The sequence below is a fragment of the Nocardioides immobilis genome (assembly GCF_003515065.1).
Lineage (GTDB): Bacteria > Actinomycetota > Actinomycetes > Propionibacteriales > Nocardioidaceae > Nocardioides > Nocardioides immobilis.
This window is the reverse complement of record NZ_QXGH01000022.1, coordinates 1-57,671: the sequence shown is the minus strand read 5'-3', so window position 1 is coordinate 57,671 and position 57,671 is coordinate 1. Positions and strand designations below refer to the sequence as shown.

The window sequence follows — 57,671 nt, the reverse complement described above, 5'->3', positions numbered from 1 at the left end:
GTCCCTCATCGGGCGGCAGGGAGGGGTGACGCTCGTCCGTCGTACCCCGTTGTACGTCACCCGACTCGTCGCTGCCGGCCTCCTGGCGGTGACGCCCGCCCGGGACGACCACCCCGAGGACTACGAGATCCTCCTCGCCGACCCCGACGTGCTCGACGCGATCCGCGCCGCCAGCAGGGGCCCTCTCGGCGCCCGCGTGCACCGGCAGGGCCTGGCGCTGTCCGACCTCGGCGCACAGCTCTGGGCGGCCCACCGCGCGGAGACGGGGGAGTGAGTCCCGACCTCGTCGCCGGGATCCAGACGTGGGCGGAGATCCACGCCGATGTCAGCGAGCACTGGTACGTCTACGCGTCGATGCCGCTGATCGCGGCACTGATCGGATACGTCACCAAGCTCGTGGCCATCGAGATGCTGTACCGGCCGATGCGGTTCGTCGGCATCGGTCCGTTCGGCTGGCAGGGGCTGGTGCCGCGCCGGGCCGGCAAGGTCGCGGCCGTGACCATCCGGTTGCTGACGGAGAACCTGCTCCGCGCCGAGGACCTGCTTGCCCGTGTCGACGGTGCGGACGCCGTCCGCCAGCTGAAGGATCCCCTCGGTCGCGCCGTCGACGAGGTCGCCCGCGAGGTCGTCGACCAGACGGTGCCGGGCGGGTGGGACGCACTGCCGGAGCCGGTACGCCGCGCTGTACGCCAGCGCGTCGAGCACGAGGCGCCAGGGATCGTCGACCGGCTGATCGCCGAGGTCCGCGCTGACGTCGACCAGTTCGTCGACCTGCACTACCTGACGGTCACGACCTTGGTGCGCAACAAGCACCGCTTGAACGACATGATGCGGCAGACCGCCGGCAGCTCGATGCTCTTCCTCCGCCGGACCGGCGTGGTGTTCGGCTTCGGGATCGGGCTCGTGCAGACGGTGGCGTGGGCGCTCTGGCACAACGTGTGGATCATGCCGGCGTTCGGGTTCGTGACCGGGTTCGTGAGCGACTGGATCGCCCTGACCCTGCTCTTCCACCCACGGGAGCCCCGCCGCGTCCTCGGCAAGCGGTTCCACGGGGTGCTCCACGCCAGCCGCGACCAGATCACCCGCGACTACGCGCGGATCATGGCCGCCGACCTCTTCCAGCCGTCCGCGCTCCTGGAGTCTGTCCTGACCGGCGGGGGCGCGGACCGCCTGTTCGCTCTCGTCCACCGCGAGGTCGACGGTGTCCTGGCCCGCAACCTCGGCCCGACCCGGACGTTGATCGCCCTCGGGATCGGGACCGCACGCTACGAGGAAGCGAAGCAGACCGTCGTACGGCGAGTGCTGACCCTCCTGCCGGAGATGCCGGAGGTCGAGGACTACGCCGCGGCCGTCCTCGACGTCGAGAACGTGCTGGCCGACCGGATGTCGCAGCTCACCACCGAGCAGTTCGAGGGCATCATGCGGCCGATCTTCAAGGACGACGAGTGGTTGATGATCAGCGTCGGCGCGGTGCTCGGCTTCCTCGTCGGCGAGATGCAGGTCGAGCTGGTCACGCACGTCGGCGGTGCCTGAGGCGCATCCCTGCGTGCGTTGATCGTGTAGACGAGCCCGGCGACGAAGTCGTGGTCGACGTTCACAGGCCTGTCAGGCTCGGCATCGCTACGCTGCGCCCGTGCCGATGACGCTCGCCCACCCGGCGGCCGTGCTGCCGCTGGGGCGGCTCGGGCTCCCGATGACGGCGCTGGTCGCGGGGTCGGTGGTGCCGGACATCCCGCTGTTCTTGTGGTGGGTGCGTGGCTACGAGCTGACCCACAGCCTCGTCGGGATCCTCGTCGTCGACGTCGTGCTGGCTGTCGGGGTCGTGCTGCTCTGATCGTTCCTGGCCCGTGACGCGGTGGTGGACATGGCCCCGGCGCAGATCCGCGCCCGACTGGCCCCGCGGTCGCGCCCGTCGCGCCGGGACTGGCTGCTGACGCCGGTCGCGGCAGCGGTGGGTGCGGCGACGCACGTGCTCTGGGACTCCTTCACCCATCCCGGCCGGTGGGGTCCCCGCCACATCGAGTGGCTGCGTGCCGACCACGGGGCGCTGCCGGGGCTCAAGTGGGTCCAGTACGCCTCCGGCGTCGTCGGCCTGACGATCGTGGTGTGGGCGGCGGTACGCCACCTGCGGTCCCTCGAGACCGTGCCGGGTGCGCGTCCACCTGCGGTGCTGCCGCCGACCGTGCTGCCGGCGGTGGTGACGATCGCCGTCCTCGTGGGACTGGTCTCGGTCGCGCGCAGCGTCCCGGATGGCTTCCACGCGATGGCCTTCAACGGGGTGGTGGACAGCCTGGTCGCCGCGACGGCGCTCAGCGCGCTGGCGTGCGCTGCGTGGCACCTGGCCCGGCGACGTCGTACGCCGGTCGCCGGCAAATCAGCCTCCGACCGGGTTCCGTAGAGTCGCGGTCGTGAAGATCGTCGTCCTCACCGGAGCCGGCATCTCGGCCGAGAGCGGGGTGCCGACCTTCCGCGACGCCGACGGGTTGTGGGAGGGCCACCGGGTCGAGGACGTGGCGACCCCCGAGGCGTTCCTCGCCGACCCGGACACGGTCCAGCGGTTCTACGACGCCCGGCGGGCGGCGCTGGCGGCGGTCGAGCCCAACCCCGCCCACACCGCCCTCGCGGAGCTCGAGCGACTGGTCGGCGACGACCTGACGCTGGTCACCCAGAACATCGACGACCTGCACGAGCGGGCCGGATCGACGCGAGTGGTGCACATGCATGGTGAGCTGCGGTCGGCGTTGTGCGTGCGGTGCGGTGGCCGCTGCGCCTGGGACGGGCCGATGCTCGACGCCGACCCGTGCCGGTCCTGCGGCAAGGGGGAGCTGCGGCCGGACGTCGTGTGGTTCGGGGAGGTCCCGCACCACATGGACGCCATCATCGACGCGCTCGTCGGGTGCGACCTCTTCGTCTCGATCGGCACTTCCGGCGCGGTCTACCCGGCGGCTGGTTTCGTCCAGCAGGCCCGCGCGTTCGGCGCGCGCACCCTCGAGCTCAACCTCGTCCCGAGCGAGGGCACGGCGTACTTCCACGAGGCGCGGCACGGTCGGGCCGGCGAGCTGGTCCCGGCCTGGGTGGCCGAGCTGGCGGAGCTGGGCGATCTGGGCATGGCCAGGTGAGCGCGCTGCGGATCGCCGTGCTCGGCACCGGCGGCACGATCGCCAGTCGGCTCGACCAGTACGGCGCCGCGCAGCCCGTCGACCCCGTGAGCGAGCTCGTGGTCGGGCTGGATCTCGGCGAGGTGGTCGTCGAGGCGCGCGACCTGTTCGTCAAGGACAGCTCCGCGCTGACGACGGCCGACCAGGCGCTCATCGTCGGTGAGGTGGCGGCCGCACTCGCCGATCCCGCCGTCGACGGAGTCGTGGTGACGCACGGCACGGACACCGCGGAGGAGACGGCGTACCTCCTCGACCTCGTGCACACCGACGACCGGCCGGTGGTGCTCACCGGCGCGCAGCGACCGGCCGACGCGCCCGACGCCGACGGCCCGCGCAACCTCCGGGACGCCCTGCGGGTCGCCGCCGACCCCGCGGCCCGGCGACTCGGGGTGCTCGTCGCCTTCGACGGCCTGGTGCTGGCCGCCCGCGGCACCCGCAAGGTGCACACCCACCAGACCGCGGCCTTCGCCCAGCCGGACGGCGGGGCACTCGGCCGGGTCGTCGACGGGCGGCTGGTCCTCGACGGGGTGCCGGCGCATCGGGAGCACCTCGAGGACGACCTCCTCGAGATCGCGTCGGTGCGGGTCGACATCGCGGCGGTCTACCCGGGCGTCGACGGGACCGCGCTGCGCGCGTTCGCGGACGCCGGCGCGCGCGGCGTCGTCCTCGTGGCCACCGGGGCGGGCAACGCCAACCCGGCGATCGTCGCGGCCGTCGCCGACCTCACCCGGCAGGGCGTCGTCGTCGGGCTCACCACCCGCGTCGACACCGGGCCCGTGGCGGGGATCTACGGCGGCGGCGGGGGAGGTGCGGACCTGGTCGCCGCAGGCGCCGTACCACTCGGCACGCTGCGCGCCGGTCAGGGCCGGATCCTGCTGCTGGCCCTGCTCGCCGCGCTGGGTGATGCCGAGCGCGTGCGGGCGGCGTTGCCGGCGTACCTCTGAGCGTCGCGGAGCCTTGGTTTCGAGGCTCGCTTCGCTCGCACCTCAACCAGCGGCGGCGGCGGGGGGCTGCGCCAGCTCGGTGTCGATCAGCTGGGTCAGCCGCTCCGTCTCCGCGCCGAGGCCGAGCGGTTCGAGCCAGTCGAGGAGCGTCGCCCGGAACAGGGCGCCGCTCTCGATCACGCGGGGGTCGCAGTGCCCGGTCGACTCCAACGTGACCACACCGTAGAGCGCGGACCAGGACCGCATGTAGATCCAGAGGATGCCCCGGTCGGCGGGCTCGATGTGGGCGGCCTTGGCCGGGATCAACGGGTTGAGCACGGCGTCGCGGACGATCGGGTCGAGCTCGTCCAGCGAGGGATAGGGGAACTGGTAGAGCTCCCAGATCTCGTACAGCAGGTCGGTGAAGTAGTGCCCCGAGGTCGACAGGGTCAGCAGCTCCCGTCGGTCGGACTCCTCGGTGACGATCGGGTTGGCGAAGACCAGCGCGAACTCCCGCGGCTTGGTGAGCGCCCAGCGACGGAACGCGACGCACGCCGCTGCGAGCCGGGCGGCGGGGTCGTCCTCGGGGTACTTCTCGGCCGTAGCCATGAAGTCCTGGGTCGCCGCCTTGTCGAGCTCGAACGCCACCAGGTCGACCAGCTCCTGGTAGTTGGCGACGTAGCGGTAGAGCGCCGGCGCGGTCATCCCCATCCGCGACGCGACCGCCCGGAGGGACAGCTCGGCGCCCTGCGTGATCAGCTCGGCGGCGACCCGCACGATCTCGTCGTACGTCGCCTCGCGCTGCCGCTCGCGACGGGTGGGTTGGTGCAGTGCGGGCACGCCGCTCCTCGGGTTCCAGATGGTCGGGGTCCACGGGGGCGGAGCCCCCGTTGGTGGCTTGACGCGGGGAGTTTACACCGTTTACCGTTAACGGGCTTAACGTAGATGACGGTGTGTCACGGAGAGGTGCGGAGCATGATCGAGCGTTGGGGAGGCGTCGTCGTCCGGCGGGCCGTCGTCGTGCTGCTGGTGGGTCTCGGCATCACCGCCGCGGCACTGTTCGCCGGCGTCGGTCTCGAGGACAAGCTGTCGTCCGGCGGCTTCGACGACCCCGCGTCGGAGTCCGCGCGCGAGCTGACCGAGGAACGCGACGTCTTCGGCAACAAGTCGATCGACGTGATCGCGATCTTCACGAGCGAGGACGAGGTGGTCTCCGACCCCGCGTTCCGCGCCGAGCTCGAGGAGACCCTCGCCGAGGTGCCCGGTGACCGGGTCGAGTCCATCGCCACCTTCTACGACACGCAGGACCCGGCGATGGTCAGTCACGACGAGCACGCGACCGCGGTCTACATCTCGCTCGGTGGTGAGAGCCAGAACGACTTCATGGACTCCTACCGCGCGATCCGCCCGACCATCGCCGACTCCGAGCTCGACGTCGACTTCGCCGGCCCGTTCGCCGTCTACTCCGACGTCAACGAGCACACCAAGGACGACCTGCTGATGGCGGAGATCGTCTCGCTGCCGATCGTCCTGCTGCTCTCGCTCATCATCTTCCGCAGCGTGACCGCGTCGCTGCTGCCGGTGCTCGTCGGCCTGGTCACCGTCCTCGGTGCCCGCGCGATGATCGCCGGGCTCAACGAGATCACCGAGGTGTCGATCTTCGCGCCCAACATCATCACCCTGATCGGCCTCGGCCTCTCGATCGACTACGCGCTGTTCGTGGTCTCCCGGTTCCGTGAGGAGATCGCCCTCTCGCCTGACGACACCCGGCACGCGCTGGTGCGCACGATGGCGACCGCCGGCCGCACCGTGATGTTCTCCGCACTGACCGTCGCCGCGGCGATGAGCTCGCTGCTGGTCTTCCCGCAGGCCTTCCTCAAGTCGATCGGGTACGGCGGCATCGCGGCCGTCCTGGTCGCGATGGTGGCCGCGCTGACCGTCCTGCCCGCAACGCTCGCGCTGCTCGGCAAGCGGGTCGACTCGATCCGGATCCCGTTCCTCCAGCGGGCGACGGCGGTCGACAGCGACCACGGCGCCTGGTCCCGGCTGGCCCGGGGCGTGATGCGGCGCCCGATCCTGGTCGCCGCCGGCGTGATCGTCGTACTGCTGGCGGTCGCGTCCCCGTTCCTCGGCGTGAAGTGGGGGAGCGTCGACTACCGGGTGCTGCCCAACGACGCCGAGGCCCACCAGGCCGCGGAGCGGCTCAACACCGAGTTCGGCCCGGAGCGCTCGACCGCGAACGTGCTGCTCGAGGGCGCAGACGAGGCCGAGGTGGCGTCGTACTCCGAGGCCCTCCTCGACGTCTCCGGTGTGGTCGACGTCCGCCCGGTCGAGACCGCGGGCGACACCACGCTGCTGCGGGCGGCATGGGAGGGCAACAGCCAGAGCGACCACAGCCAGGACCTCGTGCGCGAGCTGCGGGACGTGCCCAGCCCCGACGGCACCACGGCGCTCGTCGGCGGCCTGACCGCCGACACCGTCGACCTGGCCGGATCGGTCAGGTCCCACCTGCCGTGGATGGGCCTGATTGTCGTCTCGGTCATGCTGGTGCTGCTGTTCCTGGCGTTCGGCTCGCTCGTCCTGCCGATCAAGGCGGTGGCGATGAACTTCTTCTCGATCACCGCGGCGTTCGGCGTGGTCACGTGGATCTTCAGCGACGGCCACCTGTCCGGCCTGCTGGGCTTCGAGAGCTCCGGGTTCCTCGACCTCACCAACCCGATCGTCATGCTGGCCGTGCTGTTCGGGCTGTCGATGGACTACGAGGTCTTCCTGCTCAGCCGCGTGCGTGAGCAGTGGGACGCGACCGCCGGCTCCGCGACCAGCCCCGCGAAGCGCAACACGGACGCCGTCGCGACGGGCCTGCAGAAGACCGGCCGGATCATCACCAGCGCCGCGCTCCTGCTGGCGGTCGTGATCGGCGCCTTCAGCCTCAGCGGCGTCGTCTTCATGAAGATGCTGGGCATCGGCATGCTGATCGCGCTCCTGGTCGACGCGACCATCGTCCGCGCCCTCCTGGTGCCGGCCACCATGAAGCTGCTCGGCCGGTGGAACTGGTGGGCGCCGGCCCCGCTCGCCCGCTGGTGGGAGCGCTACGGCTTCCGCGAGGCGGGTCCGACGGGTCGGTCGGGGGACGCGAAGAGCGAGGAACCCTTGCCCGTGGGGTAGAAACGTCCTCGTGGTTGTCTCGGGAGGCTCGGCCGGATATCCCGTCCCAGGTGCCCGGATCGGGCGGTTCCGCATCGTGGAGCAGCTTGGCCAGGGCGGCATGGGCGTGGTCTACCGCGCCGTCGAGGAGAACCTCGGCCGCGAGGTCGCGCTCAAGATCGTCGCGCCCCACTTCGCCCACGACCCGGAGTTCCGCGAGCGGTTCAGCCGTGAGGCCCGCGCCCAGGCGTCCCTGGAGTCGGCGCACGTGGTCGCGGTCTACGCGCACGGCGAGGAGGACGGCTTCGTCTACATCGCCAGCCAGCTGATCGCCGACGGCGACCTCGGGCAGCTGATCCGTACGGCGGGAATCCCGCCCCTCGTCGACGCCCTGAGCGTGATCGAGCAGGTGGCGAGCGGGCTGGCCGACGCCCACGACGCCGGCCTTGTCCATCGCGACATCAAGCCCGGCAACGTCCTGGTGCGGATCCGCGGCCACGCCGTCCGGGCCTACCTCGGCGACTTCGGCATCGCCCGCCGGATGGACGCGGCGTCCACCCGGTTCGGGTCGTCGGCGGTCGGTACGCCGACCTACATGGCGCCCGAGCTCCACGGCGGGGCCGCTGCCAGCTTCGTCACCGACGTCTACTCGCTCGGCTGCCTGATGTGGGTCGCGCTCACCGGCACCCCGCCCTTCACGGGCCAGAGCGACTACCAGATCGTCGCTGCCCACGTGAACAACACGATCCCGCAGCTGGCCGGCACCAGCCCGATGGTGCAGGCCACCAACCGGATCCTCCGGCTCGCGATGGCCAAGGAGCCGAGTCAGCGCTACCCCTCGGCGGCCGCGATGCGCGCCGACCTGCAGGCGGCGCTGCGACTGCCGCACACGCCCGGCGCCGCCGTACCCGAGCCGAGTGGCGGTACGGCGCTGCGGCCCACCATGTCCGGCAGCCAGGCCGGCAGCACCCCCTCCCGCGGCGGCACCAGCCCGCGCGCCGCGACGCCGACCGGGCCGCCTCCGAGCGCACCGCCGCCGTTCGCGCCGGTCGCGCCGACACCGGACCCGTCGAACGGCAGCGGCGCGCGGCCGGCGTACCTCGCCACGACCGCCCCGCCGGGCCACGACCGACGTCCCTCGACCCGCCGGCCGGGCGGGGCCCCGCGCTCGAAGCCGCTGATCGCGGTGGTGGTGGCCGGCATCCTCGCCGTGACCGGCGGAGTGGTCGCTGCCCTCGTCGTCGGCGACGGTGACGACGGAGGCGGCGGCGACCAGCCCACGACGGACGCGGTGGATTCGTCGTTCGTCGCGATGACCCCGGAGGAGATCCTGCGCGACTCCGAGAAGGAGATGAAGGTCCTCGACTCGGTGCAGGTGAGGGGGCAGTTCCCCGACGGCCCGCTGAACGTGTCGATCAACATGTCCATCACCTCCGACGGCGACTGCACCGGGACCATGAGCTATCTCGGCAGCGGCACCGCGCAGGTGCTGCGCAAGGACGAGCGGATCATGATCAAGCCGGACGCGCGGTTCCTCAACGACCTCGGCATCGACAACGCCGCCGCATTCCTCGACTACCTCGACGGCCGGTGGCTGGAGTTCACCGAGAACCGCAGCCAGTTCGCCAAGGTCTGCGACCTCGACGAGTTCCTCGAGCGCGACGGCCGCGAGGGCGCGACCGCGACCAATGACGGCGTGGCGACCGTGCGCGGCGAGGAAGTGACGAAGGTCCGTCTGCAGGAGGGCTCCAACGAGGAGACCTACTTCGTGATGGTCGACGAGCCGCACTACCTGCTGCGGCTCAACGAGGCCAAGGACGCCTGGTTCGAGTACTCCGAGTTCGACGAGCCGGTCGACATCGAGCTCCCGCCGGAGAGCGACATCCTGATGGACTCGAAGATCGGCGAGGACTGAACCCGAGCGGCGGGGAATGCACGCCGTACCGCCCCGGTTGCCGCCTGGTGTGACCACCGCCGCCCCGACCCGTGCGTCGGTCGGGCTGCGGAGCGACCGGGGTCCGATCCTCGGCTCGGTGATGCTCTCGATCGCGCTGATCGCGATCGACGCGACGATCCTGGCCACCGCGGTGCCGGCGATCGTGCGCGACCTCGGCGGCTTCACCCAGTTCCCCTGGCTGTTCTCGGCGTACCTCCTGACCCAGGCGATCAGCACGCCGATCTACGGCAAGCTCGCCGACACGTTCGGGCGCAAGCCGCTGATGCTGTTCGGCATCGGGACGTTCGTGGTCGGGTCGGTGCTGTGCGCGGTGTCGTGGAGCATGGGCGCGCTGATCGCGTTCCGCGCGCTGCAGGGGCTCGGCGCCGGGGCGATCCAGCCGGCCGGCATGACGATCATGGGTGACATCTACTCGGTGGCCGAGCGGGCTGTCGCCCAGGGGTACATCGCCAGCGTGTGGGCGATGTCCGCCGTCGTCGGACCGACGCTGGGCGGGCTCTTCTCCGACCACCTCTCCTGGCGCTGGATCTTCTGGATCAACCTGCCGCTCGGCCTGTTCGCCGCGGTCGTGCTGTGGATCCGCTTCGACGAGAAGGCCGGGATGTCGGAGCCGCACGAGCGGCGGCCCATCGACTGGGCAGGCGCCCTCCTCGTCGCCGCCGCCTCGGCGCTGCTCCTCCTCGGCCTGCTGGAGGGTGGCATCCGCTGGCCCTGGTGGTCCTGGCAGAGCGCCGTCGCCCTGGGTGGGGCAGCCGTGCTGACCCTCCTGTTCGTGCGCGTCGAGGGCCGGGTCGCGGACCCCGTCCTTCCCGGCTGGCTGTTCCGGCACCGGGTCCTCAACGCCGCAACGGTGGCCGGCTTCGTGGCCGGCGTGGTGATGCTCGGCGTCACGTCCTACGTCCCCGTCTACGCCCAGCAGGTCCTCGGCGCGGGCGCCACGGTGGCGGGCTTCGCGGTCGCCGCGCTGGCGATCGGGTGGCCGTTCGCAGCCAGTACGTCGGGCCGGATCTACCTGCGCTTCGGCTTCCGGGCCTGCCTGTTCCTCGGCGCGTTCTTCGGCGCGGCAGGGGCGACGATCCTCTCGCTGGTCGGTCCCGGCAGCTCGATCTTCCTGCTCGCGGCCGCCTGCCTGGTGCTCGGCCTCGGCCTCGGGTACGTCGTGAGCCCGAGCATCGTGGCCCTCCAGTCCGCGGTCGAATTCCGCCAGCGCGGGGTTGCCACGGGCGCCAACATGTTCGCCCGCTCGGTCGGCAGTGCGGTCGGCGTCGCGATGTTCGGCGCCATCGCCAACGGCGTCGTCGCCGATCGGCTCGGGGGAGCGGACGCGGCGGGTGCCGTGAAGCTCGAGGAGCTGCCGGTCGCCGTACTCGATCCTGCGCTGCAGGCCGTCTTCCTCGCCGTCGCCGGCTGCGCGCTCCTGCTTGTGCTGGGTGCACTACTGATGCCGTCTCGTGTTGGTCCTGCGCACGATTCCGAGAGGGCTACCGCCGAGTAGAGTCGGCGGCATGAAGCGCGACATCTACAACGAGGACCACGAGTCGTTCCGCGAGTCGGCGGCCACCTGGATCGAGCGGTCGGTCACCCCGAACGCCGAGAAGTACATCCAAGAGAAGTCCCTGCCCCGCGAGTTCTGGCTCGAGGCGGGCGCGCAGGGCATGCTCGGCCTCGCCATCCCAGAGGAGTACGGCGGCGCCGGGGCCGACGACTTCCGCTTCAACGCGGTGCTCACCGAGGAGATGGCGAAGGTCGGCGCCTGGATGCCCACCTGTGTCGGCATCCACGCCGACATCACCGCTCCCTACATCGTCGAGCTCGGCACCGAGGAGCAGAAGCAGCGCTGGCTCCCGGGCGTGGCCTCGGGCGAGATCCTGCTCGGCATCGGCATGACCGAGCCGTCGGGCGGCTCCGACCTCGCCGCGCTGAAGACCACCGCCGTCCGTGACGGCGACGAGTGGGTCATCAACGGCTCGAAGACGTTCATCACCAACGGCTACTCCGGCGACCTGATCGTCACCGCTGCGCGGACGGACCCGGAGAAGGGCCCGAAGGGGATCACCCTGTTCGGTATCGAGGCGACCAAGGAGGGCTTCAGCCGCGGCCGCAAGCTCGACAAGGTCGGCATGGAGGAGTCCGACACCTCCGAGCTGTTCTTCGAGAACGTGCGGGTGACCGACGCCGAGATCATCGGCGAGCTCAACATGGGCTTCGTCCACATGATGCAGAAGCTGCCGCAGGAGCGGATCGCCTGCGCGATCGCGAACACCCACCACGCCAAGCAGATCCTGGCCGAGACCATCCAGTACGCCAAGGACCGCCAGGCGTTCGGCCAGTCGATCGGCCGCTTCCAGCACATCAAGTTCCTCCTCGCCGAGCTGGTCACCGCCGTCGAGGTGTGCGAGGCCTACATGGACAAGTGCGTCGCGGCGCATGCCGAGGGCCAGCTGTCCGCGGTCGAGGCGGCCAAGGCCAAGTGGTGGTCGTCGGACATGCAGAACGAGGTCATCGACCACTGCGTCCAGATCCACGGCGGCTACGGCTTCATGAACGAGTACCGCGTCGCCCGTGCCTGGCGGGACGCCCGGGTCACCAAGATCTGGGCCGGCTCCAACGAGATCATGAAGGAGCTCATCGGCCGCGAGCTCGGCTTCTGAGCGAGCCTGGCTTGCGCGCGAGGGCGGGTCGCGCCCCGCGCGTCACCCCGCCGTCGAGCGCCGTACGACGAGCTCGGGCTCGAGCACGACGTCGCGGACCCTCGCGGCGGGGTCGGCGATGACCTCGAGGAGGGTGTCAGCGGCGACGTTCCCGAGCTGCTCGCGCGGCTGACGCACCGAGCTGAGCGGGATCGCCGCGGACGCCGCGAAGTCGATGTCGTCGTAGCCGAGGATCGCGAGGTCGTCGGGCACCCGCACCCCGGCGAGGGTCAGCGCCTGCAGGACACCCAGCGCGATCAGGTCGTTCCCGGCGAAGATGGCATCCGGCCTGGAGCGCTTCCCCAGGCCGAGCAGCTGCTCGGCGGCCTGGCGGCCGGCGACCGCGTCCATCGTCGGGGTCTCGACGTAGGTCAGCTGCGTGCCGGGCGACGCGTCGACGACGTCCTGGGCGCCGTGGAGGCGGTGCCTGACCTGGCTCAGCCCCTTCGGCCCGCCGACGAACGCGATCCGGCGCCGCCCGCAGTCGACCAGGTGCTGGGCCCCGATCCGCCCGCCTCGCTTGTCGTCGACCGCGACCGAGGAGAACTCCCGGGCTCCGGTCCGCCGGTCGACCACGACGACCGCGGTACCGCGCTCGCGGAGGCGCCGGAGCCGCGGCAGCACCTGACCGACCGGTGTGATCAGCAGGCCACTGACGCGCTGCTCCTCGAAGAGGTCGAGATAGGTCAGCTCGCGGCGCGCGTCCTGGCCGGAGTTGCCGAGGATGAGCGGCCGGCCGTGCTCGCCGAGCCGGTCCTCGACGCCCTGTGCCACGTCGGTGAAGAACGGGTTGCGGACATCGAGGACGATCATCCCGACGGCATGGTTGGTGCCCGCCCGCAGCTGACGGGCGGCGTCGTTGCGGACGAAGCCGAGGTCGCCGATCACGGCGAGGACGTGCTCCCGGGTGGCCGGCAGGACCTTCTCCGGGCGGTTGAGCACGTTGGACACGGTGCCGAGCGAGACGCCGGCGGCCGCCGCGACGTCCTTGACCGACACGCGTCGGCCGTTCGGTTCGATGCCCACTCTTCTCCTCCTCCGATGTGCGCACAGACTAGGTCCAGTTGTCCCGCGCGGGGCCGATTGATTCGTTTCAATAAAGTTCCGCTGGAGGCTTGACGCGCGTGACGGCGGTCACCTAACGTCATCCGAACCGTAGTTGAAACCTTTCAACGGTGAAAGTCAAGGAACTTCATGTCTGCCAGAACCGAAGCCGGCGCCGACCGGCCGACGCTCGAGCTGCGCGACGTCGCGAAGTCGTTCGGGGCCGTCGCCGCCCTTCGTTCGGGGTCCCTCGAGGTGTGGCCGGGCTCGATCCACGCACTCGTGGGCGAGAACGGTGCCGGCAAGTCCACGCTGGTGAAGATCGTCGCAGGCGTCTATCGGCGCGATGGTGGGACGTTCCGACTCCGAGGCGCCGACGTCGACTTCGGCTCGACCGCCGAGTCCAAGGCGGCCGGCGTCGCCGTGATCTACCAGGAGCCCACGCTCTTCCCCGACCTCTCGGTCGCCGAGAACATCTTCATGGGCCGCCATCCGCTCCGGAACGGGCGCCGGATCGACCGACCGCGGATGTACGCCGAGTCGGAGGCCCTCTTCGAGCGGCTGGGCGTGCACATCGACCCCCGTCGCCCAGCGCGCGGCCTGTCCATCGCCGACCAGCAGATCATCGAGATCGCGAAGGCCATCTCGCTCGACGCGGCGCTGCTCATCATGGACGAGCCGACGGCCGCGCTCAGCGGCGTCGAGGTCGACCGGCTCTTCGCCGTCGCACGGAGCCTGCGTGACGAGGGTCGGGCGTTGGTCTTCATCTCGCACCGCTTCGACGAGGTGTTCGCCCTCTGCGACACGGTCACCGTGATGCGCGACGGCGCCTACGTCAGCACCGACGCGATCACCGACACGTCGGTCGACGAGATCGTCACCCGGATGGTCGGCCGCGAGGTGGCCGAGCTCTTCCCCAAGACCCCGGCCGAGATCGGCGACGTCGTGCTCGAGGTCGACGGCCTGCAGAGCGTCGGTGTGTTCCACGACGTCTCCTTCACCGTGCGGGCGGGTGAGATCGTCGCGTTGGCCGGGCTCGTCGGCGCGGGCCGCAGCGAGATCGCCCGGGCGGTCTTCGGCATGGACCGGTACGACGCCGGCGTGGTCCGTCTCGGCGGCGTCGGCGTGCGCGCGCACAACCCCCGGGCGGCGATCCGGGCCGGCATGGCGTTCGTGCCCGAGGACCGGCGCCAGCAGGGCCTCGTCACGGAGAGCTCGGTGGCGCGCAACGTCGCCGGCGTCATCCGCCGGCGCCTGTCCACGGCGGGACTGATCACGAGCCGCGCCGAGAACAAGGCGTCCGGCCCGTGGGCCGGCAGGCTCGAGGTCAAGACCAGTGCGCTGGACATGACGGCGGCGACCATGAGTGGCGGCAACCAGCAGAAGGTCGTCATCGCCAAGTGGCTCGCGACCGAGCCCCGACTGCTCATCATCGACGAGCCCACGCGCGGCATCGACGTGGGCACCAAGGCGGAGGTCCACCGCTTGCTGTCGGAGCTCGCCGGCCAGGGCCTCGCCATCCTGATGATCTCCTCCGAGCTGCCCGAGGTGCTCGGGATGGCCGACCGGGTCCTGGTCGTGTGCGAGGGACGGATCACCGCCGACCTGGACCGCGCCACGGCGACCCCCGAGACCGTCATGCACGCCGCGACCCGCACGGGGGACGGAGCGGCTGGCGCCGAGCGATCCGTGACCGTCGGCCGGCCCGAGAAGCAGGAGGCATCGGCATGACCGAGGTGCTGGTCCACCCGAGCGAGCTCCCGACGAGGAACCGCGCGCTCGCCACGGTGCTGCGCTCGCGCGAGCTCGCCGTCGGCCTGGTGCTGGTCGCCCTGGTCGCGGTCACCACCATCGTCAGCCCGAGCTTCCTCTTCGACGGCGAGGGGTGGCGCAACCTGCTCGTGACGCCGTCGATCCTGATCCTCCTGGCCATCGGGCAGACCGCGGTCATCGTCACCCGCAACGTCGACCTCTCGGTCGGCTCGACGCTGGGTCTCACGGCCTACCTCACCGGCCAGGTGTTCATCGCCTACCCGAGCCTGCCGTACCCGATCGTCTTCTTCATCGGACTGGCCTTCGGGGGGATGCTCGGTGTCGTCAACGGCGTGCTGGTGGCGGTCTTCAAGGTTCCTGCGCTGGTCATCACGCTCGGCACGCTCTACATCTTCCGCGGCATCTTCCTGCAGTGGGCGGGCAAGGACCGGGTCTACGCGTCGGACCTGCCCGACTCCTTCCTCGCTCTGGGCAACGGCCAGGTCCTCACCATCCCGGTCCTCACCGTCGGCGCCCTCGTCGTGCTCGCGGTGGTCGGCTACTACGCCCACACCGCGCGCGGTGGGCGCGAGCTCTACGCCATCGGCTCGGACCCGGACGCGGCGCGGCTCTACGGCCTCGCCGTCAACCGTCGGGTGATCGGCGCCTTCATCCTCTGTGGCGCCCTTGCCGGCCTCGCCGGCGTCTTCTACGCGGCGCGCTACGGCACGGTCAGCTCCGGCGCCGGTCGCAACATGGAGCTCGAGGCCGTGGCGGCAGCAGTGATCGGCGGCGTCGCGATCTTCGGCGGCAGCGGCACGGTCTGGGGTGCCGCGATCGGAGCGGTCCTGCTCGAGACCATCGGCCGGGCGCTGCCGCGGCTGGGCATCGACGACTTCTGGCAGCGCGCCGTCGTCGGAGCGCTGATCATCGGCGCCGTCGTCCTCGACCGGCTGCTCACCCTTCGCCAGGAAAGAACGCTCGCCGCGGCGAGGGAGGAATCATGACGTCGCTGCTCGCCCCGGAGCACCGGGAGCCCACCCGCTCGTACCCGTCGTACTCCCGGCCGCTCGTCCTGCGCCTGCTGGCCACCCGTGAGTTCGCGGTCGTCGCACTGCTCGTCGGTGTCTTCCTCTACGCGACGGCCAACGTCGAGTTCTTCGACGGCCCGCTGACGCTCTACTTCCTGTTCCGAGACCTCGCGCCGGTGCTCCTCATCGCGCTGCCGATGACGCTGATCATCGTCACCGGCGAGATCGACCTCTCCGTGGCCAGCGTGATGGGCCTGAGTGCGGTCGTCATGGCCCTCCTGCACTTCGAGGCGGGCTGGTCGATCCCGGCCGCGGCTGCGGTCGCCGTCGTCGTCGGCACCATCTGCGGAGCGGTCAACGGCTTCCTCGTCGCGTACGTCGGGCTGCCGTCCCTCGCCGTGACCATCGGAACCCTCGCGCTGTTCCGCGGGATCGCCGTGGGCCTGACCGGCACCACGCAGTACACCGGCTTCCCCCAGGAGTGGCGCGATCTCGCCCTCGACCGCATCAGCGAAGGGTCACGCTTCCCGTTGGTGCTCGTCCCGATCACCGTCCTGGCCGTCCTGTTCCTCGTCCTGCTGCACTTCACGACCTTCGGCCGCGGCGTCTTCGAGATCGGCCTGAACGACGAGGCCGCACGCTTCACCGGCGTCGACGTCGAGCGCACCAAGTTCGTGCTGTTCGTGTTCGCCGGTGCGGTGGCCGCGATGGCCGGCATCTACTTCGCGCTCGTCTACAACAGCGCCCGGGGCAACACCGGCGAGGGCACCGAGCTGAAGGTGATCGCAGCCGTGCTTCTCGGCGGCGTCTCGATCTTCGGCGGCCGCGGGGCGCTGCCCGGCGTGATCGCCGGCGCATTGCTCATCGGCGTGCTCTCCAGCGCGCTGCGCCTCGAGAGCGTCGAGGACAACCAGATCAACATCATCATCGGCGGGCTGCTGATCCTCTCCGTCATCTCCGGGAGCGTGCTCGGCGCCCTGCGTGGACGACTGCGCCTACCCGGGCGTGCAGCACCGCCGCCTCCAGGACCCCCGGGCGGCCCCGGGACAGAGGCGCCCCCGGGCGCCTGAAAGCAGCACCACCGGCACGACCGTCGCCGACGGCTCGTCGCCTCCTGACCGATGCGGGTCATCCGGACAAGCTACGAAAGGCACACCCATGAAGCGCAACCCTCAGCGGCTCGCCGCTCTCGCCAGCCTGGCGCTGGCGGCCACTCTCGGATTCTCCGCCTGCGGCAGCGACGACGACAACGGCGGTGGCGGCGGTGACGGCGGCAGCGACGCGATCGTCTTCCTGCCCAAGAACCTCGGCAACCCCTACTTCGACGCCAGCACCACCGGCGGCGAGCGCGCGGCCGACGAGTTCGGGGGCAGCATCGAGGAGGTCGGTCCCGACGAGCCGACCGCCGAGCTGCAGGTGCCGTTCATCGACACCGCGGCCCAGCAGGGCGTGGGCGCGCTAGTGGTCTCCGCCAACGACCCGTCCGCTCTGTGCGACTCCCTCAACCAGGCCCGCGACGCCGGCGTCAAGGTCGTCACCTTCGACTCCGACGTCGAGGCCGACTGCCGCGACCTCTTCGTCAGCCAGGCCGACGCCGCGGGCATCGCCAAGGCCCAGGTCGACCTGATCGCCGAGCAGATCGACGGCAACGGCGAGGTCGCGATCCTGTCGGCTGCGGCCAACGCCACCAACCAGAACGAGTGGATCGCGCTGATGGAGGAGGAGCTCGCCGCCAACTACCCCGACATCGAGCTCGTCGACACGGTCTACGGCGACGACGACGACCAGAAGTCCTTCGACCAGACCGAGGCCCTGCTCTCCCAGTACCCCGACCTGGAGGGCATCATCTCGCCGACCACCGTGGGCATCTCCGCCGCGGCGCGCTACCTGTCGGAGTCGGACGCCAAGGGTGAGGTCGCGCTGACCGGCCTCGGGACGCCGAACCAGATGCGTGAGTACGTCGAGAACGGCACCGTCGAGGCCTTCGCGCTCTGGAACCCGGAGGAGCTCGGCTACCTCGCCGCCTACACCGCCCATGCGCTCGCGTCGGGCGAGATCGAGGGCGACGAGGGCGACACCTTCGAGGCCGGAGACCTGGGCGAGTACACGGTCGGCGCCGACGGCGTCGTCCTGCTCGGCGAGCCGTACGTCTTCGACAAGAGCAACATCAACGACTTCGACTTCTGAGCAACCGCTCGGAACCGACGCGTCCTCAACCACCGCAGGAACAGGGAGGCGGCACCACCATGCCCCGCTACTGCTTCACCCTCCAGGTCCGACCGGACCTGATCGAGGAGTACGCCGATCGTCACCGGGCCGTCTGGCCCGAGATGCTCGCCGCACTTGCCGAGACCGGGTGGCGCAGCTACTCCCTGTTCCTGCGGGAAGACGGGCTGCTCGTCGGGTACGTCGAGTCCGACGACCTGGCAGCAGCGCAGGAAGCCATGGACCGCACCGCGGTCAACGCCCGGTGGCAGGCGGACATGGCGCCGTACTTCATCGACCTGGAGGGCGCCCCGGACCGGGGTCTCGTCCTCCTCCGCGAGGTGTTCAACCTCGACGACCAGCTCGCAGAAAGCATCCGATCATGACGAGTCAGAGCGGCTTCGCGGCCATCGCCGAACGGCTCGAGGGCCAGGCGATCGAGCTGCCCTCGTGGGCGTTCGGCAACTCCGGCACCCGCTTCAAGGTCTTCGGTACGGCGGGGACCCCGCGCAGCGTCGAGGAGAAGATCGCTGACGCGGCGACCGTCCACCGCTTCACCGGCCTGGCTCCGAGCGTCGCCCTCCACATCCCGTGGGACAAGGTCGACGACTACGCCGCCCTCTCCCGGTTCGCCGCCGACCACGGCGTGCGCCTAGGGACCATCAACTCGAACACCTTCCAGGACGACGACTACAAGTTCGGCGCCCTGACCAACGCCGACGCCAAGAACCGGCAGAAGGCGATCGACCACCACTTCGAGTGCCTCGACGTCATGGACGCGACCGGATCGCGCGACCTCAAGATCTGGCTCGCCGACGGCAGCAACTACCCCGGGCAGGCCGACCTGCGCGGCCGGCAGGACCGGCTGGCGGACTCGCTCGCGACGATCTACGAGCGGCTCGGCGCCGACCAGCGGCTGGTGCTCGAGTACAAGTTCTTCGAGCCGGCGTTCTACCACACCGACGTGCCGGACTGGGGCACGTCGTACGCCCAGGTGGCCGCGCTCGGCGACCGCGCGGTCGTGTGCCTCGACACCGGCCACCACGCGCCCGGCACCAACATCGAGTTCATCGTCATGCAGCTGCTGCGGCTCGGGAAGCTCGGCTCCTTCGACTTCAACTCCCGCTTCTACGCCGACGACGACCTCATCGTCGGCGCGGCGGACCCGTTCCAGCTGTTCCGGATCCTCTTCGAGGTCATCCGGGGCGGCGGCTACGGGCCCGACAGCGAGGTCGCCTTCATGCTCGACCAGTGCCACAACGTCGAGGAGAAGATCCCCGGCCAGATCCGGTCGGTCCTCAACGTGCAGGAGATGACGGCGCGGGCGCTGCTCGTCGACGGTGACGCGCTGACGGCCGCCCAGGAGGCGGGCGACGTGCTCGGCGCCCACCAGGTCCTCATGGACGCCTTCTACACCGACGTCCGCGCCGACCTCGCCGCCTGGCGCGAGGAGCGCGGCCTGCCGGCCGACCCGATGCGCGCCTACGCCGACTCCGGCTACCAGGCCCAGATCGAGGCGGCGCGCGTCGGCGGCACCCAGCTGTCCTGGACCTGACCCTCCCTTCGGAAGACCTCAGAAAGGCATCATGACCAACCCCGCAGCGGCCGCGCTGATCGCCCGGTCCAACCGCCTCGGCGCCGACCCCAAGAACACCAACTACGCGGGCGGCAACACCTCGGCGAAGGGCACCGAGACCGACCCGGTCACCGGTGAGCCCGTCGAGCTGCTCTGGGTCAAGGGCTCCGGCGGCGACCTCGGCACCCTGACCGGGTCCGGCCTCGCCGTACTCCGCCTCGACCGGATGCGCGCGCTCGTCGACGTCTACCCGGGCGTCGACCGCGAGGACGAGATGGTCGCTGCCTTCGACTACTGCCTCCACGGCAAGGGTGGCGCCGCCCCCTCGATCGACACCGCCATGCACGGTCTCGTGGACGCGGCCCACGTCGACCACCTCCACCCCGACTCCGGCATCGCGATCGCGACCGCCGCCGACGGCGAGGCGCTCACCAAGGAGATCTTCGGCGACCGGGTCGTCTGGGTGCCGTGGCGGCGTCCCGGCTTCCAGCTCGGGCTCGACATCGCCGAGATCAAGGAGCGCAACCCGCAGGCCATCGGCTGCATCCTCGGCGGCCACGGCATCACCGCCTGGGGCGCCACCAGCGAGGAGGCCGAGGCGCACTCGCTGATGATCATCGACACCGCGGCGTCGTACGTCGAGGAGAACTCCAAGGCCGAGCCGTTCGGCCCCGCCCTCGAGGGGTACGACGCGCTCACGCCCGCCGAGCGCCGCGCGAAGGCCGCCGCCCTCGCGCCCACCATCCGCGGCATCGCGAGCGCGGACCGGCCGATGGTCGGCCACTTCACCGACTCCGAGGAGGTCCTGGACTTCCTGGCCCACGCGGAGCACCCGCGGCTCGCGGCACTGGGAACCTCCTGCCCGGACCACTTCCTGCGCACCAAGGTCAAGCCGCTCGTGCTCGACCTGCCGGCGACCGCCTCGGTCGAGGAGTCGGTCGCGCGCCTCCAGGAGCTCGCCGTCAGCTACCGCGAGGACTACCAGGCCTACTACGACCGGCACGCGACGCCGGACTCGCCGGCCATCCGTGGCAAGGACCCCCTTGTCGTCCTCGTGCCGGGTGTCGGCATGTTCAGCTTCGGCAAGGACAAGCAGACCGCGCGCGTCGCGGGGGAGTTCTACGTCAACGCGATCAACGTGATGCGCGGCGCCGAGGGGCTGTCGACGTACCAGCCGATCGACGAGGTCGAGAAGTTCCGGATCGAGTACTGGGCGCTCGAGGAGGCCAAGCTCCAGCGGATGCCGAAGCCCAAGCCGCTCGCCACCCGCGTCGCCCTCGTCACCGGCGCTGCGTCCGGCATCGGCAAGGCGACGGCCGCGAAGCTCGCGGCCGAGGGGGCCTGCGTCGTCATCGCCGACCTGTCGCTGGAGAAGGCCGAGGCCGCCGCGGCCGAGATTGCCCGATCTTCGGGAGGCGGCAGCGACGTCGCGGTCGGCGTGCAGGTCGACGTCAGCGACGCCGCTGCGGTGCAGGCGGCGGTGGATGCCGCTGTGCTCGCCTTCGGCGGGGTCGACCTCGTCGTCAACAACGCCGGTCTTTCCCTCTCGCGCTCCTTGATGGAGACGTCCGAGAAGGACTGGGACCTCCAGCACGACGTGATGGCCAAGGGCTCGTTCCTGGTCGCCAAGGCGACGGCGAAGGTGATGATCGAGCAGGGGATGGGCGGCGACATCGTCTACATCTCCAGCAAGAACTCGATCTTCGCCGGCCCCAACAACGTCGCGTACGGCGCCGCCAAGGCCGACCAGGCGCACCAGGTCCGGCTGCTGGCCGCCGAGCTCGGCCAGCACGGCATCAAGGTCAACGGCGTGAACCCCGACGGCGTCGTGCAGGGGTCCGGGATCTTCGCGAGCGGCTGGGGCGCCAACCGCGCGGCCGTCTACGGCGTGGAGGAGGAGGACCTCGGCAAGTTCTACGCCCAGCGGACGATCCTCAAGCGGGAGGTCCTGCCCGAGCACATCGCCAACGCCGTGTTCGTGCTGTGCAGCCCCGAGCTCACCCACACCACCGGCCTGCACATCCCGGTCGACGCCGGGGTGGCGGCCGCGTTCCTGCGATGACCCGCGGCCATGAGTGAGACGGTGCGGGTTGCCGCGGTCGACCTCGGGGCGACGTCCGGCCGGGTCATGTCCGGCCGGATCACCCGCGACCGGGTGGAGATCAACGAGCTGCACCGCTTCCCCAACGGGGCGGTGCGCGCAGGCGGCTCGCTGTTCTGGGACGTCCTCGGCATCTACCGCGAGACGCTCGCCGGCATCCGCGAGGTCGCCCGGACCGGGCCCCTGCACGGGGTCGGGATCGACTCATGGGCGATCGACTACGGCCTGGTGGACCGGGACGGCGCGCTGCTCGGCTCGCCGTACTCCCACCGGGACGCCCGCACCGACGGGGTCGCCGAGAAGGTCGTCGCCGAGGTGGGTGCGGCCGAGCTCTACGCCACGACCGGGATCCAGCAGCTGCCGTTCAACACGCTCTACCAGCTCGTCGCCGCGCGCGGCTCGGCCGCCCTCGAGGCGGCGGAGGCGATGCTCCTCCTGCCCGACCTGCTCGGCTACTGGCTGACCGGGGCCGCCGGCGCGGAGCGGACCAACGCTTCCACGACCCAGCTGTACGACGTCCGCACCGGCGAGTGGGCGACCGACCTGTGCCGGCGGCTCGGGATCCCGTGGGGGATCCTCCCGCCGCTGCGGGACCCCGGCTCGGTCCTCGGGCCGCTGCTGCCCGAGGTCGCGCGCGACCTGGGCGCCGCGGCCGACGTGCCGGTCGTCGCGGTCGGCTCCCACGACACGGCCTCGGCCGTCGTGGGTGTGCCTGCCGAGGGGCGCAACTTCGGCTACCTCTCCTCCGGCACCTGGTCGTTGGTCGGCCTGGAGCTGGACGCGCCGGTGCTGTCCGAGGCCGCGCGGCTCGCGGACTTCACCAACGAAGCCGGGGTCGACGGCACCGTCCGGTTCCTCAAGAACGTCACCGGGCTCTGGGTGCTCTCCGAGTCGCTGCGCTCGTGGTCGGAGCGGCGCTACCAGGACGTCGAGCTCCGGTCGCTCATCGAGGCCGCGGCCGACTTCCCTCCGTTGCGGAGCATCGTCGACATCAACGACCCGCGCCTGCTCGCGCCCAGCACCGCGGCCGACCCGATGCCCGAACGAGTGGCGGCGCTCGCCGCCGAGGCCGGGGAACAGGTCCCGCACTCACCGGTCGCCATCGCCCGCTGCATCGTCGACAGCCTCGCCGTCGCCTACCGGCGGCACCTGCGGACCGCGACCGAGCTGGCCGGTGTCTCGCCCGAGGTCCTGCACGTCGTCGGCGGCGGCTCGCAGAACGAGGTGCTCTGCCAGCTCACCGCCGACGCCTGCGGACTGCCGGTCGTGGCCGGCCCGGTCGAGGCGGCCGCGCTCGGCAACGTGCTCGTCCAGGGCCGCAGCCTGGGCGCCGACCTGCCCGACCTGGCGGCGATGCGCGACCTCGTCCGCCGGTCCTACGACGTCCGCCGCTACCAGCCCCGCGAGGGGCTCGACTGGGCGGCCGCGGAGGCACGCATCCGCTGAGCCCGCCGTACCCATCTCTCCCTTCCTCCCCCCACCCCTCCTCCCGGAAGGTCGCACGATGACCGAACCCACGCCCGGCGCCCGCCTCAACCGACGCTCGCTCTTCGGAGCAGCTGCCGCGACCATCGGTACGGCTGCCGTGGTCGGTGCGGCCGGCTCCGCCGTGCCCCCGGCCCGCGCCGCGGCCGTCCTCAGCGGCGGCCTGCCGGAGGAGCTGGCGAAGACCTTCCGCAAGCCCGGGACCGCGACCGCCGCCGGCTTCCGCTGGTGGTGGCCGCATGGCCTGGTCGATCCCGCGGAGATCGCCCGCGAGGTCGACCAGGTCGCGGACGCCGGGTTCGGCGTGCTCGAGGTCGCCGACGTCACCCACAGCCTGCGGGCACGCAACATCGAGATCGACACCGCTTCGCACGGCTGGGGCACCGCGCCGTGGGTCGCCGGCGTGAAGGCCGCGCTGACGCGGGCCGCCCAGCGCGGCGTCCGGATCGACATCACCGTCGGTCCTTCCTGGCCGGCCGCCGTCTCCACGATCACGCCCGACGACGACGCGGCCTGCACCGAGCTGGTGCACGGGCAGGCGATGGTCGCCGCAGGCGCGACGTACGACGCGGCGCTGCCCGAGCCCGTGGTCGAGGCCGCGTCGGGCGTGACCCGCGCCGAGCTGGTCACCGTGCAGGCCCACCGGGTGACGGGCTACGTCCGCGACCGCAACGGCAACGTCACCAGCACCATCCTCGACCCGTCGTCGTACGTCGACCTGACCGGGTCAGTCGCCGACGAGCACGTCACCTGGACCGCCCCCGCCGACCCCTCCGGCGCGACCTGGGTCCTGCTCGCGACCTGGCGCCGCGGGTCCGGGCAGGAGCCCGAGGCCGGTCCGCACACGTCCCCGCGGTCCTACGTCGTCGACCACTTCAGCAGCCGCGGCGCCGCTGCGCTCATCGACCTGTGGGAACGCCGGGTGCTCGACGGCGAGCTGCGGGCGCTGCTGCGGTCGGCGGGCGGCAACCTCTTCGAGGACTCGCTCGAGATCGAGACCGACGCGACCATCTGGACCGCGGACTTCCTCGACGAGTTCGAGACCAGCCGCGCCTACGACCTGCGCCCGTGGCTGCCGGTGGTGCTCGAGAAGGACGAGAAGTACCAGTTCGTGCTCGCCGCGGCCGACCCCGCGACGGCGGACACGCTGCGCACCAACGAGATCCGTGACGACTACAACCAGGTGCTCTCGGACCTCTACCTCGACCACCACCTCCGGCCGCTCCAGGACTTCGCCCGCGGCCTCGGCATGGGCATCCGGATCCAGCCCTACGGCCTGGAGACCGACACCATGCAGCACGCCGGCATCGTCGACGTGCCCGAGACCGAGTCGCTCGGGTTCAAGAACCTCGACGACTACCGGGTGATGGCCGCGGGGCGGGACCTCGCCGGCCGCAAGGTCCTCTCGTGCGAGGCGATCTGCTACAACGGCGCCGCCTACAACACCACCTGGGGTGCCAACAGCGTCAGCCCGACCGCGCAGAACCAGGCGCTGTTCACCATCAACAGCATCTTCGTCGCCGGGGTGAACCAGCTGATGATCCACGGCTTCCCCTACGCCCAGGCGCCGGACGTCACCTGGCCGGGCTTCGCGGCGTTCTCGCCGTACTACAACGGCGCGATCGGGTTCGGCGAGGCCTGGGGGCCGCGCACCCCGCAGTGGCAGCACCTGCCCGGGATCGCGGCGTACCTCGCCCGCAACCAGCTGGTGCTGCAGACCGGGGCTGCGAAGTACGACGTCGCGTTCTGGCGCCACAAGGGGTGGGCGTCGACCGGCATCGGGCCGCAGTGGATCACCAACAACGGCACCAAGCTCGGCTGGTCGCACTCGTTCCTGAGCGCCTCCCTGCTCGAGTTCGAGGCCGCGGTCGTGCGCGACGGGCGGCTGGCCCCGGACGGGCCGGGCTACAAGGCGCTCGTCGTCGGACCCGACTCCTTGCGCAGCAACGCCGTGACCATGGACGTCGACGGCGCCCGGCGGATCCTCGCGCTCGGTCGGGCGGGGCTCCCGATCGTGCTGATCGGCAGCTGGGCGGCGGTCACGCCCGCGGGTCGTCACGACGCGGCCGACGTCGCCGAGGTGCGCAGCCTGATGGAGCAGGTGGCTGCGCTCGGCACCACGCGCACCGTCCCCGAGGCAGAGGTCGGTACGGCGCTCGCCGCCCTCGGCGTCGTACGCGACGTCGAGCACGCCGACTCCACGCTGATGCACGTACGGCGGGTCTCCGGGGACATCGACGTCTACTACCTCGCCAACGCCCGCCACGCCGAGAACAGGCGTCTCAACCGGGTCACCCAGGACGTGTGGCTGACCGCGACCAGCCCGAGGGCCGTGCCGTGGCTGCTCGACGCATGGAGCGGTGAGGTCACGCGGGTCGCGGCGTACGAACGCAGTGGCAGCCGGGTGCGGGTGCGGGTCGACCTCGTGCCGGGGCAGTCGACGATCGTGGTGCTCGCAGACCCCGGCGACGACCCGACCCGGACGATGCTGCAGGGAGCCGGTCAGGAGTTCGTCCTGCACGGCACCCGGCCGGCGCTGCGGACGACGACCGCCGGCACCCACCAGGTCACCTGGACCGGGGGCCGGACGACGAGGACCCGCGTCGACCGGGTGCGGGAGCCGGTGACCCCCACGACCTGGACGCTGGAGCTGGAGGACTGGCGACCCGCCGACCCGGCGGACCCGAAGAACCTCGCGACCACCAAGGACATCCACCGCGTCGACCTCGCCGCCCTGCAGTCCTGGTCCAAGGTGACCGGCCTGGAGGACGTCGCGGGCATCGGCCGCTACCGCACGGTGGTCGACCTCGGCGCGGACTGGACCGAGGACGACGGCGCGGTGCTGGAGCTCGGCGAGGTCAACGACACCTTCGTGGTGCGGGTGAACGGCGAGCAGCTGCCGCCCTGCGACCCGCTCGACCCGACCATCGACCTGGGTCACCGGCTGCTGCCCGGGCGCAACGAGGTCGAGGTCGAGGTCGCCTCGACCCTCCTCAACCGGCTCCGCGTCGTGACCCCGTCCGTCTACGGCGTCGCGACCCGGCAGAGCTACGGACTGACCGGCCCGGTGCGGCTGGTCCCGTACGTCGACAAGGTGGTGCCCGGCTGAGGGGCCCCAGGACAGGCATGATCGGGAGGGGCCCGTCGGGTCCCGCGAGAGAGGAGAGGCCGGCAGCGTGCGAGTCGCCCTGATGGTCACGTGCGTGAACGACGCGATGTTCCCGGGCACGGGCGCGGCCGTCGTACGGCTCCTGCGACGGCTCGGCGTCGACGTCGACTTCCCGGAGGCCCAGACCTGCTGCGCGCAGCCGATGGTCAACACCGGCTACCTCGACGAGGCGGTGCCGGTGGTGCGGACCTTCGTCGACGCCTTCGAGGGGTACGACGCCATCGTGACGCCGTCCGGGTCGTGCGCGGGGTCGGTGCGCCACCAGCACCGGCTGGTCGCGCAGCGGTCCGGTGACGCCGGGCTCGAGCGGGCAGTCGCGGCCACCTCGCCGCGCACTTACGAGCTGACCGAGTTCCTCGTCGACGTGCTCGGCGTGACCGATGTCGGCGCCTACTTCCCGCACCGGGTGACCTACCACCCCACCTGCCACTCGCTCCGGATGCTGGGCGTCGGCGATCGGCCGCGGCGCCTGCTCGAGGACGTGCGCGGACTGCGACTGGTCGACCTCCCGCACGCCGAGGAGTGCTGCGGCTTCGGCGGGACGTTCGCCGTGAAGAACGCGGACACGTCGATCGCGATGGGGTCCGACAAGGCGCGGCACGTGCGCGAGACGGGCGCAGAGGTGCTCGTCGCCGGCGACAACTCCTGCCTGATGCACATCGGCGGCCTGCTCTCCCGGGGCCGCGCCGGGGTGCGGGTGATGCACCTCGCCGAGATCCTCGCCTCGACCGAGGGCGACGCCCGATGACGCACACCTTCGTCGGCATGCCGCCCTTCCCCACCGCCGCGCGGGCGGCGCTGGCGGACACCCAGCTGCGGCACAACCTCGCCCATGCCACCGCGACCATCCGTGGGAAACGGGCGAGGGTCGTCGACGAGGTCGAGAACTGGGAGGAGCTGCGGCTGGCCGGCGCAGCCGTGAAGGACCGGGCGCTGCGGGGTCTCGACGAGCACCTGGTGCAGCTCGAGGAGTCGCTCACCGCCCGTGGTGCGACGGTCCACTGGGCGCGCGACGCCGACGAGGCCAACCAGGTCGTGATCGAGGTCGCGCAGCGGCACGGCGTCGACGAGGTCGTCAAGGTCAAGTCGATGGTCACCCAGGAGATCGGGCTCAACGAGGCGCTCCAGGCCGAGGGGATCGCGGCGTGGGAGACCGACCTGGCCGAGCTGATCGTGCAGCTCGGCGGCGACCTACCGAGCCACATCCTGGTGCCGGCGATCCACCGCAACCGTGCGGAGATCCGCGACATCTTCCGCCGCCGGATGGGCGAGGTGGGCCGCGCGGCGCCGGCCGACCTGACCGACGAGCCGGCCGTCCTCGCGGCTGCGGCGCGGGCGCACCTGCGCGAGAAGTTCCTCCGCGCCCGGATGGCCGTGTCGGGTGCGAACTTCGCGGTCGCGGACACCGGGACCCTCGTCGTCGTCGAGTCGGAGGGCAACGGCCGGATGTGCCTCACCCTCCCCGAGGTGCTGGTGAGCGTGGTCGGCATCGAGAAGGTGGTGCCCAGCTGGGCCGAGCTCGATCCGCTGCTGCGGCTGCTGCCGCGGTCGTCGACGGGGGAGCGGATGAACCCCTACACGTCCACCTGGAGCGGCGTCACGCCCGGCGACGGCCCGCAGGAGGTGCACGTCGTGCTCCTCGACAACGGCCGGACGCGCGCCCTCGCCGACGACGTCGGCCGCCAGGCGCTGCGCTGCATCCGGTGCTCCGCCTGCCTCAACGTCTGCCCGGTCTACGAGCGGGTCGGCGGGCATGCCTACGGCTCGGTCTACCCGGGCCCGATCGGTGCGATCCTCAACCCGCTGCTGAAGGGGACCGGCGACCCGCAGACGGACTCCCTGCCCTACGCCTCGACGCTGTGCGGGGCGTGCTTCGAGGCGTGTCCGGTGCTCATCGACATCCCCGAGGTGCTGGTGCACCTGCGCTCGAAGGTCGTGGACGGTCACCGCGAGGACCGGGTGCCCAAACCGGAGGCGGTCGCGATGAAGTCGGCGGCGTGGACCTTCTCCCGCGGCGGCCGGCTGCGGCTGGCCGAGCGGCTCACCGGCGTGGGCGTCGGGGTGGGACGGAGGCTCGGTGCGTCGAGGTGGACGTCGGCCCGCGACCTGCCGAAGGCGCCGCCGGAGTCGTTCCGTGCCTGGTGGCGCCGGACCGACGGGAGGCTCGACCCATGAGCGCCCGGGACGACATCCTCGGCCGGGTGCGCAGCGCGCTGGCCGCCGTCGAGCCCGACCCGGCGCCGGTCACCGCCCCGCCCGGCACCCGGGTGGCCGACCTGGTCGCGCACTTCGCCGAGCGGGTGGCGGACTACCGCGCGACAGTCGTGCACTGCGCGGCCGGAGACGTCGCCGGGACGGTGGCGGCGGCGCTCCCGGCAGGGGCCCGCGTCGTCGTACCGCCGGGGCTGCCGGACGACCTCCGCAGCGCCCTCGCCGATGTCATCGTTGACGACGGCCTGTCGGCCGACGCTCTCGACGCGATGGACGCGGTCGTCACCTGCTGCCGGGTCGCGATCGCCGAGACCGGCACCATCGTGCTCGACCACGCGCCCGACCAGGGACGGCGGGCGGTCACGCTCGTCCCGGACCGGCACGTGTGCGTGGTCCGGGCCGACCAGGTCGTCGCCGACGTCGCCGACGCGCTCGCCGTGCTCGACCCGGGCCGGCCGCTCACCTGGATCAGCGGCCCCAGCGCGACGAGCGACATCGAGCTCGACCGGGTCGAGGGCGTGCACGGCCCGCGGGTCCTGCACGTGATCGTGGTAGGGGAGGCCGGCTGACGTGATCGACCAGCGGCGGAGGAACCAGTGCGGGAAGCCCGGCTGGCGGCCGAGCGACCTCGACGTCGAGATCCTGCGGCTGCTGTCCCGTGGCCACACGACCGACGCGATCGCCCGCAGGGTGGGCGTCTCGGAGCGCACCGTACGGCGCCGGTTGCGTGCCATCGCGGACGAGCTCGGCGTGGAGTCCTCGATCGAGGCGGTCGTCCACGCCGTGCGGACGGGGCTGATCTGACCGGAGCCGACCGCCTCCGACTGGCCGGATCCGGTCAAAGGCTTGTGACTGCTGTCACTCCCTCCCTACCGTGGGCTTGAATCGTTTCAGACCCCTAGGAGTCCTGAATGCCCGGCATCCGCCGCTCCCCGCTCGCCGTCGCACTCCTGCTGATCGCGGCGCTGCTCCTGGTCGCGATGCCGTCGTCACCCGCGACGTCCGCGGCAACGGCCGCGATCCCGTCCGGCCTCACGGTGGAACAGCGCACCGCGCCGTCGGACGTCGACGACCTGACCGGCCCGATCCTCGGCTGGCACGTGCCGTCGGCCCGCCAGTCCGCCTACCAGGTGCAGGTCGCCACCTCACGGGCGGGGCTGGTCTCCGGAAACCTGGTCTGGGACTCCCGCAAGGTGGCGTCGGCCGCGAGCACGAACGTCCCGTACGCCGGCCCGGCGCTCACGCACGGCGAGGGCTACGAGTGGCGGGTCCGCACCTGGAGCGGCGACGGCAGGGTCTCGCCCTGGTCGCTCCCCGCGCACTTCGGTACGGCGATCGGCGACGACTGGGGCGACAGCAGGCCGATCTGGCTCGGCGCCCCGGCGTCACTCGGGTGGAGCGGTTACACCCTCGAGGCGACATTCTCGATCACCACGCAGAACGCGACGGTCGTCTTCAACGCCCAGGACGCCGACAACTACCTGATGTGGCAGTTCCGCGGCGACGGGGTCAACCAGCTCGCGCCGCACCAGCGGGTCAACGGCACGTTCACCCAGCTCAAGGCCGTCCCGCTCGGGGTGAGCCTGCAGCGCGGAACCGACTACCGGATCCGGATCGAGGTGTCCGGCTCGACCGTGCGCACCTACCTCGACGAGACCCTGGTCGACACCACCGAGGGCGTCCGCTTCACCAGCGGCAGCATCGGCTTCCGCACCGGAGGCAGCGAGCGCAGCACCTGGGACGACCTCACCGTGACCGGTGCCGACGGCGCCGCCCTCTACGGCAACGACTTCGAGGCGCCGAGCACCGACTTCCCCTGCGGGACCGTCTCCGGCGGGCGGCTCGCGATCGGCACCGGCCAGAACTGCGTGTACGGCGTCGGCAGCACCGACTGGGCCTTCCTGCGCGGCGAGTTCGCGACCGCACCCGGCAAGGAGGTCGCCTGGGCGACCGCATTCGCCACCGGCTCGTCGCCCGAGCCCGGCCGGCAGTACGTCTACAAGCTCTGGCTCAACGGCCGGTTCGTCGGCCTCGGCCCGACCCGGTCGATCAGCACCGAGACCCGCTACGACGGATTCGATGTCACCGACCTGGTCCGTGAGGGCGGCGCGAACGCGCTCGGAGCGCTGGCCTGGACGACCCGCGACAAGCGGTTCCAGGCCCAGGTCGTGGTGGAGTACGTCGACGGCAGCCGCCAGACCTTCGGCACCGGCGAGCACTGGACCACGCTGCCCGGCGCCTCGGTCTTCCCCTCGGCCGGCTCGATCGGCACCCAGTACTTCACCGCGCCGAAGGAGAACCTCCAGGCGGCGGCGTACCCAGCCGGCTTCGACAGCCCCGGGTTCGACGACAGCAGCTGGCAGCCGGCCACGCCGAAGGCGCAGTACGACGCCCTCGTGGCGACGCCGACCGACAAGGTGGCCCAGCGCCTCGAGCTGCCGGTCGAGGTGGTCGAGAAGGTGCCCGGGCACTACTTCGTGGACTACGGCCGGACCTGGGTCGGCGGCGTCAGCCTCGACCTGACCGGGACTGCCGGCCAGGTGGTCGACCTGAGGTTCGGCGAGGAGCTCTCCGCACCCCGGACCGTGCGCTACGCGATGCGCACCGGCAACACCTACCAGGACAGGTGGACGCTCGTGGACGGGCCGCAGCACCTGGAGACGTGGGGCATGCGGGTGTTCCGCTACCTCGAGGTGATCGGCGCCCCGCCCGGGCTGACGGCGGCGGACTTCCCGGCGCTCGCGCAGGTCTACCCGTTCGACACCAGCGCGGCCGTGTTCAGCTCGTCCGACGACGCTCTCAACCAGGTCTGGCAGCTGTCGCGCAACACAGTGGAAGCGACCAACCACAACCTCTACGTCGACTCGTGGACCCGCGAGCGCGAGCCCTACGAGGCCGACAGCTACCTGCAGATGATGGCCAACTTCTTCACCTCGTCGGACCCGACGCTCGGCAACTACTCGATCGACTACCTGCTCACCCGGCGCACGTGGCCGACGGAGTGGCCGATGTACACGATCCTCGCGATGCACGACAGCTTCCAGCAGACCGGTGACGTGGCCCAGCTCGAGCGGAGCTACGACCAGCTGGTGCAGAAGCTGCCGAGCGAGTGGGTCGAGCAGGAGACCGGCCTGATCCGCAAGGACTTCCGCTCGAACGGCTGCAGCAGCCAGACCGACTGCGACATCGTCGACTGGCCGTCCTCCGAGCGCGACGGCTACGTCTTCCGGCCGTACAACACCGTCATCAACGCGCTCGGCTACCGCAGCTTCATGGACATGGCCGCGATCGCCGAGGCGCTCGGCAAGGACGCGGACGCCGCGTCGTTCCGGGTCACCGGCGATCGGCTCCGCACCGCGATCAACGAGCGGCTGTGGGACGACGCCAAGGGCGCCTACCGCGACGGGCTCAACGCCGACCGCACCCCGGTGGACCACTGGGCGGTCCACGCCAGCGTCTTCGCCAGCGCGTTCGGGGTGCCGGACGCCGCCCGCGCCGCGCGTGCCGCGGACTACGTCGGCTCCCGCGGCATGCAGTGCAGCGTCTACTGCGCGGCGTTCCTCATCGAGTCGCTCTACAACGGCGACCGCTCGGACCTGGCCTACCAGCTGCTGACCAGTACCGGGACGCGCAGCTGGCTGAACATGATCAACGACGGCGCCGGCGCGACCGGCGAGGCCTGGGACGCGTCGCTGAAGTCCAACATGACCTACTCCCACCCGTGGGCCGCTTCGCCGGCGTACAACGTCCCGCAGGGGATGTTCGGGATCCGTCCCACCACACCGGGATACGGCGCGTTCGCCGTACGGCCGCAGCCGCAGGCGGTCGACTGGGCGAGCGTGACGCTGCCGACCCTGAAGGGCGGCATCGGCGCGGCGTTCCACAGCGTCGACGGCCGCACCGACGTCGGCGTCTCCGTGCCCGGCAACACTGTCGCCGCGGTGCACGTCCCGGCCGGCGAGACCACCGCGGACGTCGTGTACGTCGACGGCCGGGCAACCTCGGCGGTTCGCGAGCGCGGCTACCTGCGCGTCGACGGCGTGCCCACCGGGTGCCACGTCCTGAGCACCGCGCCCGGCGGCGGACCGAAGGACGACGACCGGCTGACCTCGATCTGTCACTGACCCACTCATCACCGACTCGGAGGTATCTGTGAGCACCCCATCCCTACGCCGGTTCCGGCGCACCGCCATCGCCCTGGCAACGACGGTCGCCGTCGCCGTACCCGTGGTCGGCGTGGTCGGCGTGGTCAGCCCGACCGCGACGGCGGCCCGCGGCACCGCGCCGTCGGCGCCGGCTCGCCTGACCGTCGACGACCAGGCCCGTCCGATGAACACCGACGAGACGCCGCGCTTCGGCTGGCTGCCGCAGGACCGCGACCGCAACGAGGTGCAGACGGCCTACAAGGTGCAGGTGCGGGACGCAGCCGGCCGGGTGGTGTGGGACAGCGACCGGGTCGCGTCCTCCCAGCAGTCCTACGTCGAGTACGACGGCGCTCCCCTCGCCCCCGGCAGCGTCTACACCTGGCGCGTGCGGACCTGGGACAAGGACCGCCTGGTCTCGCCGTGGTCGGCGTACGCGACCTTCGAGACCGGCCTCGGTGACGACGACTGGGGTGACGCCGCGTGGATCCGCCGGCCGCCCGGCAACCCGGACTTCTCGGCGCTGAGCGTCGTCGACGGCCGCGGCCGCGTGACCGGCGGCAACGTCACGCTCGCGAAGACCGGCCAGGACTGGACCGACTACGTCCTCACCCTCGACGTCACCCCGGTCACCCGCGCGGCGGCGGTCGTCTTCCGGGCGCCTGACAGCAGCAACGGCTACATGTGGCAGCTGCACGCCGGCGACAACGCCCTGAAGACCCACCGGATGGTGGCCGGCGCGTTCCCGACCGACGCGCGTCGTACCGTTCCGTTCGTCATCGACACCGGCGTCACCTACGAGCTCGGCATCCGCGTCGAGGGCCAGACCTTCCGGACGACCATCGACGGACAGGTCGTCGACACCTGGACGGACCCGTCGGCGACCGGATCCCGAGCGGGCACCATCGGCTTCCGCCAAGCCAGCGGTGAGGTCGCCGACTACGACGACATCCGGGTGACCTCGCTCGACGGCTCCACCGTGCTGTTCGAGGAGGACTTCGCCGGAGGCACCGACCAGTGGGTCCGCGGCACCACCACCCGCGAGGCCGACGAGTACACGCTTGCCCGCACCGTCGTCGACGTACCCGACGGCGACATCGTCCGCGCCCGCAGCTACCTCGCCGCCAGCCACACCGCCGAGCTCTACCTCGACGGCGAGCGCGCCGACCGGATGACCAACTACGGCTACCCCGGCGAGGGCTACTACCAGGCCACCGACGTCACCGACCTGGTGACGGCAGGCGAGCCGCTCGCGGTCGCGGCGATGCTGCACTGGTTCAGCGGCGGGCAGGGCCGGGCTGCCGGCGAGCCCGGCCTGCTGGCGCGGGTCGTGGTCGAGTACGCCGACGGCCGTGCGCTCACCATCGTCAGCGACGGCTCCTGGAAGGTGCGCCGCGGGCCGTACGTCCTCGTCGGCACCCGCAACGGCGAGGGCCTCTACGTCGAGCACCTCGACGGCACCGCGGTGCAGCAGATCGGAGCCTGGCGGCAGGAGGAGTACGACGACGCCGGCTGGTCCGACGCGGTCGTGGTCGGGCAGCACCCGGTCGCGCCGTTCACCCACCTGGAGGGCCAGGAGACCCGGCTGGTGGAGCAGGTGGTCCACCCCGAGCGGATCCTGGTCGCCGACGACGGCACGCCGGTCGCCGACTTCGGCGCGGTGATCCCGGCCCGGCCGGGTGTCCACTTCGACGCCGGCCAGGCCGGCCGGGTGGTCACGATCCGGGCCAGCTACGGCCTCGCCGACGACGGACGGGCGTCGACCGCCACGGTCGACACCCAGGGCACGAACATGTCGTTCCCCTACACGCAGTCGGCGGGGGAGCAGGACTACCAGGCCTGCGGGCACCTGGGCTTCCGCTACCTCGAGATCCCCGGTGCTGCTGAGGAGATCACCGTCGACGACGTGACCGCCACCGTCGTCCACAGCGCCTATCCCGAGGACGGCGCGGCGACGTTCGAGAGCTCCGACGAGACTCTTGACGCCGTCTGGGACCTGATGGACCGGTCGCTGCGCTACTCGGTCCAGGAGACGTTCGTCGACACCCCGACGCGGGAGCAGGGCCAGTTCCTGCACGACACCGTCAACATCTCCTACGGCCTGATGGCCACGGAGCACGACCGGGTCGCCACTCGTCAGGCGATCCGCGAGTTCGTGCTCAGCCAGGAGCGCTACTGGAGGACGGGCAACGACGCGGGTCGCTACAACGCGGTCTACCCCAACGGTGACGGCAAGCGCGACATCCCCGACTTCACCGAGGTCGTGCCCGACTGGATCTGGCGCTACTACCTGGAGACCGGCGACCGCGCGCTGCTCGCGGACGTCTACGACAACCTCGCCGCCACGGCCGACTACGTCCGGCGGCACATCCCGTCGTCCGGTCCGACCCGGGGACTGGTGACCCAGCTGACCGGAGGCAGCGGCGCCTACCAGTACGGCATCGTCGACTGGCCGATGCACGGTCGCTTCGGCTACGACATGACCGCCACCGCCCGGACCACCGTCAACGCGCTCGGCGTCGACGTACTCCGCAAGGTGGCGCTCGTCGCAGAGGTGCTCGGTCGGCCGGCCGCCGAAGTGCAGTCGTACGACGCCGACGCGGACGCCCTCGCCGACCGGATGAACGCGACCCTGCGCCGCCCCGACGGAACCTACGTCGACGGACTGCTCGCCGACGGCTCGCAGAGCCCGCACGCCGGCCAGCACGCGACGTCGTACGCCGTGGCGTTCGGGATCGCCCCGGAGGCGGACCTGCCGGCGCTGGGTGAGTACCTCGCCGGGATGGGCATGAAACAGGGCCCGATGACCGCGCACTTCCTGCTCGACGCCCTCGAGCGGTCGGGTGCCGACGATGGTCTGCTCGACCTGCTCACGGATGAGGACGACTACGGCTGGGCGGGGTGGCTCGCGGACGGCGGGACGTTCACCCCGGAGGCGTGGGAGCTCAGCGGTTCCGCGAACAGCGCGTCCCACGGCTGGGGCTCGCAGGCGGCCGTCGACGTGCTCGACTCGGCGCTCGGGATCGACGTCACGGCTCCGGGGGCGGCAGAGGTCACGATCTCGGTGCCGGACACCGGGCTCACCCACGCCTCGGGGTCGCGGATGACGCAGCGCGGCCGGGTCTCGTCGGAGTGGTCGGTGGACGGCAACGACGTGACGCTCACGGTCGAGGTGCCGGTCAACGTCTCAGCGATCGTCGAGGTCCCGTCCGAGGACGGTGTCACGCGCCACCGCGTCGGCTCCGGGACCTGGTCCTTCCAGGGCGTGATGGCGCCGTAGGACGGCTGCCGGTGGTCGGGGCGTCAGGACTCGCAGTGCACCGTCGACGTGCCGCCGGTGCAGACGTCCCGTCCCCGGTTCCCGTTCATCGCCGTGGTTCCCGTGGTGTCATCGCTGGTGAGGGTGTCGCTCCCGTCGCCCCCGCGGATGATGACGTGATCGATGGCGGGGTTGTTCGCGTTGCCGAGCGTGTCAGCGCCGATGCCGCCCTCGAGCGTTGCGTCCCCGGCGTACTGGGAGAGGGTGTCCCTGCCCTTGCCGCCGTACGCCGCGCCGCCGGAGTACAGGTAGATGTCGTCCGCGCCCTGCCGGCCGTGGATGGTGTTGCCGGTGGTCGAGAAGTCGGACGCGTGGAGGTTGTCGTCGCCGATGCCGCCGGACAGGACGTCGTCGCCGGTGTTGGCTGAAGCGTCGCAGCAGCCGCCGACGCCGCCGTCCATGTAGTCGACACCCGCGCCGCCGAAGAGGTGGTCGGTGCCGCCGTTGCCGGTGATGCTGTCGTCCCCTCCACGGCCGCAGATCCGGTCCGCGCCGAGGCCGCCGTCGATGACGTCGTCGCCCTTCAACCCGACGATGACGTCATCGCCGGCGGTGCCCGTGAGGACGTCGTTGCCGCTGGTGCCGACGATGGTCGCTGCCATCCCGCCGCACGTCGGTGGGCCGCTCGCCGTCGCCCCTTCCGGGCTGCCGATCGGTGCCGCCAGCGCGCCTGCGGTGAGGAAGCACAGGGCAAGAGCTCGAAAGGTCATCGCGGTCTCCGTTCTGGGAGGGGGCGGGCGGACGCGGCGCCTCGGTGCCCAGGCTAGGAAGATCTGCGGACCGAGGGACCCGAACGGCGAGATCCAGCCCACCCGGTGCGTTCGCCACCAGCGAAACGCCGGGAGGAAGGGACCGGACGGCCGCGAGGTTGAGCCTGCATCGCTCAACTTCGGAAGAAGGCTCCCAGATGTCACTCAAGCGGCTCCCGGTCCTGTTCCTCGACGACGTCGTCCTGCTCCCGGGCATGGTCGTCCCGATCGAGCTCGACGAGCCCGCCCAGGCGGCGGTCGACGCCGCCCGCGCGGCCGACCTCGAGGAGATCCTCGTGGCGCCCCGGCTCGACGACCGCTACGCGTCGTACGGCGTCGTCGCGGCGCTCCAGAAGGTAGGCAAGTTCCGCGGGGGCGGGCCCGCTGCCCTGCTGCGGACCGGTGCGCGCGCCGAGATCGGCAGCGGCGTCACCGGACCCGGTGCGGCGCTGTGGGTCGAGGTCGAGTCCGTCGAGGAGGCGGAGCCGACCGCACGGGTGAAGGAGCTCGCCGCCGACTACAAGCTGCTCGTCGTCGCGGTCCTGCAGAAGCGGGAGGCGTGGCAGATCATCGACACGGTCAACGCGATCGACGACCCGTCGACGCTCGCGGACACGGCCGGCTGGGCGCCGTACCTCTCCAACGACCGGAAGCGCGAGCTCCTCGAGACGCCCGACGTCGAGCAGCGGCTCACGCTGCTGATCGAGTGGACCGGCGACTACCTGGCCGAGGCCGAGGTCAGCGACAAGATCAGCGAGGACGTGCGCGAGTCGGTCGAGAAGCGCAACCGCGAGTACCTCCTGCGCGAGCAGCTCAGCGCGATCCGCAAGGAGCTCGGCGAGGGCGACGCGGACGGGTCCGACGACTACCGCGCCCGCGTCGAGGCCGCCGACCTGCCCGACGCCGTGCGCGAAGCCGCGCTGCGGGAGGTCGACAAGCTGGAGCGGTCGAGCGACCAGAGCCCCGAGGGCGGCTGGATCCGGACCTGGCTCGAAACCGTCCTCGAGCTGCCCTGGGCAGTCCGCACCCAGGACTCCACGTCGCTGACCGCCGCGCGCGCCGTCCTCGACGCCGACCACCACGGCCTCGACGAGGTCAAGGAGCGGATCGTCGAGTACCTCGGGGTGCGCTCCCGCCGCGAGGAGCGCGGCCTGTCCGTCGTCGGCGGCCGCGGTTCCGGCGCGGTGATCCTGCTCGCCGGCCCTCCCGGCGTCGGCAAGACGTCGCTGGGCGAGTCGGTCGCGCGCGCCCTCGGCCGGAGGTTCGTCCGGGTCGCGCTCGGCGGCGTCCGGGACGAGGCCGAGATCCGCGGCCACCGGCGGACGTACGTCGGAGCCCTCCCCGGCCGCATCGTGCGCGCGATCAAGGAGGCCGGCGCCATGAACCCGGTCGTCCTGCTCGACGAGATCGACAAGGTGGGCAGCGACTTCCGTGGCGACCCCGCGGCGGCGCTGCTCGAGGTGCTCGACCCGGCGCAGAACCACACGTTCCGCGACCACTACCTCGAGCTCGACCTCGACCTGTCCGACGTGGTCTTCATCGCGACGGCCAACGTCCTGGAGACCATCCCGCCGGCCCTGCTGGACCGGATGGAGCTGGTGACGATCGACGGCTACACCGAGGAGGAGAAGGTCGCCATCGCGCGCGACTTCCTGGTGCCGCGGCAGCTCGAGCGCGCCGCTGTCACCTCGGACGAGGTCACCGTCACCGACGACGCGCTGCGTGAGCTGGCGGCGAACTACACCCGCGAGGCCGGCGTCCGCGTCCTCGAGCGGCTGCTGGCCAAGGCGTTCCGCAAGGCGGCGCTGGGTGGCCTGCCCGCCACCATCGACGAGGGCGCGCTCAAGGACCTGGTCGGCCGACCGCGGTTCACGCCCGAGTCGCGGGAGCGGACCGCTGTCCCCGGAGTCGCGTCCGGGCTGGCCGTCACCGGGATGGGTGGTGACGTGCTCTACATCGAGGCGTCGAGCCTGCCGGGCGACCAGGGCGGCCTGACCATCACCGGTCAGCTGGGCGACGTGATGAAGGAGTCGGCGCAGATCGCGCTGTCCTACGTCCGGGCCCACGCCGACGAGCTCGGTATCGACCAAGCCCTGCTCGACCGGCCGATCCACCTGCACGTGCCCGCGGGCGCCGTACCCAAGGACGGGCCGTCGGCCGGCGTCACCATGACGACAGCCCTGGTCTCGCTCCTCACCGGTCGCAACGTGCGGGCCGAGGTCGGCATGACCGGCGAGGTGTCGCTCACCGGGCGGGTGCTGCCGATCGGCGGGGTGAAGCAGAAGCTGCTGGCCGCGCAGCGGGCCGGCCTGACGGAGGTCTTCCTCCCGCAGCGCAACGAGCCCGACCTCGACGACGTGCCGGCCGAGGTCCTCGACGCCGTGACCGTGCACGTCGTGGCCGACGTCCGGGAGATCCTCGGCGCCGCGTTGGAGCAGGAGGTCGCTGCCGGCGCGCACGCCGCGGCCTGAGTCAGCCTCGGTCGGCGCCCAGCGCGGCAGCGGAGAACCGGGTGCGCCACACCGGCTGTCCCCACCGGCTGCGACCGGCCATCCAGGCGAGGCCGAGCCGGTAGGAGACCGGCCGCGGCAGGCCGATCCGCCACACGAGTCGATGGAGCCGGGCCGCGGCCCGGTCGGTGGGCCGCTCGCGGAAGCCGAGCATGGCGCGCTCCTCCGGGCTCAGGCCGAGCAGGAGCGACATCCGCAGGAAGTGCCGGATCGGCAGGGTGGCGACTGCCCAGAGCGGCAGCGGGAGTCGGCGCAGCCAGGTCGGCGCGGGGAGCCCGCGGGCCTGGGTGAGTGCCAGGACGCGCTGGATCGTCTCGTTGTCGGGATCGGCGATGCGGTCGCGCTCCAGGGGCCAGACCACCAGGAATTCGTCGTACGACGCCGGCATGCCGAGTACGCCGAACCGCCGGCCGGTCTCGACCAGACCGAGGTAGGCGTCGTCGCGGAACTCCCTGCTGGGGAAGCCGCGCACGCCGCCGTACATCGACATGAAACCGGCCACGATGGCGGCCCAGTTCCACGTCCAGATGTCGCGGGTCCACGCGTGGTACGGCTCGCCGCGGGTGTCTCGTCCCTTGATCGGCTTGTGCAGCTCCCGCATCGCGAAGGCGACGTGGTCGGCCTCCTCCCCGGCGAGGCCGACGCCGGCGATCATCTCGATGGTGTCGCGCAACCGGGCCGCGAAGTGCATCAGGTGCGAGTCCGGGTTGGTGAACACCGGGTCCCGGCGAAGGGTCGCCTCCGCCGTGGCCGGGTGCATCAGCGGGAGCAGGAACCCAGGCAGGCCGTACAGCGCGATGAGCGGCTCGGCGAGGACCCGGTGCGCCGGTGATCCCGGGGCCAGCAGGTCGGGTCGCTCGTCGGCGCGGACGGGCGGGAACCCGTCGGTGGTCGGCGCTGAGGTGGTCGTCATCGCAGCTCCCAGGCCCGGTCGAAGTGCGCGATCAGCTCGGTGGCGAGCTCCTCGGGCGCCTCGTCGGGGATCCAGTGGCTGACAGCCTCGAGCACCTTCAGCCGGTACGCCCCGCCGGCGTACGCCTCGGTGCGGTCGATGGAGTGCCGGAGGACGGCGCTGTCGCCCTCGCTCCAGACCTGGAGCACCGGGATCGGCGTCGGTGACCCGGCGTCGAACGGGTCGATGACCGCTCCGCGGTACCAGTTCAGGCCGCCGCGTCGCAGGCCGTGGGTGGCGTTGCGACGGGCGTCGCGGTCGGCGAGCTCCCGTCGCTGCCCGGTCGTCATGAGCGCGCGGGTCATGAACCAGCGCGAGCCCAGCACGAGCTCGGGCACCCAGGGCAGCTGGAAGAAGTACATGTACCAGGACGCGATGCCCTGTCGGCTCGTCACCAGTGCGCGGAGGAACGCCGACGGGTGCGGCACCGAGACCGCGGTGAGGCTGTTGAGCAGGTCGGGCTCGTGCGCGGCGACGTTCCAGGCGAGCGCGGCGCCCCAGTCATGGCCGACGAGATGCACCCGCTGACCGATCTGCGCGACCATCGCGGCCACGTCGCTGCGCAGCGCGCTGCCGCTGAACGCGCGCCGGCTGCGCGGGTTGGCCGTCGCACTCACGCCGCGGAGGTCGGGGGAGAAGGTCCGGAAGCCTTCGTCGTTGAGGCGCGTGGTGACGGCGTCCCAGCTGGACCCGTCCTGCGGCCATCCGTGCAGCAGGAGCACGGGGATGCCGTCGAGCGGTCCGCGGTCGCGAGCGGGGAACGTGAGGTCTCCGTTGCTGAAGTGCGTGATCCGTTCGCGCCGTACGACGCCTGTGGTCCGTGCCATCTTGCTTCACTCCGCTCGCCTGGTGATTATGACGACTGTCAGAGTAGGTTGAACAGGGTGTCGCGGATAGCGGGTGTGAGCGAGGTCTCGGCTTCGACCGGCTCCTCGCGCGGGTCGCTAACGTGGACGTCGTGCTGGACCTTCGCGATCTCCGGATCCCCGTGATCGGTGCGCCGATGGCCGGCGGACCGTCCACTCCCGCCCTGGCAGCCGCAGTGTCCGAGGCCGGCGGCCTCGGGTTGCTCGCGGCCGGCTACAAGAGCGCGGACCAGGTGGCCGCCGAGGTCGCACAGGTGCGTGGCGCCACCGGCGCTCCGTTCGGGGTGAACCTCTTCCTGATCGAGCCGTACGAGCCGGACCCTGAGGAGGTCGACCGCTATCGCCGTGCCGTGGAGACCGAGGCCGCGAGGCTCGGTGTCGAGCTGGGCCGGCCGGTCTGGGACGACGACCAGTGGCAGGCCAAGCTGGACGTGGTTCTCGACCTGCGTCCGGATGCGGTCTCGTTCACCTTCGGGTGCCCGAGCCAGGAGCTGCTCAGCACACTGGCGGAGCTCGACATCCACACGACGGTCACGGTGACGTCGGTCGCCGAGGCCCGCGAGGCGGTCGGCCGGGGAGCAGCGTCACTGGCGGTGCAGGGTCCGGAAGCCGGTGGCCACCGCGGGACCTGGGACGCCGAGGCGGAGCCGGACCGGACGCCGCTGCCCGACCTCGTGTCGGCCGTGGTGGCCGAGGTCGCGGTGCCGGTGGCGGCCGGAGGCGGCGTTGCCACCGCGAGCGACGTTGAGTCGGCGCTGCGGCGAGGAGCGGCCGCGGCACAGGTCGGTACGGCGTACCTCCTCGCCGACGAGGCGGGGACCAACCCCGTGCACCGGGCAGCACTGGCCGACCCCGACTTCACGGAGACCGCCGTGACGCGCTCGTACACGGGCCGGTGGGCGCGCGGCCTGGCGAACCGGTTCATGGCCGACCACGTGGACGCCCCGGCGGGCTACCCGCACCTGCACCACCTGACCGCCCCGCTCCGCGCGGCGGCCGTGGCTGCAGGCGACGCCCAGGTCGCCCACCTGTGGGCCGGGACGCGCTTCGCCGCCGCGCGCACCGCGCCGGCAACGGACATCACCGCGTCGTTGGCTCCCTGATCGGTGCTGGGACGGCGGCCGGGCCGCGCGCCGTCTACAGCCCGCCGGCAACGGGTACTCGTCTCTCGAGCAGGAGGTGCGGGACATGGCGCGGGCGATCTGGACCGGCTCGGTGTCGTTCGGACTGGTGAACGTGCCGGTCGGGCTGTACTCGGCGACCCAGGACCACAAGGTCCACTTCCACCAGTTCGAGAAGGGCACGTCCAACCGGATCCGGAACGAACGGGTGAACGAGCGGACCGGCGAGGAGGTCCCGTACCGCGACATCGTGAAGGGAGCCGAGGTCGGGGACGGCGACTACGTCATGCTCACCCAGGAGGAGCTCGAGTCGGTCGAGCCCGGCCGCAGCCGCACGATCGACATCAGCGACTTCGTCGAGGCGTCCGAGATCGACCCGCTCTACTACCAGAAGTCCTACTACCTCGCTCCTGCCGACGACACCGCCAAGAAGCCGTACGCGCTCCTGGTGAAGGCGATGGAGAAGGCGGAGCGGATCGGCGTCGCCACGTTCGTCATGCGCGGGAAGCAGTACCTCGCGGCCATCCGTCCCCACGACGGCGTCCTCGTGCTGGAGACGATGCACTTCGCCGACGAGGTCCGCGACCCTGCCAAGGAGCTCGACAACATCCCGAAGCAGACCAAGGTGGCACCCAAGGACCTCAAGATGGCGGTCAGCCTGGTCGAGTCGCTCACCACCAAGTGGAAGCCGGAGAACTACCGCGACACCTACACCGAGCGGGTCACGAAGCTGGTCAAGGCGAAGAAGGACAACCGCGAGATCGTGCGGGAGGAAACCGCTGAGGAGTCGTCGGAGAAGGCGGTCGACCTGCTCGAGGCGCTCCAGGCATCCGTCGAGCAGGCCAAGGGGCACAAGCCCGGCAACGCCCATCGCGTGGAGAAGCTGAGGACCCGCAAGGCCGACGACGGGGCCGCCAAGGGGACGGGCAAGGGGACGGGCAAGGGGACGGGCAAGGGCGCAGCCAAGGGGAAACGCAAGAGCTCCGAGAGCAGCAAGCGGAAGAAGGCTTCGTAACACGACGAGGCGCTCGATAGTACTCGGCTGCGTAAGCGAGTACCTTCGGGCGCCTCGTCAGGAATAGGTCTACCGAAGACTGGCGCCGGGCACAACGATGCTTGAAAACGCAACTTTCGCGAAGGTGGCGGGTCAGGCGCTCCGCAGCCGGACGCTGACGTCGCGCGTCAGGTTCCGGTGGTCGGTCGCCAGCGCCTCGGCCTCGCCACGGGGCAGGAAGCCCGAGTCGGCCCGGCAGTCGTGACAAACGCAGACAGCGCGCGGCCCGAGGTGCACGACCTCGACGACGTGCGGGTGGCACGCCTCGGAGTCGAGGCGGTGCTCGTGGTCGCGTCGATGCGCCGCGGCCATGGTGCAGGCGGCCACGTCGGTGACCCTGCTCATCGGTTGTTGTTCCACCGTCGTCCGCCGGACCTTTCCCGAAGGCCGGTCCCGCTCTGCCGTGGGACCCGTTTCGGCCTTCTTCTCCATTGGACTCCCGAAACGCCACGAAATCTCGTGATTTACGACGGCGTGGCCGAAAGTTATCCGTTTGGGACGAAACTCTCAGCGGGTGTCGTGGTCCCGGTGCGGATTCGCGTTCGGTCCGGCCTCTGGCTCGGGTTCCTGCGGATCTCCGCTCTCGCTCTCCGGGTAGCCCGCGGCGGCGTCGCCGTCCGCGATCGGCGTGTCCGCCTCCTCGGGATCCATGCGGCTCACTTCGGAGACTTCGGCGTCGTCCGTACGGCGAGGGTCGGGCTGGCTCATGGCGTGGCGGTACCCAACTGGAGCCACGCCATGAGCCAGTCGGCCTACCTCCGCAGCTGGCCCCGAACGGCACCCCCCGGGAAGTCGGCGTTGTGCAGGTTGACGTAGAAGTCACCGGGGTGCAGCCGGATGAACCGTGCGATCCGGAGCGACGTGTCCGCGCACCCTTGGTTGTAGGGAGCCAACGGCACGACGACAGGCCCGGCCACACCGGCGGGCCCGGCGTGGATGTGCGCCGCGCCCACGGGCGCCACCGACTGGACGGTGATCCGCCAGCACACCTCCCCGCGCTTGACCCACACGTCAGCGAGGCCGAAGCCGTCGGGGTCTCCGGGCCCGGGGACCTCGTTGCCTCCGACGAGTACGGCGCCGAGCCGCACCTGGTCAGGCCCGGCGCTGCTCTGCTGGGTCGGCGCAGAGCCGGTGCTGGGGGTGACGAGAGTGACGAGACCGATGGTCGTGGCGATCGCGATGGTGCTGAACACTCGATGAAGTCGCACGGACGGGCTCCCTTCGGGGTGCCTCGCCGCCTGAGGCGAGGCGGGAAACCTCGAGCGTAGGACCCGTTCTCGCGGCGCGGCAACGGCCTCGAGACCTACCAGCCGCGCTCGGCGAGGCGGTGGGGCTGGGGGATGTCCTCGACGTTGATGCCGACCATGGCCTCGCCGAGGCCGCGGGAGACCTTGGCGACGACGTCGGGGTCGTCGTGGAAGGTGGTGGCCTTCACGATCGCCTCGGCCCGCTGGGCGGGGTTGCCGGACTTGAAGATCCCCGACCCGACGAACACGCCCTCGGCGCCGAGCTGCATCATCATCGCCGCGTCCGCGGGGGTGGCGATGCCACCGGCGGTGAACAGCACCACCGGGAGCTTCCCGGCCCGGGCGACCTCGACCACCAGGTCGTAGGGCGCCTGGAGCTCCTTGGCCGCGACGTAGAGCTCGTCGTCCTCGAGCGCCCCGAGCCGGCGGATCTCGCCGCGGATGGTGCGCATGTGGGTGACCGCGTTGGACACGTCCCCGGTGCCGGCCTCGCCCTTGGACCGGATCATCGCCGCACCCTCGGTGATCCGGCGCAGCGCCTCACCCAGGTTGGTCGCACCGCACACGAACGGCACCGTGAAGGCCCACTTGTCGATGTGGTTGGTGTAGTCGGCCGGAGTCAGGACCTCGGACTCGTCGATGTAGTCGACCCCGAGGGACTGCAGCACCTGGGCCTCGGCGAAGTGACCGATCCGGGCCTTGGCCATCACCGGGATCGAGACCGTCTCGATGATCGAGTCGATCATGTCCGGGTCGCTCATCCGCGACACGCCGCCCTGGGCGCGGATGTCGGCCGGGACCCGCTCCAACGCCATCACCGCGACCGCGCCGGCGTCCTCGGCGATCTTGGCCTGCTCGGGGGTGACCACATCCATGATCACCCCGCCCTTGAGCATCCCTGCCATGCCGCGCTTCACGCGCGTCGTACCGGCGATGCCGGAGGTGCTCACGCCAGCGCCTCCTCGACCGACACTGCGGCGATGCCGACGGCGTCGGCGACCGGCTGGTTGGTGAGGTTGCCGGCGTGGGTGTTGAGCCCGAGGGCGAGGGACTGGTCGTCGCGGCAGGCGCGCTGCCAGCCCTTGTCGGCCAGGGCGACGGCGTAGGGCAGGGTCGCGTTGGTGAGCGCGTAGGTGGAGGTGTTCGGGACGGCGCCGGGCATGTTGGCCACGCAGTAGAAGATCGAGTTGTGGACCGGGTACGTGGGGTCCGCGTGCGTGGTGGGGCGGGTGTCCTCGAAGCAGCCGCCCTGGTCGACGGCGATGTCGACGAGCACCGAGCCGGGCTTCATCTGCGCGACCAGGTCGTTGGAGACCAGCTTGGGGGCGGCGGCGCCGGGGATCAGGACGGCGCCGATGACCAGGTCGGCCTCGGTGACCTGCTGCTCGATGGCGAGCTTGGAGGACGCGAGGCCGTGGACGCGGTTGTTGTAGCGCCAGAACGACATCCGCAGCTTGTCCAGGTCGGTGTCGAGCAGGGTGACGTCGGCGCCCATGCCGAGGGCGATGTTGGCGGCGTTCTGGCCGGCGACACCGGCACCGATCACGACGACCTTGGCGTTGGCGACCCCGCCGACGCCGCCGAGGAGCACCCCGCGGCCGCCCTGGGCCTTGAGCAGGGAGTGCGCGCCGACCTGGGGTGCGAGGCAGCCCGCGACCTCCGACATCGGGTAGAGCAGCGGCAGCGCACCCGAGGGCAGCTGGACCGTCTCGTACGCGATGCCGGTGACCTTGCGGGCCAGCAGCTCCTCGGTCAGGGGCTTGTCCGCGGCGAGGTGGAGGTACGTGAAGAGGACCTGCCCCTCGCGCATCCGGTGGTACTCCTCGGCCACCGGCTCCTTGACCTTGAGCACCATCTCGGCAGCGCCCCACACGTCATCGGCCGTGTCGAGGATCTTGGCGCCGGCGCCGACGTACTCGGCGTCGGGGATGCCGGACCCGAGGCCGGCGTCGGTCTCGATGACGACCTCGTGGCCGTGGGCGACCAGCTCGTGCACGCCGATCGGCGTGATCGCGACCCGGTACTCGTGGTTCTTGACTTCCTTGGGGATGCCGATGCGCATCGCAGGTGACTCCGTTGCTCTTTGGGTGGGGTGGAGGTGGGGGAGAGGCTCAGAGGTGGTCACTGGCCTCGGTGAGGACCGAGTCGAGCACCTGGTGGATCTCGTCGAAGTGCGACTGGTCGCAGATCAGCGGCGGCGACAGCTGGATCACCGGGTCGCCACGGTCGTCGGCGCGGCAGTAGAGGCCGGCGTCGAACAGCGCCTTGGAGAGGAAGCCGCGCAGCAGCCGCTCGGACTCGTCGTCGTCGAACGTCTCCTTGGTGGCCTTGTCCTTCACCAGCTCGATGCCGTAGAAGTAGCCGGCGCCGCGGATGTCGCCCACGATCGGCAGGCTGCTCAGCTTGTCGAGCGTCAGCCGGAAGGCCTCCTCGTTGGCGCGGACGTGCTCGAGCACGCCCTCGTCCTCGAACGCCTTGAGGTTCGCGAGCGCGACCGCCGTCGAGACCGGGTGGCCGCCGAACGTGTACCCGTGGGCGAACATCGCGTCGCCGGACGCGAACGGCTCGAAGAGCCGGTCGGACGCGATCATCGCGCCGAGCGGGGCGTAGCCGGAGGTGATGCCCTTGGCGCAGGTGATGATGTCCGGCTGGTAGTCGAACTTCTCGGCGCCGAACATCGTGCCCAGCCGGCCGAACGCGCAGATCACCTCGTCGGAGACGAGCAGGACGTCGTACTTGTCGCAGATCTCGCGGACCCGCTGGAAGTAGCCCGGCGGGGGCGGGAAGCAGCCGCCGGCGTTCTGCACCGGCTCGAGGAACACCGCGCACACGGTCTCGGCGCCCTCGTTGAGGATCGCGACCTCGATCTGGTCGGCGGCCCAGCGGCCGAACGCCTCCGGGTCGTCCTGGTGGATCGGCGCCCGGTAGAAGTTGGTGTTCGGGACGCGGAAGGTCGACGGCACGAGCGGCTCGAACTGCGCCTTGAGCCCCGGCAGGCCGGTGATCGACAGGGCGCCCTGGGTGGTGCCGTGGTAGGCGATCGCGCGGCTGATCACCTTGTGCTTCATCGGCTTGCCCGTGAGCTTGAAGTAGTTCTTGGCGAGCTTCCACGCCGACTCCACGGCCTCGCCGCCGCCGGAGGTGAAGAACACCCGGTTGAGGTCACCCGGGGCGTACGACGCCACCTTCTCGGCGAGCTCGATCGCGGTCGGGTGCGCGTAGGACCAGAGCGGGAAGAACGCCAGGTCGCCGGCCTGCTTGGCCGCCGCCTCCACCAGGTCCTTGCGCCCGTGGCCGAGCTGGTTGACGAAGAGCCCGGCGAGCGCGTCCAGGTAGCGCTTGCCGTTGCTGTCGTAGATGTACGCGCCCTCGCCGCGGACGATCACGGGTACGTCGTGGCCCGACGGCTCCAGGTACGTCGAGTGCCGGGTGAAGTGCATCCACAGGTGGTCCTTGGCGGACTGCTGGAGACGGGCGTCGCGGGTCATCGGTTCACTTCCATCAGGTTGTCGTTGTCGAGGTCGTCGTCGGGGTCGTCGTCGAGGCCGTCGGAGAGGTCGAGCTCGAACTCGGAGAGGGACCGGCCGGAGGTCCAGCGCAGGACGAGTGCGTAGCCGACGCCGATCGCCGTCCACGCGAGGCCCATCACCAGGGCGTCGCGGTGCAGGAAGCTCCACAGCACCGCGGTCAGTGCGAAGCCGACGAGCGGCAGCGCGACGTTGAGCGCGACCTGCCGGCCGGTGCGGTACTCCCGCCGGGAGACCACGAAGTAGGCGATCACCGACAGGTTCACGAAGGAGAACGCCACCAGTGCGCCGAAGTTGATCATCGACGCCACCAGCTCGAGGCTCGGCGTGATCGCGAGCAGGGAGACGACGCCGACGAACAGCACCGCGTAGACCGGCGTACGTCGGGTCGGGTGCACGTAGGCGAAGAACCGGACGGGGTGCAGGACCCGGTTGCGGCCCATCACGTGCAGGAGCCGGGAGACGCTGGCGTGCGAGGCGAGGCCGGATGCCACCGTGGCGGCGAAGGCCGCGGACACGAAGAGGATCTGGAACAGCTTGCCGCCCACGAGCAGCGCCATCTCGGGCAGCGGGTCGTCGATCAGGTCGAACCGCGAGTTGTCCGGGAAGGTCGACTGCGCCACGAAGCTGCTGACCAGGAAGACGGCGCCACCGATGAGCAGCGTCAGCATGATCGCCTTCGGCACGTCCCGGGTGTCCTTCGCCTCCTCGGTGTACATCGTGATCGCGTCGAAGCCGATGAAGGAGAAGCAGACGATCGTCGCGCCGGTCAGCACCGCCGAGACCTCGACGCCGGCGTGGAGCAGCGGCTCGGTGGTGAGCAGCGTCCCCTGGCCGACGCCTCGGGAGAGCTCGACGACGGCGAGCACCAGGAACGCGGCGATCAGCACCACCTCGAACACGACGAGCGCGAAGTTGAGCCGCGAGGTGGTGTTGAGGCTCCAGATGTTGAGGCCGGTGATCGCAGCGACGAACAGCACCACCCAGATCCAGCCGGGGATGCCGGGGAACAGGGAGGTCATGTAGAGCCGGATGATCAGCGCGTTCACCAGCGGCAGCAGCAGGTAGTCGAGCATCGCCGTCCAGCCGACGAGGAAGCCGAGGCCGGGGTGCATCGTCTCGCGGGTGTAGGTGTACGCCGACCCGGCGGACGGGAAGACCCGCACCATCCGGCCGTAGCTGATCGCCGTGAAGAACATGACCACCAGCGCCACGAGGTACGCGGTCGGTACCGCGCCGTCGGTCTGGTCGGAGACGATCCCGAAGGTGTCGAACATGACGGTGGGCGTCATGTAGCCGAGGCCGAGGGCGACGATCGCCCAGAGGCTGAGGGTCCGCTTGAGTCCTGAGGACTGCGTCGAGGTCTGCTGCATGGTCATCTCCTCAGGCCTCGATGTTCGCCATCACGTGCTTGATGCGCGTGTAGTCCTCGAGCCCGTACATCGACAGGTCCTTGCCGTAGCCCGAGTGCTTGAAGCCGCCGTGCGGCATCTCCGCCACCAGCGGGATGTGCGTGTTGATCCAGACGCAGCCGAAGTCGAGGCTGTTCGACATCCGCATCGCGCGGCCGAAGTCGCGGGTCCAGACCGAGGACGCGAGCGCGTAGGGCACGTCGTTGGCCTTGGCGATCGCCTCCGCCTCGCCCTCGAACGTCTGCACGGTGATGACCGGACCGAACACCTCGGTGCGGGCGATCTCGTCCTCCTGCTGCACACCGGCGACGACGGTCGGCTCGACGTAGAAGCCGCGGTCGCCCCGGCGGCCGCCGCCGGCAGCGACCTCGGCGTGGGAGGGCAGCCGGTCGAGGAAGCCGAGCACCCGCTCGAGCTGGGTCGCGTTGTTGACCGGCGGGACGAAGGCGTCGGGGTCGTGCCGGCCGGCGTCGTACGACGTCCGGCTGGTCCGCGCCTGCGCGGACAGTGCGGCGACGAACTCGTCGTGGATGCCGGGCGCCACCAGCGCCCGGGTCGCCGCGGTGCAGTCCTGGCCGGCGTTGAAGTAGCCGGCGACGGCGATGGCCTCGGCGGCCGCCTCGACGTCCGCGTCCTCGAAGACGATGACCGGCGCCTTGCCACCGAGCTCGAGGTGGACGCGCTTGACGTCGTCGGCCGCGGCCCGTGCGACCTGCATGCCGGCGCCGACCGAGCCGGTGATGGAGACCATCTGCGGCGTCGGGTGGGTGACGACCAGGTTGCCGGTGCCCCGGTCACCGCAGACGACGTTGAGGGTGCCGGCCGGCAGGAACTCCGCGGCGATCTCGGCGAGCAGCAGCGCGGTGTGCGGCGTGGTGTCGCTCGGCTTGAGGACGACGGTGTTGCCGGCGGCGAGGGCCGGGGCGAACTTCCAGACCGCCATCATCATCGGGTAGTTCCACGGCGCGACCTGGCCGATGACGCCGACCGGCTCACGGCGGATCCAGGAGGTGTGGCCGGCCAGGTACTCGCCGGCCGAGCGGCCCTCGAGCACCCGGGCCGCACCCGCGAAGAAGCGGATCTGGTCGACCATCGGCGGGATCTCCTCCGCGAGGGTCAGCGGCACGACCTTGCCGGTGTTGCGGCTCTCCGCCTCGACCAGCTCCTCGGCCCGGGCCTCGACCGCATCGGCGACCTTCAGCAGCGCCTCCTGGCGCTGGGACGGCGTGGTCGAGCGCCAGCCGGTGAACGCCTTGGCGGCGCTCTCGTAGGCGAGGTCGATGTCGGCCTGGCTCGAGACGGGCGCATCGCCGTACTTCTCGCCGGTGGACGGGTCGACGAGCGGCGAGCGGTGGTCGGAGCGGGCGTCGACGTACTCACCGCCGACGAAGTTCTGGAGATGCAGGGTGGTCATGGCGGTCGACTGTAGGCTGCGTCACACTGGCCACTCATAGACAATCTGTCGAATCATTGGGCGGTCGGCTCGCCAAAATGGCGATTGACCGGCGGAGGTGGAGATGGCGTCGCTGCGCTGGCTGCTCGATCGCCCGGAGTTCGGCCTGCGGCTGGTCGCCGGTACGACGACCGACGAGCCTCTCACCTGGGCGCACGCGATCGACGCGGTCGACCCGACGCCGTGGCTGACCGGCGGCGAGCTGGTCCTGACCACCGGGCTGCGGCTGCCGCGCTCGGCGCGCGAGCAGCGCGCGTACGTCGACCGGCTCGCCGGGGCGGGCATCGCCGGGCTCGGGTTCGGGGTGGGTGTCCGCTTCGAGGAGATCCCGCCGGCGATCGTCGACGCCTGTACGGCGGCCGGGCTGCCGCTCCTGGAGGTGCCGCTGCCGACCGCCTTCATCGCGATCACCCAGGCCGTCGCGCGGCGACTCGCCGACCAGCAGGTCGAGGAGCTGCAGCGGGTGCTGTCCTACCAGCGCGACATCACCCGTGCCGCCGTCCGCGGCGGTCTCCGCGGCGCGACCAACCTGCTCGCCCGCGAGCTCGGGGTGGAGGTCGTCGTCCTCGACGAGTACGGCGTCGTGATGGCCGCGTCGTCCCGACGACAGGGTCTGCTGGAGCAGGTCAACCAGGAGTACCGGCGGCTGGTGTCCTCCGCGCGGCCGGGCACCGTCGCCATCGACGTCGACGAGGGAGCCCTCGAGATGCAGATGATCCAGGGCCGGTCCGGTGTCTGCGGATGGCTCGCGGTGCTGCAGCGCGCCGCCCCGTCGCCCACCGAGCGGTTGCTGCTCAACCAGGCCGCCGGCCTGATCACGCTCCAGCTGGACTGGCCCGCCGAGCTGATCGCGGCGTACCACGCGCTCGGTGGCACCCTCCTCTCGCTGCTGCTGGACACCGGCGCCGACGCCCCCGGGCTGGAGCGCCACCTGCACCACTTCGGGTTCGAGCCGCGCGACGGCGTGGTGCTGGCGCTCGCCAGCTCCGACCGGCGCCGGGCGCGGATCGAGGACGTCACCGCGACCTACCTCGAGCTGACCAAGCGGCCGCACGTCGTCGCCCGCGTCGATGCGGGCGTCGCCGTACTCCTGCTGCGGCGGGACGCCGAGTCCCTCGTCGAAGGCCTCGTCGCCGAGCTGCGCGGGGCCGGGCTCCCCGGGGTGGTCTGGGGCGTCAGCGGGGAGCTGGACCAGTTCGCGATCGCCTCCGGGCTCGGCCCGGCGGTGCTGGCGGCAGACGCCGCGCGGCGGGAGGGCCGCGCGGTGACGTGGTACGACGAGCTGGCCCTGGGTCCGGTGCTGGCGGACGACACCGTGCGCTCGCTGGTGTGGTCGATGGCGGCGCCGGCGATGGAGGCCCTCGAGCGGGAGGGCGAGCTGATCGCCTCGCTCGAGGCGTTCCTCCACCACAACGGCTCCTGGGAGGCGGCCTCGCGGGCGCTGGGTGTCCACCGGCACACGCTCAAGGCGCGGATGGCCCGCGTCGAGGAGGTGAGCGGGCTCCGGCTCGACCTCGCCGAGAACCGGGCCCTGCTGCTGCTCGCCGTGATGAGCAGGTCCTACCGGCGGTGACGCCTTTTGTGCGCCTTGCCCAACAAAGGAGGAGTCGTTGTGCAGGAGGCGGCTGTCTCGTCCACGGCTTCTCGCCTAGCCTCGCGCCATGACGAGACCTCTGGAGGGGCTGATCGTGGCCGACTTCAGCCGCGTGCTCGCCGGCCCGCTCGCGACGAGCATGCTCGCGGACCTCGGTGCCCGGGTGATCAAGGTCGAGCGGCCGGGCGTCGGCGACGACACCCGGTCCTGGGGCCCGCCGTGGACGGAGCACACGAGCAGCTACTTCGAGTCCGCCAACCGGTCCAAGGAGTCGATCACCCTCGATCTCGGCGATGAGGCCGACCTCGCGGTCGCCCGCAGGCTGGCCGAGCGGGCCGACGTGCTCGTGGAGAACTTCCGGGACGGCGTGCTCGCGCGCCGTGGGCTCGACCACGCGACGCTGAGCACGGCGAACCCGGGGCTGGTCTACTGCTCGGTGACCGGCTTCGGGAGCGCTGGTGGGGCGGACCTGCCGGGCTACGACTTCCTGGTGCAGGCGGTCGGCGGGCTGATGAGCATCACCGGCGACGCCGACGGGGCGCCGAGCAAGGTCGGTGTTGCACTCGTCGACGTGCTCACCGGCAAGGACGCGGTCATCGGCATCCTCGCGGCGCTCGCGGAGCGGGAGCGCTCCGGTCGCGGCCAGCGGATCGAGGTCAACCTGCTCTCGAGCCTGCTCGGCTCGCTGGCCAACCAGGCGTCGTCGTACCTCTCCACCGGGCATGCGCCGCATCGGATGGGCAACCAGCACCCGTCGATCGCGCCGTACGAGACGCTGCAGTGCAAGGACGACCTGCTGGCCGTGTGCTGCGGCAACGACGCCCAGTTCCGGCGGCTGTCTGCGGTGCTCGGGGAGCCGGCTCTCGCCGACGACGACCGGTTCGCCACGAACCCCGCCCGGGTGGCGCACCGCGCTGCGCTGGTCGAGGACCTGGAGCGGCTGTTGTCGGTCGACACGGCGGCTGCGTGGGCCGCGCGGCTCACGGCTGCCGGGGTGGCGGCCGGCCGGGTCGGCGACATCGCCGACGGCTTCGCCCTCGCCGACGCCCTGGGCCTCGACCCGCTCGTCGACGTCGGCGGTGGGGCGCCCCAGGTTCGGCACCCGATCCGGTACGAGCGCACGCCGGTCACGAACTACGCGGCCCCGCCACGGCTGGGCCACCACAGCGACGAGATCCGTCGCTGGCTCGCAGAGGAGGCAACCCCATGACCGTCACCCCGCCGACCACCGACCTCGCCGGGATCGACGACCTGCTCACGCACGACGAGATCGCGGTGCGCGCGTCTGTCCGCCAGCTCTGCGCGGACCGGGTCGACCCGTACGTCGCCGACTGGTTCGAGCGCGGCGAGGTCGACGACCTGCGCGGCCTGACCAAGGAGCTCGGCGCGCTCGGCCTGCTCGGCATGCACCTGGAGGGCTACGGCTGCGCCGGCATGTCGGCCGTCGACTACGGCCTGGCCTGCCTCGAGCTCGAGGCCTCGGACTCGGGCATCCGGTCGCTGGTGTCGGTGCAGGGGTCGCTCGCCATGTACGCGATCTGGAAGTGGGGGAGCGAGGACCAGAAGCAGGAGTGGCTGCCGCGGATGGCCGCCGGCGAGGCGATCGGGTGCTTCGGCCTCACCGAGCCCGACGCCGGCTCCGACCCGGGTTCGATGCGCACCCGCGCGCGGCAGGAGCCTTCGGGTGACTGGGTCCTCGACGGTCGCAAGATGTGGATCACCAACGGGTCCGTCGCCGACGTCGCCGTCGTGTGGGCGCAGACGGAGGACGGTGTACGAGGGTTCGTCGTACCGACCTCTGCTCCTGGCTTCTCCGCGCCGCTGATCAAGCACAAGATGTCCCTGCGCGCCTCCGTCACCAGCGAGCTGGTGCTCGACGGTGTCCGGCTGCCGGCCGCCGCCGCGTTCCCTGACGTGCGCGGGCTGAAGGGTCCGCTGAGCTGTCTCAACGAGGCGCGGTACGGGATCGTCTGGGGCGCGATGGGCGCCGCCCGCTCCGCCCTCGAGGCCGCATTGACGTACGCCGGCGAGCGGACGCAGTTCGGCAAGCCGATCGCCGCGTTCCAGCTCACGCAGCAGAAGCTCGTCGAGATGGACCTCGAGTACACCAAGGGCCTGCTGCTCGCGCTCCACCTCGGCCGCCGCAAGGACGCCGGGACCCTGCGTCCCGAGCAGGTCAGCCTGGGCAAGCTCAACAACGTCCGCGAGGCGATCGAGATCTGCCGCACCGCCCGGACGGTGCTCGGTGCCAACGGCATCTCCCTGGAGTTCCGCGTCATCCGGCACGCCAACAACCTCGAGTCGGTGCTCACCTACGAGGGCACGGTCGAGATGCACACCCTGGTCATCGGCCAGGCGCTCACCGGGATTCCTGCCTTCCGATAGGCGTCGGCCCGCCGGTTGAGGTGCGAGCGAAGCGAGGAGCCTCGAAACCTAGGCGGATTCCCGGCCCGGTGCCGTTGCCCACCGATTCGAACTGGTGTACGATTAGCGGTAGGTTCGAAGGCGGGACGCATCGAGTGGTCCCGGTTCCGGAGGACAAGTTGCGACCGGCGACGCCATCGGCGTCACCGCACCGGGATCGGTGCCTCCGGCGGGGCGGGGAGAAGATGACCGTGCTCGCCGCCGAGGAGAACCCCCCGCGATGTCCGACCAGCCGCAGGACCTGCACCCGATCGTGGGTGCGGTCACGGCCGCGCGGGAGTCGTTGAAGGGCGTGCGGGACGTGCAGCCGGTGTTCATGTCCCCGGCCGCGCAGACCGACGCGGTCACCTCGATCGCCGCCCTGGAAGGGATGCTGGCGGAGCTGAAGCTGCGAGTCCTCGCCGCCTCGGGAGACGCCGCCGACCAGGCCGGTGCCCGTGATGTCGGCGCCTGGCTGGCGCACCTGACCCAGGCGGACTCCTCAATGGCGCGGGCCGAGGCCCACCTCGCCACCGCGTTGGACCGGAAGTGGTCGCGGGTGGCGGCCGGGATGGCTGAGGGGACCGTGTCGGCCGAGCAGGCCCGGGCGATCGTCGCCGGCCTCGACAACCTCCCCGACCGGGTCGGGACCGAGGTGCTCGCGAAGGCCGAGGAACAGCTCGTCGACTACGCGCGCGACTACCGGCCCAGTGAGCTGCGCCGCCTGGCCCGGCACATCCTCGACGTCGTCGCCCCCGAGATCGCCGAGGCCGAGGCAGCGAAACGGCTCGAGGCCGAGGAGCAGCGAGCCCGGGAGAAGACCCGGCTCTCGCTACGCCCGGTCGGGGACGGGACGACCCGGCTGTCCGGGATGATCCCCGACGAGGCCGCCGCCCGGCTCCGCGCCTACCTCGAAGCCTTCACCAGCCCGCGCAAGGCCAAGGACGCACCCACCGGGGAGGAAGACCGCATCCCTACCCCCGTCGGCTCGGCCGGGCGTTCTGCGCGCTGATCGAGCACCTCAACCCCCGCAAGCTCCCCGCCCACGGCGGCGACGCCACCACCGTGATGGTCACCATCACCGAGGAGTCCCTGATCAAACGGCTGGCCACCGGCGGCCTGATCGACGCCGACCTCTCCGCCGGCGACAACCTGTCCGCCGAAGCCATCCGCCGGCTGGCCTGCAACGCAGGCATCATCCCCGTCGTCCTCGGCGGCAAGGGCGAGATCCTCGATCTGGGCCGCACCCGCCGCCTCTTCTCACCAGCCCAACGCAAAGCCATGGCCCTACGCGACAAGACCTGCAGGGGTGAAGGCTGCACCGTCCCCGCACCCTGGTGCGAAGTCCATCACCTCAAACCCTGGTCCCAAGGCGGGAAGACCGACATCGCCCACGGCATCCACGGCTGCAACCACCACCACCACCTGCTCCACGACCCCAACTACACCCACGAGATCCTCCCCAACGGCGACATCCGATTCCACCGCCGCAGATAACCGATCGCCGGTGCACGAGGCGCCCGAAAACTGCCGATTTCGGCGCGATCGCGGTGCGTTAAGCGAGCCTCGTCGAGGCCCTTGCTCCTGCAGGTAGGTGTGCTGTGCACTTGCGGCATGTCGCGTCGTCTGCCTCGTGGTCGGGTGACGTTCGCGTTCGTGGATGTGGTCGAGAGCACCAAGAGGTTCGCCGAGCACGGCGACGCGTTCGTCGAGGCGTTGGCGGTGCTGCAAGAGCGGGTGGCCCGCCACACCTGTGCGGCGGGCGGCGTGGTGGTCAAGACCGAGGGCGACGGTGCCTTCCTGGCCTTTCCCTCAGCGCAGGCCGCCATAGACGCGCTGGTCGCGCTGCAAGATGAGCTCGCGCATGTGCCGGTCGAGGTGGTGCCGCGGCTCTCGGTGCGCGCCGGTGCCCATACCGGGAATGCCGTGCCCGTCGCTGACGACTACGTCGCGCTGGCAGTCAATGTGGCTGCCCGGGTCGCCTCCGTGGCAGGGGCCGGGCAGGTGGTGGTCTCTGCGGCGACAGAGGCGGAGCTGCCGACACCGGCCGGAGTACGTGTGGGCGACTACGACCTCAAGGACGTCGTGGATCCAGTCGAGTTGTGGCGGGTCTGCGGGGACGAGACACCCTTGCGTGCTCCTCCGGCCCGCCGCACCAACGTGCGAATCCCGGTGACTGGGTTCGTGGGCCGCACCCAGGAACTAAGCATGCTGCGCGCCTTGGTCACCGAACATCCGTTGGTGACGGTGATCGGTCCCGGTGGATTGGGCAAGACCCGACTCGTCTCCGAACTGGTGCTGCAGATCGCGGCGGGCATCCCCGGTGGGGCGTGGTTGGTGGAGTTGGCATCGCTGGGCGCAGGCGACCAGATCCCCAGCGCGGTGGGACAGGTCCTCGGTATCCAGGGCGGTGACGTCGGTGGGGTGGCTGGGGAGGTACGCCGCCGCGGCGAGGTGTTGCTGGTGCTGGACAACTGTGAGCACCTCATCGACGCCGTCGCCGACATGGTCGCCGAGCTTCTGGAGGCGTGCCCGAATCTGCGGGTGTTGTGCACCAGCCGCGAACCGCTCCAGGTCGCCGGCGAGCACGCATGGCCGTTGTCACCGCTGAGGGAGCGAGCCGCACGGCTGGAGCTGTTCACCCAACGCGCCTGGGCCGGCGGCGCCAAGGTGCCCGATCAGTCCGTAGAGATGGTGGACCGGTTGTGCACCGCGCTGGACGGGTTGCCGTTGGCGATCGAACTGGCCGGGGGGTGTCAGATGGTCTGTGTAAGCGATCGGTCTCAGCAAAGGAACGATGATGACTGCTGTGACCGAAAGGACCGGGCGACCGGACTACAAGAAGGCCGCTGACGCGAAGCGTGGTGACAGGGCAG

Annotated in this window: 45 protein-coding genes and 1 pseudogene (1 of these 46 running past the window's edge); 33 read left to right on the top strand and 13 right to left on the bottom strand. The window is 71.2% G+C overall.

Features of this window, described 5'->3' with window-relative positions; all coding sequences use genetic code 11:
* The 5 genes and pseudogenes from D0Z08_RS18000 to D0Z08_RS17975 form a co-directional block, all read left to right on the top strand.
* On the top strand, window positions 1–274 hold the end of the coding sequence (locus D0Z08_RS18000; RefSeq protein ID WP_118926638.1) for an Abi-alpha family protein. It extends 365 nt beyond the left edge of the window; only the last 274 of its 639 coding nucleotides appear in the window; the start codon falls outside the window, past its left edge; it ends in the stop codon at window positions 272–274.
* Entirely contained in the window at window positions 271–1,533 is a 1,263-nt protein-coding gene (locus tag D0Z08_RS17995) for a DUF445 domain-containing protein (protein ID WP_118926637.1), read from the top strand. The genes D0Z08_RS18000 and D0Z08_RS17995 overlap by 4 nt, the downstream gene beginning before the upstream one ends.
* A gap of 106 nt (window positions 1,534–1,639) precedes the next feature.
* Window positions 1,640–2,398, top strand: a pseudogene (locus D0Z08_RS33080) (DUF4184 family protein).
* A gap of 10 nt (window positions 2,399–2,408) precedes the next feature.
* The gene (locus D0Z08_RS17980; protein WP_245994098.1) at window positions 2,409–3,119 is read left to right on the top strand and encodes an NAD-dependent deacylase; all 711 of its coding nucleotides are present in this window, start codon (window positions 2,409–2,411) and stop codon (window positions 3,117–3,119) included.
* Window positions 3,116–4,102, top strand: a complete 987-nt coding sequence (locus D0Z08_RS17975; RefSeq protein ID WP_220454239.1) for an asparaginase — start codon at window positions 3,116–3,118, stop codon at window positions 4,100–4,102. Before D0Z08_RS17980 ends, D0Z08_RS17975 begins: the two co-directional genes overlap by 4 nt.
* A 42-nt stretch (window positions 4,103–4,144) precedes the next feature.
* Here the strand turns inward: D0Z08_RS17975 and D0Z08_RS17970 are convergent, their stop codons facing one another.
* A complete protein-coding gene (locus tag D0Z08_RS17970) occupies window positions 4,145–4,921 on the bottom strand; it encodes a TetR/AcrR family transcriptional regulator (protein WP_118926633.1) in 777 nt (258 codons plus the stop codon).
* Window positions 4,922–5,056: 135 nt separating this feature from the next.
* On the opposite strand from D0Z08_RS17970, the gene D0Z08_RS17965 reads away from it, so the two are divergent.
* The 4 genes from D0Z08_RS17965 (at window position 5,057) to D0Z08_RS17950 (ending at window position 11,833) form a co-directional block, all read left to right on the top strand.
* Window positions 5,057–7,246: an MMPL family transporter gene (locus D0Z08_RS17965; RefSeq protein WP_182481372.1), complete on the top strand. Its 2,190-nt coding sequence runs from the start codon at window positions 5,057–5,059 to the stop codon at window positions 7,244–7,246.
* Window positions 7,247–7,322: 76 nt separating this feature from the next.
* The gene (locus D0Z08_RS17960) at window positions 7,323–9,140 is read left to right on the top strand and encodes a serine/threonine-protein kinase (RefSeq protein ID WP_182481371.1); all 1,818 of its coding nucleotides are present in this window, start codon (window positions 7,323–7,325) and stop codon (window positions 9,138–9,140) included.
* 49 nt (window positions 9,141–9,189) lie between these two features.
* On the top strand, window positions 9,190–10,677 hold the full coding sequence (locus D0Z08_RS17955) for an MDR family MFS transporter (RefSeq protein ID WP_245994096.1): 1,488 nt from the start codon (window positions 9,190–9,192) through the stop codon (window positions 10,675–10,677).
* Between the two features lie 10 nt (window positions 10,678–10,687).
* A complete protein-coding gene (locus tag D0Z08_RS17950) occupies window positions 10,688–11,833 on the top strand; it encodes an acyl-CoA dehydrogenase family protein (protein ID WP_118926629.1) in 1,146 nt (381 codons plus the stop codon).
* A 42-nt stretch (window positions 11,834–11,875) separates the two neighbouring features.
* Here the strand turns inward: D0Z08_RS17950 and D0Z08_RS17945 are convergent, their stop codons facing one another.
* Window positions 11,876–12,898 carry a LacI family DNA-binding transcriptional regulator gene (locus tag D0Z08_RS17945; RefSeq protein WP_245994094.1) on the bottom strand — a complete coding sequence of 341 codons (1,023 nt, stop codon included), beginning with the start codon at window positions 12,896–12,898 and terminating at the stop codon, window positions 11,876–11,878.
* 168 nt (window positions 12,899–13,066) lie between these two features.
* Here D0Z08_RS17945 and D0Z08_RS17940 point away from each other — a divergent pair, with 168 nt between their 5' ends.
* From D0Z08_RS17940 to D0Z08_RS17870, 15 genes are all read left to right on the top strand, one after another.
* Window positions 13,067–14,647, top strand: a complete 1,581-nt coding sequence (locus D0Z08_RS17940) for a sugar ABC transporter ATP-binding protein (RefSeq protein ID WP_118926628.1) — start codon at window positions 13,067–13,069, stop codon at window positions 14,645–14,647.
* Window positions 14,644–15,675 carry an ABC transporter permease gene (locus tag D0Z08_RS17935; RefSeq protein ID WP_118926627.1) on the top strand — a complete coding sequence of 344 codons (1,032 nt, stop codon included), beginning with the start codon at window positions 14,644–14,646 and terminating at the stop codon, window positions 15,673–15,675. The genes D0Z08_RS17940 and D0Z08_RS17935 overlap by 4 nt, the downstream gene beginning before the upstream one ends.
* Entirely contained in the window at window positions 15,672–16,769 is a 1,098-nt protein-coding gene (locus D0Z08_RS17930; RefSeq protein ID WP_118926626.1) for an ABC transporter permease, read from the top strand. The genes D0Z08_RS17935 and D0Z08_RS17930 overlap by 4 nt, the downstream gene beginning before the upstream one ends.
* Before the next feature lie 88 nt (window positions 16,770–16,857).
* The gene (gene rhaS, locus D0Z08_RS17925; RefSeq protein WP_118926625.1) at window positions 16,858–17,886 is read left to right on the top strand and encodes a rhamnose ABC transporter substrate-binding protein; all 1,029 of its coding nucleotides are present in this window, start codon (window positions 16,858–16,860) and stop codon (window positions 17,884–17,886) included.
* 59 nt (window positions 17,887–17,945) lie between these two features.
* Window positions 17,946–18,290: an L-rhamnose mutarotase gene (locus D0Z08_RS17920; RefSeq protein WP_118926624.1), complete on the top strand. Its 345-nt coding sequence runs from the start codon at window positions 17,946–17,948 to the stop codon at window positions 18,288–18,290.
* Entirely contained in the window at window positions 18,287–19,459 is a 1,173-nt protein-coding gene (gene rhaI, locus D0Z08_RS17915) for an L-rhamnose isomerase (RefSeq protein ID WP_118926623.1), read from the top strand. Before D0Z08_RS17920 ends, rhaI begins: the two co-directional genes overlap by 4 nt.
* A 31-nt stretch (window positions 19,460–19,490) precedes the next feature.
* Window positions 19,491–21,542 (top strand): bifunctional aldolase/short-chain dehydrogenase, encoded by a 2,052-nt coding sequence (locus D0Z08_RS17910; RefSeq protein WP_118926622.1) that lies wholly within the window; start codon window positions 19,491–19,493, stop codon window positions 21,540–21,542.
* A gap of 9 nt (window positions 21,543–21,551) precedes the next feature.
* Window positions 21,552–23,027 (top strand): rhamnulokinase, encoded by a 1,476-nt coding sequence (locus D0Z08_RS17905; RefSeq protein WP_118926621.1) that lies wholly within the window; start codon window positions 21,552–21,554, stop codon window positions 23,025–23,027.
* Between the two features lie 58 nt (window positions 23,028–23,085).
* Complete coding sequence (locus D0Z08_RS17900) at window positions 23,086–26,175, top strand: glycosyl hydrolase (RefSeq protein ID WP_118926620.1); 3,090 nt, start codon at window positions 23,086–23,088, stop codon at window positions 26,173–26,175.
* Window positions 26,176–26,257: 82 nt separating this feature from the next.
* A complete protein-coding gene (locus D0Z08_RS17895; RefSeq protein WP_118926714.1) occupies window positions 26,258–26,983 on the top strand; it encodes a (Fe-S)-binding protein in 726 nt (241 codons plus the stop codon).
* Entirely contained in the window at window positions 26,980–28,410 is a 1,431-nt protein-coding gene (locus D0Z08_RS17890) for a LutB/LldF family L-lactate oxidation iron-sulfur protein (protein ID WP_118926619.1), read from the top strand. Before D0Z08_RS17895 ends, D0Z08_RS17890 begins: the two co-directional genes overlap by 4 nt.
* Entirely contained in the window at window positions 28,407–29,015 is a 609-nt protein-coding gene (locus D0Z08_RS17885; RefSeq protein ID WP_118926618.1) for a LutC/YkgG family protein, read from the top strand. Before D0Z08_RS17890 ends, D0Z08_RS17885 begins: the two co-directional genes overlap by 4 nt.
* 1 nt (window position 29,016) lies before the next feature.
* Window positions 29,017–29,250 carry a response regulator transcription factor gene (locus D0Z08_RS17880; RefSeq protein ID WP_220454238.1) on the top strand — a complete coding sequence of 78 codons (234 nt, stop codon included), beginning with the start codon at window positions 29,017–29,019 and terminating at the stop codon, window positions 29,248–29,250.
* Window positions 29,251–29,357: 107 nt separating this feature from the next.
* Entirely contained in the window at window positions 29,358–32,570 is a 3,213-nt protein-coding gene (locus tag D0Z08_RS17875) for a family 78 glycoside hydrolase catalytic domain (protein WP_118926617.1), read from the top strand.
* 28 nt (window positions 32,571–32,598) lie between these two features.
* Entirely contained in the window at window positions 32,599–35,868 is a 3,270-nt protein-coding gene (locus D0Z08_RS17870) for a family 78 glycoside hydrolase catalytic domain (protein ID WP_118926616.1), read from the top strand.
* A 23-nt stretch (window positions 35,869–35,891) separates the two neighbouring features.
* Here the strand turns inward: D0Z08_RS17870 and D0Z08_RS17865 are convergent, their stop codons facing one another.
* The gene (locus tag D0Z08_RS17865; RefSeq protein ID WP_118926615.1) at window positions 35,892–36,617 is read right to left on the bottom strand and encodes a calcium-binding protein; all 726 of its coding nucleotides are present in this window, start codon (window positions 36,615–36,617) and stop codon (window positions 35,892–35,894) included.
* A gap of 197 nt (window positions 36,618–36,814) precedes the next feature.
* Here D0Z08_RS17865 and lon point away from each other — a divergent pair, with 197 nt between their 5' ends.
* Window positions 36,815–39,127 carry an endopeptidase La gene (lon, locus tag D0Z08_RS17860; RefSeq protein WP_118926614.1) on the top strand — a complete coding sequence of 771 codons (2,313 nt, stop codon included), beginning with the start codon at window positions 36,815–36,817 and terminating at the stop codon, window positions 39,125–39,127.
* Window position 39,128: 1 nt separating this feature from the next.
* On the opposite strand, the gene D0Z08_RS17855 is transcribed toward lon, so the two are convergent.
* A complete protein-coding gene (locus D0Z08_RS17855) occupies window positions 39,129–40,079 on the bottom strand; it encodes an oxygenase MpaB family protein (RefSeq protein ID WP_118926613.1) in 951 nt (316 codons plus the stop codon).
* On the bottom strand, window positions 40,076–40,945 hold the full coding sequence (locus D0Z08_RS17850; RefSeq protein ID WP_118926612.1) for an alpha/beta fold hydrolase: 870 nt from the start codon (window positions 40,943–40,945) through the stop codon (window positions 40,076–40,078). Before D0Z08_RS17850 ends, D0Z08_RS17855 begins: the two co-directional genes overlap by 4 nt.
* 131 nt (window positions 40,946–41,076) lie before the next feature.
* Between D0Z08_RS17850 and D0Z08_RS17845 the strand changes: the two genes are divergently transcribed.
* A complete protein-coding gene (locus tag D0Z08_RS17845) occupies window positions 41,077–42,087 on the top strand; it encodes a nitronate monooxygenase (protein ID WP_245994092.1) in 1,011 nt (336 codons plus the stop codon).
* Window positions 42,088–42,172: 85 nt separating this feature from the next.
* Window positions 42,173–43,120, top strand: a complete 948-nt coding sequence (ku, locus tag D0Z08_RS17840) for a non-homologous end joining protein Ku (protein WP_118926611.1) — start codon at window positions 42,173–42,175, stop codon at window positions 43,118–43,120.
* Window positions 43,121–43,252: 132 nt separating this feature from the next.
* Here ku and D0Z08_RS17835 read toward each other — a convergent pair whose 3' ends face one another.
* From D0Z08_RS17835 to D0Z08_RS17805, 8 genes are all read right to left on the bottom strand, one after another.
* Window positions 43,253–43,504, bottom strand: coding sequence for a hypothetical protein (locus D0Z08_RS17835; RefSeq protein WP_118926610.1), 252 nt, complete (start codon window positions 43,502–43,504; stop codon window positions 43,253–43,255).
* Window positions 43,505–43,666: 162 nt separating this feature from the next.
* Window positions 43,667–43,867, bottom strand: coding sequence for a hypothetical protein (locus D0Z08_RS31700; protein WP_147381459.1), 201 nt, complete (start codon window positions 43,865–43,867; stop codon window positions 43,667–43,669).
* A 44-nt stretch (window positions 43,868–43,911) separates the two neighbouring features.
* Window positions 43,912–44,367 (bottom strand): CHRD domain-containing protein, encoded by a 456-nt coding sequence (locus D0Z08_RS17830; protein WP_182481370.1) that lies wholly within the window; start codon window positions 44,365–44,367, stop codon window positions 43,912–43,914.
* A gap of 95 nt (window positions 44,368–44,462) precedes the next feature.
* Window positions 44,463–45,356: a pyridoxal 5'-phosphate synthase lyase subunit PdxS gene (pdxS, locus tag D0Z08_RS17825; RefSeq protein WP_118926608.1), complete on the bottom strand. Its 894-nt coding sequence runs from the start codon at window positions 45,354–45,356 to the stop codon at window positions 44,463–44,465.
* On the bottom strand, window positions 45,353–46,468 hold the full coding sequence (gene ald, locus D0Z08_RS17820) for an alanine dehydrogenase (RefSeq protein WP_118926607.1): 1,116 nt from the start codon (window positions 46,466–46,468) through the stop codon (window positions 45,353–45,355). Before ald ends, pdxS begins: the two co-directional genes overlap by 4 nt.
* Before the next feature lie 49 nt (window positions 46,469–46,517).
* Window positions 46,518–47,894, bottom strand: a complete 1,377-nt coding sequence (locus D0Z08_RS17815) for an aspartate aminotransferase family protein (RefSeq protein ID WP_118926606.1) — start codon at window positions 47,892–47,894, stop codon at window positions 46,518–46,520.
* Window positions 47,891–49,306 carry an APC family permease gene (locus D0Z08_RS17810; protein ID WP_118926711.1) on the bottom strand — a complete coding sequence of 472 codons (1,416 nt, stop codon included), beginning with the start codon at window positions 49,304–49,306 and terminating at the stop codon, window positions 47,891–47,893. Before D0Z08_RS17810 ends, D0Z08_RS17815 begins: the two co-directional genes overlap by 4 nt.
* 10 nt (window positions 49,307–49,316) lie before the next feature.
* The gene (locus D0Z08_RS17805) at window positions 49,317–50,759 is read right to left on the bottom strand and encodes an aminobutyraldehyde dehydrogenase (protein ID WP_118926605.1); all 1,443 of its coding nucleotides are present in this window, start codon (window positions 50,757–50,759) and stop codon (window positions 49,317–49,319) included.
* Between the two features lie 103 nt (window positions 50,760–50,862).
* Between D0Z08_RS17805 and D0Z08_RS17800 the strand changes: the two genes are divergently transcribed.
* From D0Z08_RS17800 to D0Z08_RS17775, 6 genes are all read left to right on the top strand, one after another.
* Complete coding sequence (locus D0Z08_RS17800) at window positions 50,863–52,371, top strand: PucR family transcriptional regulator (RefSeq protein WP_147381458.1); 1,509 nt, start codon at window positions 50,863–50,865, stop codon at window positions 52,369–52,371.
* Window positions 52,372–52,459: 88 nt separating this feature from the next.
* Window positions 52,460–53,602 (top strand): CaiB/BaiF CoA transferase family protein, encoded by a 1,143-nt coding sequence (locus tag D0Z08_RS17795; RefSeq protein WP_118926603.1) that lies wholly within the window; start codon window positions 52,460–52,462, stop codon window positions 53,600–53,602.
* Complete coding sequence (locus D0Z08_RS17790; protein ID WP_118926602.1) at window positions 53,599–54,777, top strand: acyl-CoA dehydrogenase family protein; 1,179 nt, start codon at window positions 53,599–53,601, stop codon at window positions 54,775–54,777. Before D0Z08_RS17795 ends, D0Z08_RS17790 begins: the two co-directional genes overlap by 4 nt.
* A 259-nt stretch (window positions 54,778–55,036) precedes the next feature.
* Window positions 55,037–55,807 (top strand): DUF222 domain-containing protein, encoded by a 771-nt coding sequence (locus D0Z08_RS33435; RefSeq protein ID WP_118926601.1) that lies wholly within the window; start codon window positions 55,037–55,039, stop codon window positions 55,805–55,807.
* Window positions 55,804–56,292 (top strand): HNH endonuclease signature motif containing protein, encoded by a 489-nt coding sequence (locus D0Z08_RS33430; RefSeq protein ID WP_220454248.1) that lies wholly within the window; start codon window positions 55,804–55,806, stop codon window positions 56,290–56,292. The genes D0Z08_RS33435 and D0Z08_RS33430 overlap by 4 nt, the downstream gene beginning before the upstream one ends.
* A gap of 144 nt (window positions 56,293–56,436) precedes the next feature.
* The gene (locus tag D0Z08_RS17775) at window positions 56,437–57,648 is read left to right on the top strand and encodes an ATP-binding protein (protein ID WP_182481369.1); all 1,212 of its coding nucleotides are present in this window, start codon (window positions 56,437–56,439) and stop codon (window positions 57,646–57,648) included.
* Window positions 57,649–57,671: the final 23 nt, after the last annotated feature.

Bases quoted from the DNA above. Each gene is read 5' to 3' on its own strand.
- ald (WP_118926607.1), bottom strand. From the start codon at position 46,468: ATGCGCATCGGCATCCCCAAGGAAGTCAAGAACCACGAGTACCGGGTC.
- D0Z08_RS17800 (WP_147381458.1), top strand. From the start codon at position 50,863: ATGGCGTCGCTGCGCTGGCTGCTCGATCGCCCGGAGTTCGGCCTGCGG.
- D0Z08_RS17815 (WP_118926606.1), bottom strand. From the start codon at position 47,894: ATGACCCGCGACGCCCGTCTCCAGCAGTCCGCCAAGGACCACCTGTGG.
- D0Z08_RS17965 (WP_182481372.1), top strand. From the start codon at position 5,057: ATGATCGAGCGTTGGGGAGGCGTCGTCGTCCGGCGGGCCGTCGTCGTG.
- D0Z08_RS17850 (WP_118926612.1), bottom strand. From the start codon at position 40,945: ATGGCACGGACCACAGGCGTCGTACGGCGCGAACGGATCACGCACTTC.
- D0Z08_RS17805 (WP_118926605.1), bottom strand. From the start codon at position 50,759: ATGACCACCCTGCATCTCCAGAACTTCGTCGGCGGTGAGTACGTCGAC.
- D0Z08_RS17930 (WP_118926626.1), top strand. From the start codon at position 15,672: ATGACGTCGCTGCTCGCCCCGGAGCACCGGGAGCCCACCCGCTCGTAC.
- D0Z08_RS17900 (WP_118926620.1), top strand. From the start codon at position 23,086: ATGACCGAACCCACGCCCGGCGCCCGCCTCAACCGACGCTCGCTCTTC.
- D0Z08_RS33435 (WP_118926601.1), top strand. From the start codon at position 55,037: ATGTCCGACCAGCCGCAGGACCTGCACCCGATCGTGGGTGCGGTCACG.
- rhaI (WP_118926623.1), top strand. From the start codon at position 18,287: ATGACGAGTCAGAGCGGCTTCGCGGCCATCGCCGAACGGCTCGAGGGC.
- D0Z08_RS17790 (WP_118926602.1), top strand. From the start codon at position 53,599: ATGACCGTCACCCCGCCGACCACCGACCTCGCCGGGATCGACGACCTG.
- ku (WP_118926611.1), top strand. From the start codon at position 42,173: ATGGCGCGGGCGATCTGGACCGGCTCGGTGTCGTTCGGACTGGTGAAC.
- D0Z08_RS17890 (WP_118926619.1), top strand. From the start codon at position 26,980: ATGACGCACACCTTCGTCGGCATGCCGCCCTTCCCCACCGCCGCGCGG.
- rhaS (WP_118926625.1), top strand. From the start codon at position 16,858: ATGAAGCGCAACCCTCAGCGGCTCGCCGCTCTCGCCAGCCTGGCGCTG.
- D0Z08_RS17905 (WP_118926621.1), top strand. From the start codon at position 21,552: ATGAGTGAGACGGTGCGGGTTGCCGCGGTCGACCTCGGGGCGACGTCC.
- D0Z08_RS17865 (WP_118926615.1), bottom strand. From the start codon at position 36,617: ATGACCTTTCGAGCTCTTGCCCTGTGCTTCCTCACCGCAGGCGCGCTG.
- D0Z08_RS17895 (WP_118926714.1), top strand. From the start codon at position 26,258: ATGGTCACGTGCGTGAACGACGCGATGTTCCCGGGCACGGGCGCGGCC.
- D0Z08_RS17935 (WP_118926627.1), top strand. From the start codon at position 14,644: ATGACCGAGGTGCTGGTCCACCCGAGCGAGCTCCCGACGAGGAACCGC.
- D0Z08_RS31700 (WP_147381459.1), bottom strand. From the start codon at position 43,867: ATGAGCCAGCCCGACCCTCGCCGTACGGACGACGCCGAAGTCTCCGAA.
- D0Z08_RS17920 (WP_118926624.1), top strand. From the start codon at position 17,946: ATGCCCCGCTACTGCTTCACCCTCCAGGTCCGACCGGACCTGATCGAG.
- D0Z08_RS17855 (WP_118926613.1), bottom strand. From the start codon at position 40,079: ATGACGACCACCTCAGCGCCGACCACCGACGGGTTCCCGCCCGTCCGC.
- D0Z08_RS17910 (WP_118926622.1), top strand. From the start codon at position 19,491: ATGACCAACCCCGCAGCGGCCGCGCTGATCGCCCGGTCCAACCGCCTC.
- D0Z08_RS17795 (WP_118926603.1), top strand. From the start codon at position 52,460: ATGACGAGACCTCTGGAGGGGCTGATCGTGGCCGACTTCAGCCGCGTG.
- D0Z08_RS17950 (WP_118926629.1), top strand. From the start codon at position 10,688: ATGAAGCGCGACATCTACAACGAGGACCACGAGTCGTTCCGCGAGTCG.
- lon (WP_118926614.1), top strand. From the start codon at position 36,815: ATGTCACTCAAGCGGCTCCCGGTCCTGTTCCTCGACGACGTCGTCCTG.
- D0Z08_RS17940 (WP_118926628.1), top strand. From the start codon at position 13,067: ATGTCTGCCAGAACCGAAGCCGGCGCCGACCGGCCGACGCTCGAGCTG.
- D0Z08_RS17810 (WP_118926711.1), bottom strand. From the start codon at position 49,306: ATGCAGCAGACCTCGACGCAGTCCTCAGGACTCAAGCGGACCCTCAGC.
- D0Z08_RS17885 (WP_118926618.1), top strand. From the start codon at position 28,407: ATGAGCGCCCGGGACGACATCCTCGGCCGGGTGCGCAGCGCGCTGGCC.
- D0Z08_RS17835 (WP_118926610.1), bottom strand. From the start codon at position 43,504: ATGAGCAGGGTCACCGACGTGGCCGCCTGCACCATGGCCGCGGCGCAT.
- D0Z08_RS17875 (WP_118926617.1), top strand. From the start codon at position 29,358: ATGCCCGGCATCCGCCGCTCCCCGCTCGCCGTCGCACTCCTGCTGATC.